General features: G+C 38.6%; 38 protein-coding genes and 1 tRNA gene (1 of these 39 running past the window's edge). 20 read left to right on the forward strand and 19 right to left on the reverse strand.

Features of this window, described 5'->3' with window-relative positions; all coding sequences use genetic code 11:
* Positions 1–156: 156 nt before the first annotated feature.
* From ACVWYG_RS15990 to ACVWYG_RS16000, 3 genes are all read right to left on the reverse strand, one after another.
* Complete coding sequence (locus ACVWYG_RS15990; protein WP_457271493.1) at positions 157–1,131, reverse strand: glycosyl hydrolase family 18 protein; 975 nt, start codon at positions 1,129–1,131, stop codon at positions 157–159.
* Between the two features lie 80 nt (positions 1,132–1,211).
* On the reverse strand, positions 1,212–2,849 hold the full coding sequence (locus ACVWYG_RS15995; protein WP_457271495.1) for a SusD/RagB family nutrient-binding outer membrane lipoprotein: 1,638 nt from the start codon (positions 2,847–2,849) through the stop codon (positions 1,212–1,214).
* A gap of 17 nt (positions 2,850–2,866) precedes the next feature.
* A complete protein-coding gene (locus tag ACVWYG_RS16000; RefSeq protein ID WP_457271497.1) occupies positions 2,867–5,980 on the reverse strand; it encodes a SusC/RagA family TonB-linked outer membrane protein in 3,114 nt (1,037 codons plus the stop codon).
* Between the two features lie 395 nt (positions 5,981–6,375).
* Here ACVWYG_RS16000 and ACVWYG_RS16005 point away from each other — a divergent pair, with 395 nt between their 5' ends.
* Genes ACVWYG_RS16005 through ACVWYG_RS16020 form a run of 4 tightly spaced genes read left to right on the forward strand, consistent with a single transcriptional unit; the run spans position 6,376 to position 12,808 of the window.
* A complete protein-coding gene (locus ACVWYG_RS16005; protein ID WP_457271499.1) occupies positions 6,376–7,017 on the forward strand; it encodes an RNA polymerase sigma-70 factor in 642 nt (213 codons plus the stop codon).
* A 47-nt stretch (positions 7,018–7,064) separates the two neighbouring features.
* Positions 7,065–8,075, forward strand: coding sequence for a FecR domain-containing protein (locus ACVWYG_RS16010; protein WP_457271501.1), 1,011 nt, complete (start codon positions 7,065–7,067; stop codon positions 8,073–8,075).
* A 33-nt stretch (positions 8,076–8,108) separates the two neighbouring features.
* Positions 8,109–11,210 carry a SusC/RagA family TonB-linked outer membrane protein gene (locus ACVWYG_RS16015; protein ID WP_457271503.1) on the forward strand — a complete coding sequence of 1,034 codons (3,102 nt, stop codon included), beginning with the start codon at positions 8,109–8,111 and terminating at the stop codon, positions 11,208–11,210.
* Between the two features lie 2 nt (positions 11,211–11,212).
* Complete coding sequence (locus ACVWYG_RS16020; protein WP_457271505.1) at positions 11,213–12,808, forward strand: SusD/RagB family nutrient-binding outer membrane lipoprotein; 1,596 nt, start codon at positions 11,213–11,215, stop codon at positions 12,806–12,808.
* Positions 12,809–12,869: 61 nt separating this feature from the next.
* Here the strand turns inward: ACVWYG_RS16020 and ACVWYG_RS16025 are convergent, their stop codons facing one another.
* Together ACVWYG_RS16025 and ACVWYG_RS16030 are read right to left on the reverse strand one after the other, a co-directional pair.
* Positions 12,870–14,570: a hypothetical protein gene (locus ACVWYG_RS16025; RefSeq protein WP_457271506.1), complete on the reverse strand. Its 1,701-nt coding sequence runs from the start codon at positions 14,568–14,570 to the stop codon at positions 12,870–12,872.
* A gap of 5 nt (positions 14,571–14,575) precedes the next feature.
* Positions 14,576–17,599, reverse strand: coding sequence for a tetratricopeptide repeat protein (locus ACVWYG_RS16030; protein ID WP_457271508.1), 3,024 nt, complete (start codon positions 17,597–17,599; stop codon positions 14,576–14,578).
* 675 nt (positions 17,600–18,274) lie between these two features.
* Here ACVWYG_RS16030 and ACVWYG_RS16035 point away from each other — a divergent pair.
* A complete protein-coding gene (locus ACVWYG_RS16035) occupies positions 18,275–21,214 on the forward strand; it encodes a PVC-type heme-binding CxxCH protein (protein ID WP_457271510.1) in 2,940 nt (979 codons plus the stop codon).
* Positions 21,215–21,246: 32 nt separating this feature from the next.
* Here ACVWYG_RS16035 and ACVWYG_RS16040 read toward each other — a convergent pair whose 3' ends face one another.
* Complete coding sequence (locus ACVWYG_RS16040) at positions 21,247–21,378, reverse strand: hypothetical protein (protein WP_457271512.1); 132 nt, start codon at positions 21,376–21,378, stop codon at positions 21,247–21,249.
* A 27-nt stretch (positions 21,379–21,405) separates the two neighbouring features.
* Here ACVWYG_RS16040 and ACVWYG_RS16045 point away from each other — a divergent pair, with 27 nt between their 5' ends.
* Positions 21,406–22,266 carry a sugar phosphate isomerase/epimerase family protein gene (locus ACVWYG_RS16045; RefSeq protein WP_457271513.1) on the forward strand — a complete coding sequence of 287 codons (861 nt, stop codon included), beginning with the start codon at positions 21,406–21,408 and terminating at the stop codon, positions 22,264–22,266.
* 21 nt (positions 22,267–22,287) lie between these two features.
* The gene (locus tag ACVWYG_RS16050; protein WP_457271515.1) at positions 22,288–23,412 is read left to right on the forward strand and encodes a Gfo/Idh/MocA family protein; all 1,125 of its coding nucleotides are present in this window, start codon (positions 22,288–22,290) and stop codon (positions 23,410–23,412) included.
* A 123-nt stretch (positions 23,413–23,535) separates the two neighbouring features.
* Here ACVWYG_RS16050 and ACVWYG_RS16055 read toward each other — a convergent pair whose 3' ends face one another.
* The 3 genes from ACVWYG_RS16055 to pyrR all read right to left on the reverse strand — a co-directional run bounded on the left by ACVWYG_RS16055 (position 23,536) and on the right by pyrR (position 26,126).
* Positions 23,536–24,405 (reverse strand): AraC family transcriptional regulator, encoded by an 870-nt coding sequence (locus tag ACVWYG_RS16055; protein ID WP_457271517.1) that lies wholly within the window; start codon positions 24,403–24,405, stop codon positions 23,536–23,538.
* 234 nt (positions 24,406–24,639) lie between these two features.
* Positions 24,640–25,578, reverse strand: a complete 939-nt coding sequence (locus tag ACVWYG_RS16060) for an aspartate carbamoyltransferase catalytic subunit (protein WP_457271519.1) — start codon at positions 25,576–25,578, stop codon at positions 24,640–24,642.
* 2 nt (positions 25,579–25,580) lie between these two features.
* Positions 25,581–26,126, reverse strand: coding sequence for a bifunctional pyr operon transcriptional regulator/uracil phosphoribosyltransferase PyrR (gene pyrR, locus ACVWYG_RS16065; RefSeq protein ID WP_457271521.1), 546 nt, complete (start codon positions 26,124–26,126; stop codon positions 25,581–25,583).
* Between the two features lie 417 nt (positions 26,127–26,543).
* On the opposite strand from pyrR, the gene ACVWYG_RS16070 reads away from it, so the two are divergent.
* From ACVWYG_RS16070 to ACVWYG_RS16080, 3 genes are all read left to right on the forward strand, one after another.
* The gene (locus ACVWYG_RS16070; RefSeq protein ID WP_457271523.1) at positions 26,544–29,342 is read left to right on the forward strand and encodes a family 78 glycoside hydrolase catalytic domain; all 2,799 of its coding nucleotides are present in this window, start codon (positions 26,544–26,546) and stop codon (positions 29,340–29,342) included.
* Between the two features lie 208 nt (positions 29,343–29,550).
* The gene (locus ACVWYG_RS16075) at positions 29,551–32,919 is read left to right on the forward strand and encodes a DEAD/DEAH box helicase (protein ID WP_457271525.1); all 3,369 of its coding nucleotides are present in this window, start codon (positions 29,551–29,553) and stop codon (positions 32,917–32,919) included.
* 480 nt (positions 32,920–33,399) lie between these two features.
* Positions 33,400–34,710 carry an NAD(P)/FAD-dependent oxidoreductase gene (locus tag ACVWYG_RS16080; RefSeq protein ID WP_457271527.1) on the forward strand — a complete coding sequence of 437 codons (1,311 nt, stop codon included), beginning with the start codon at positions 33,400–33,402 and terminating at the stop codon, positions 34,708–34,710.
* Here ACVWYG_RS16080 and ACVWYG_RS16085 read toward each other — a convergent pair.
* Together ACVWYG_RS16085 and ACVWYG_RS16090 are read right to left on the reverse strand one after the other, a co-directional pair.
* On the reverse strand, positions 34,673–35,479 hold the full coding sequence (locus ACVWYG_RS16085; RefSeq protein ID WP_457271529.1) for an NAD(P)-binding domain-containing protein: 807 nt from the start codon (positions 35,477–35,479) through the stop codon (positions 34,673–34,675). The genes ACVWYG_RS16080 and ACVWYG_RS16085 overlap by 38 nt on opposite strands.
* Positions 35,480–35,498: 19 nt before the next feature.
* Positions 35,499–36,086: a thymidine kinase gene (locus ACVWYG_RS16090; protein ID WP_457271531.1), complete on the reverse strand. Its 588-nt coding sequence runs from the start codon at positions 36,084–36,086 to the stop codon at positions 35,499–35,501.
* Positions 36,087–36,270: 184 nt separating this feature from the next.
* Between ACVWYG_RS16090 and ACVWYG_RS16095 the strand changes: the two genes are divergently transcribed.
* Positions 36,271–37,413, forward strand: coding sequence for a hypothetical protein (locus tag ACVWYG_RS16095; protein ID WP_457271533.1), 1,143 nt, complete (start codon positions 36,271–36,273; stop codon positions 37,411–37,413).
* Positions 37,414–37,646: 233 nt separating this feature from the next.
* On the opposite strand, the gene rnhA is transcribed toward ACVWYG_RS16095, so the two are convergent.
* Positions 37,647–38,129 (reverse strand): ribonuclease HI, encoded by a 483-nt coding sequence (gene rnhA / locus ACVWYG_RS16100; RefSeq protein WP_457271535.1) that lies wholly within the window; start codon positions 38,127–38,129, stop codon positions 37,647–37,649.
* A gap of 174 nt (positions 38,130–38,303) precedes the next feature.
* Between rnhA and ACVWYG_RS16105 the strand changes: the two genes are divergently transcribed.
* Positions 38,304–38,377 (forward strand) — tRNA-His (locus ACVWYG_RS16105).
* A 290-nt stretch (positions 38,378–38,667) separates the two neighbouring features.
* Here ACVWYG_RS16105 and ACVWYG_RS16110 read toward each other — a convergent pair.
* A complete protein-coding gene (locus ACVWYG_RS16110) occupies positions 38,668–38,922 on the reverse strand; it encodes a hypothetical protein (protein WP_457271537.1) in 255 nt (84 codons plus the stop codon).
* A 562-nt stretch (positions 38,923–39,484) separates the two neighbouring features.
* Between ACVWYG_RS16110 and ACVWYG_RS16115 the strand changes: the two genes are divergently transcribed.
* Positions 39,485–41,938 carry an ABC transporter permease gene (locus ACVWYG_RS16115; RefSeq protein WP_457271539.1) on the forward strand — a complete coding sequence of 818 codons (2,454 nt, stop codon included), beginning with the start codon at positions 39,485–39,487 and terminating at the stop codon, positions 41,936–41,938.
* Positions 41,939–42,212: 274 nt separating this feature from the next.
* Here the strand turns inward: ACVWYG_RS16115 and ACVWYG_RS16120 are convergent, their stop codons facing one another.
* The 4 genes from ACVWYG_RS16120 to ACVWYG_RS16135 form a co-directional block, all read right to left on the reverse strand.
* A complete protein-coding gene (locus ACVWYG_RS16120) occupies positions 42,213–43,355 on the reverse strand; it encodes a TIGR03364 family FAD-dependent oxidoreductase (RefSeq protein WP_457271541.1) in 1,143 nt (380 codons plus the stop codon).
* Positions 43,352–44,662 carry a DUF5690 family protein gene (locus tag ACVWYG_RS16125; RefSeq protein ID WP_457271543.1) on the reverse strand — a complete coding sequence of 437 codons (1,311 nt, stop codon included), beginning with the start codon at positions 44,660–44,662 and terminating at the stop codon, positions 43,352–43,354. Before ACVWYG_RS16125 ends, ACVWYG_RS16120 begins: the two co-directional genes overlap by 4 nt.
* 6 nt (positions 44,663–44,668) lie before the next feature.
* On the reverse strand, positions 44,669–45,352 hold the full coding sequence (locus ACVWYG_RS16130; protein WP_457271545.1) for an HAD-IA family hydrolase: 684 nt from the start codon (positions 45,350–45,352) through the stop codon (positions 44,669–44,671).
* Positions 45,353–45,431: 79 nt separating this feature from the next.
* Positions 45,432–46,010: a helix-turn-helix domain-containing protein gene (locus ACVWYG_RS16135; RefSeq protein ID WP_457271547.1), complete on the reverse strand. Its 579-nt coding sequence runs from the start codon at positions 46,008–46,010 to the stop codon at positions 45,432–45,434.
* A gap of 151 nt (positions 46,011–46,161) precedes the next feature.
* On the opposite strand from ACVWYG_RS16135, the gene ACVWYG_RS16140 reads away from it, so the two are divergent.
* The 5 genes from ACVWYG_RS16140 (at position 46,162) to ACVWYG_RS16160 (ending at position 54,351) form a co-directional block, all read left to right on the forward strand.
* Positions 46,162–46,740: a phosphonate degradation HD-domain oxygenase gene (locus ACVWYG_RS16140; RefSeq protein WP_457271549.1), complete on the forward strand. Its 579-nt coding sequence runs from the start codon at positions 46,162–46,164 to the stop codon at positions 46,738–46,740.
* A gap of 183 nt (positions 46,741–46,923) precedes the next feature.
* Positions 46,924–50,199 carry a SusC/RagA family TonB-linked outer membrane protein gene (locus ACVWYG_RS16145; RefSeq protein ID WP_457271551.1) on the forward strand — a complete coding sequence of 1,092 codons (3,276 nt, stop codon included), beginning with the start codon at positions 46,924–46,926 and terminating at the stop codon, positions 50,197–50,199.
* Between the two features lie 23 nt (positions 50,200–50,222).
* A complete protein-coding gene (locus ACVWYG_RS16150) occupies positions 50,223–51,824 on the forward strand; it encodes a SusD/RagB family nutrient-binding outer membrane lipoprotein (protein ID WP_457271553.1) in 1,602 nt (533 codons plus the stop codon).
* 57 nt (positions 51,825–51,881) lie between these two features.
* The gene (locus ACVWYG_RS16155; protein ID WP_457271555.1) at positions 51,882–52,973 is read left to right on the forward strand and encodes an alkaline phosphatase family protein; all 1,092 of its coding nucleotides are present in this window, start codon (positions 51,882–51,884) and stop codon (positions 52,971–52,973) included.
* Positions 52,974–53,445: 472 nt separating this feature from the next.
* Positions 53,446–54,351 carry a metallophosphoesterase family protein gene (locus tag ACVWYG_RS16160; RefSeq protein ID WP_457271556.1) on the forward strand — a complete coding sequence of 302 codons (906 nt, stop codon included), beginning with the start codon at positions 53,446–53,448 and terminating at the stop codon, positions 54,349–54,351.
* Positions 54,352–54,563: 212 nt separating this feature from the next.
* Here the strand turns inward: ACVWYG_RS16160 and ACVWYG_RS16165 are convergent, their stop codons facing one another.
* Both ACVWYG_RS16165 and ACVWYG_RS16170 read right to left on the reverse strand, forming a co-directional pair.
* Positions 54,564–54,968 carry a LytR/AlgR family response regulator transcription factor gene (locus ACVWYG_RS16165; RefSeq protein ID WP_457271558.1) on the reverse strand — a complete coding sequence of 135 codons (405 nt, stop codon included), beginning with the start codon at positions 54,966–54,968 and terminating at the stop codon, positions 54,564–54,566.
* A gap of 391 nt (positions 54,969–55,359) precedes the next feature.
* Entirely contained in the window at positions 55,360–55,614 is a 255-nt protein-coding gene (locus ACVWYG_RS16170) for a hypothetical protein (protein ID WP_457271560.1), read from the reverse strand.
* Positions 55,615–55,957: 343 nt separating this feature from the next.
* Here ACVWYG_RS16170 and ACVWYG_RS16175 point away from each other — a divergent pair, with 343 nt between their 5' ends.
* Together ACVWYG_RS16175 and ACVWYG_RS16180 are read left to right on the forward strand one after the other, a co-directional pair.
* On the forward strand, positions 55,958–57,073 hold the full coding sequence (locus ACVWYG_RS16175; RefSeq protein WP_457271562.1) for an acyltransferase family protein: 1,116 nt from the start codon (positions 55,958–55,960) through the stop codon (positions 57,071–57,073).
* 540 nt (positions 57,074–57,613) lie between these two features.
* Positions 57,614–57,671: the beginning of a PAS domain S-box protein gene (locus ACVWYG_RS16180; protein WP_457271564.1), read on the forward strand. It continues 2,681 nt past the right edge of the window; 58 of the gene's 2,739 nt are visible here — the first part of the coding sequence; it begins with the start codon at positions 57,614–57,616; its stop codon lies off the right edge, out of view.

Below are 57,671 nucleotides of genomic sequence, written 5' to 3' on the forward strand. Positions count from 1 at the left end.
TCTAGACTTGCTTAGGATGCCAACTCACTCTCCCGCCTCTTCACTTATTTCTATAAATTTGATGATAAATTATTATTATTCAAACATAGGAGGATCTCAGCTCGTTTACTGAAATCCTTTACTGTTTTAACAAATTTTTTATCTTCCTAAATCTGGTTAATTTTCGGTTGAAGGATTTGATGAACCGTTGCCATCGATACAATTCGCTTTTACGCTGGTTGCAGATCCATAAAGTACGGTAGACATATCTGATAGTTTACTTTGCGAATTGTTTCCTACATTATACACCATTGCGCTGGCTAAACCATTATTTTTTACATAAGCGGCAACCGCAACCTGATCATTGTTTGCTAAATCGAACCCCAAACCTAACTTGCTTTTTGGCACACCTGCACTTATATAGGGTTGTAAACGAGCCGCGTAGTTTGGAGAGAAGTAAGATTGTTCAAATACATAATCTAAAATATCGCCTAATTTCTGATTGTTGTAAGTGGAGTTAAAATAATTGGCCTGATTAAATGCGGCCATTGTTATAAGTTTGTTAGCTCCCATTCGTTCACGTAGCGCTGCGGCAACAAGTACCAAAGAACCGTCATTTGCAGTGCAGGCCGAATATTCATCATCTATATCAATTCCATCTAGGCCATATTGCACTACAGCATTGGCGCATTGAATGGCAAAAGCATCAGCTTGTGCATAACTTGTAAAACAACCCCAACCTGCATTTTGATGGTTACCTAACACATCAAGGACTACTTTTATACCCAACGACTTTAAGTATGCAACTTTCCCAGAATTTAAGGTTGCCTGTACTTGAGGATTAAAATAGAGGGTAGGTGCGCCATTTACGGAATTGATATTTGCTGCAAAAATTACTGAAACCCCAAATAACTGTTTGGCATTTGTACCATAAGTGTAACAGCCAGGATTTGAAAAATTATTATTGTTTACTTCTACGTAGGCAGTCATAAAAGCATTCGATGAACCAAGAATTGAGGCACTTGTTGCGGCTTTCGCTGCGTTTTTGGCGCTTACCAAATTGTCTTGTTTTACAGTACTACCTTTTTTACAAGCAAATAATAGTGCGAGGGCCGTTAAGAACAACGCGCCGAAACCGATTAGTTTTTTCATAATTTCATAATTTTGGTTAGAGGTTTATATAAAAAAGGTAGGACAACCTATGTCATCCTACCGGTAATGCTTTGGGTAATTTAGAAATTGGATTTGTCTACATCCCACCACAATCTCGTGCCACCATTATCTGGGCCACCTAAAAGCGATACGGCTTTAATAACTTCTGCACTATTTCCGTTTCCAAACTCCGTTGCAGGAAATGGCAAACGTCGAATTTGCGTTTGGGTATTAATTGTACCTCCACTATTATTGTTGGCTACCGTAAACAATTTTGGATAACCGGTACGCCTGTAATCAGACCAGGCTTCTTGGCCATCTGGAAATATAGCTAGCCATTTTTGAGTAACGATGCGCTCTAGCTTTTGCTCATTAGAAGCAGCAGGATCCCATTTTACGGTAATCATACTTGCGGCAACAGCATTGTTTGCAGGGTTTTTTGGATCGATGTAATTTACGGGTTTGCTAGTGCTATTTGTTAGATAGTTGCCCATAACTACGTTCCATTGTTGAAATGACGTGGTTATACCGGTTTCATAATTTGTTTGTGCATCTCCGGCACCTGTCCACCCGCGTAAAGCTGCTTCTGCTTTTAAAAACCAAACTTCTGCAGCGGTCATTAGTATTTGAGGTGCTTTTTGTCCGATTGGCGATTTTGCAAGGTCGGAAGAATTTAGACTGGAATATGTTTTGTAACCAGCTTTGCCCAAACCATTAAATGAGGTATTCGCACCCGATCTAATCCCTACAAACTGACCGGCAAACAAAGGATCTGTGGCCGGAGTTGCATATATAGGTAATCGCGGATCGTTGTAACCAACTAGATAAGATTCTAACGCTGCTCCTAAGGCATTGTCACCATCGTAAGCGACTGTAACCACCCATAAATCATTATCTCTGGTGCCAGATTGTGCTACTGCAGCATTGTCTGATGCAGTGGTTAATAAACCTCCAGGCGCGCTCATTGCTTTTTCAGCTTGCAGTCTCGCTGTTGCAGCATCAACCTTAACAATTCTCATCGCCAAACGCAAACGTAGCGAATTAGCCAATTTTAACCACTTAACAGCGTCACCAGCATATACAAAGTCTCCCTTTCCAAAGAACGTAGGGGTATTTGGATTCGCTGCAATAAAGGTTTGCAAGTTGTTTGCCGCAGTATCTATTTGGTTAAAAAATGCGTTGTAGACTGTTTTTTGATCTTCGTATGGCGTAGAAACCAGCGACGAACCGGCAGTAGTATACGGGATTGGGCCAAATTTATCAGTTACCCTATTCATTGCCATTACCTGTACTAAAAGGGCAATCCCCCATGCTTCTGGAGATTTAGTCCTTATGTCGCTTTTTCCAATTTTAGATATTGGAGCCATAACATAATTATACTGGTCGTTAAAGCCAGCGCTGTTCCAGCCGTCATTAAGTGAATAGTTCATGTTATTTATTCCGCCACCAAATGGAGTTGGAGCCATCATATAACCGCTAAAAGCATCTGCACTTAGATTTTGTGCGATTTGATAATTATGGAATATTTCCTGTTCGATCGGACCTATGGCCGATTTTAGAAGCGCAGTGGTTTGATCAGGTGAAAGTGCTGTTGGATTGGTATTAAACTCCTCAAAGTTTTTTGTACATCCAAAATTTAAGCTCATCAGAGATGCCAGTAAAACAGCAGACAGTCCTTTAATCCTGTTATTCGAGGATTTATGATATATAGTTTTCATATTGTTTTTGACTATAATTAAAATGATAAATTTAAGTTGAAACCTAAACTGCGCGTTGCAGGTTGGTTAAAAACATCTACTCCCGACAAACCGTTACCTGTAGATAAGGTTATTTCGGGATCGAACGGAGCCTTTTTATAGATGTAAAATAGATTTCTTCCGGTCACTGAAACTTTGAGGCTTTTAAAAGTTTTATTTGCCAACGGAAATGAATATCCTAAAGCAGCTTCTCTCAAACGTACTACTGTTGCGCTATAAACATATTCTCCAGATACTCCCGATCTGCCTCCAACAAAAGAATAATAAGATTGGGGATTGATGGTTGTTGATACAGGAACGCCTTTTGTATCTACGCCATTAATTTTTACGCCACCATTGTCTCTCGCAATTCCAGTGGCTTCAGATGCACCCGCCTCATCCAATAAAGCTTCGGTAAGTGAAAGTACTTGGCCTCCGAATTTACCATCAACCAAGAAACTTAAACTGAAGTCTTTGTAATTGAAACTATTGTTCCAACCCAATTGAAACTTTGGATTTGCATTGCCTACATAGTTAAAGTTATTGCTTTTTAGCGGCGTGTAAGGAGCCGAGGCTGTTCCATCGCCACCCAAAATAATACGGTTTTGAGCATCTCTTTGTAAAGTATAGCTGTAAATGTCACCATAAGATCCGCCGACTTTTAACCTAGAGATATAAGAAGTATTGCCGCTTCCTGTTAAGTCTACGCTGTTGATTTTATCGCTAGAGGCGATGTCGATAATTTTATTCCTATTCGATGAACCGTTGAAAGAGGTGTTCCAGTTTAACCCGTTGCCTTTAACGACATCAGCGCCCAAAATAAATTCTAAACCTTTATTTTCTACGTTACCTGCATTTAAGTACCCTGTTGACACCAAAGACGATGGAGGTGCAACTACGGGAATGTATTGATTTTTGGTATTGGTTTTATAATAAGTGAAACTAAAATTTATCCGGTTTGAAAGGAAACGTAAATCTGTTCCGATTTCAAAAGATTGTGTTCTTTCTGGTTTCAATTCTCTAAACGCAGCATTGGTGTTAAAACTTAAAGCCCCGTCTGATTTTAAGGTATTTTGGATAAACGTTAGATAAGGTGGTACTGTATTTCCAACTTCCGCATAAGTTCCTCGTACTTTAGCATAGCTAATCACCTCAGGAAGTTTTATCATTTGCGAAACAATCAGAGACAAACCAACGGATGGATAGAAATAAGAATCATTTGGCGTGTACGACAAGTTCGATGACCAATCGTTTCTGCCGGTGAAAGTTAAAAAAGCCCAATCTTTATAAGAGATGTTTGCGTTTCCAAAGATCGCCTGCAATTGGCTATGGTTAGGAACAATAGCAGCGGTATTGCTTAGTGTATTGCCAGTGTACGTTCCTGGTAAAGCAACTATGATATTTGAAGGGGTAAAAAAATCAGTTGCCGAAAGGTTTCCAGCTAACGTTAAGCCAGCTGTTTTCTGATCGTTGATACTTCCGCCAATTACTCCGTCTATTTTAAAGTTAGACCCTTTTAATGGCACGGTAAAATTCGCTAACGCATCTATATATTTTTGAACATAGGTTTGATTACTTTGCGAGAAATACCCCGATCCTGTGGAGTTAAAAACAGTTGAAATCCCAGAGTATCTGCGGTTTTCATAGTCATCCGTCGTTCTATCCATATTTCCCCTAACCTGAATATTTAACCAAGAAGCAACATCGTATTTTAAGCTACCGCTTAGTAAAAACCGATTACGAACTGCCGTATTTGGATTTAAATTTGTTAACCACCAAGGGTTTTGGTTGATGTCTGCAGAACCGCCCAACCAATTCTGACGAGCGCCTCCAGTATTTCCTGCTAGCAGATATTGGTCTTTATAAGGCGTAATGTCTACTCCCCTCGGAAAAAGATATAAACCCAATAGAGGATTTAAATAGAGACCCAAAGAAGGACTATTGTTTATTCTTTGATTGATGTAGTTTACACTTCCATCTACCGTTAATTTATTGTTTAGAAATTTGGCAGTTTCGCGAAGGTTTAAATTATTTCTATTTAATTTGTTGCCAGGCTGAACACCACTCGCGTAGGTATTGGCATATGAAAAATAGGTTTGTGCTAATTCAGATCCGCCAGAAAGATTAATGGAATTTGAGGTGTTAATTCCCGTTTTAAAATAATCTTTTAGGTTATCGGTGGTGTTGGTAATGGCAGTTCCCCAACTGTCGCGGGTTGTTGCAGAAGCAGGTCCATAACTGTTTTGAAACTTTGGCTCGTAGGCAATGTTATCAATCGTTACGCCAGATGAAAAACCGATAACAGTTTTGCCCGCTTTACCCTTTTTTGTTGTTATTAAGATTACTCCATTTTGAGCCTGACTACCATACAGCGCCGCCGCAGATGCACCTTCTAAAACCGTTATGCTTTCAATATCGTCTGGGTTGAGGTTAGAAATACCGTCGCCGCCATCCTGGCCGCCACCAAATACACTGTTTTGCTGGCCATTCGCATTCCCGTTGTTACTGATTGGAATACCGTCTATAACATACAGCGGCTGATTGTTGCCACTTACCGAACGGCTTCCTCGTAAAATTACTTTCGCAGAACCGCCAACTCCCGATGCGCTCGGACTAATGGTTAGTCCGGCCACTTTTCCATTTAGAGCGTTCATTAAATTTGGACTTTTAACTTTGGATAGCTCATCACCAGACACCTGTTGTGTATTATAAGTTAAAGATTTCTCTGATCTTTTTATTCCCAAAGCGGTAACCACTACGGTTTCAAGATTTCTAGCATCATTAACCAGTGTCACACCAACGGTGTTTTGAGTCCCTACTGTAACTTCTTTGCTTTGATAGCCGATAAAGGAAAACACCAAAATATCGCCGGTTTTGGCATTAACGCTGTATTGGCCTAATGCGTTAGTTTGAGTGCCGCCCGTCGTGCCTTTAATAACAATGGTTACGCCAGGTAAAGTTACTCCGGTCTCATCTTTGACCGTACCTCTAATTTCATCCTGAAAAAAAGAATTGGCATAAATTGCAGGCCTTAAATGATTGCCCGAAGCAGCCGCATATGAACCTGTAGCTGCATAAAGCAACAAACATGTGAGCTGGAAAGATTTTTTCATATTCATTACGAATAATTTTGAATTAGTATTTGGTTAATTATTGCTTCTCATGAAATATAATTCAAGAGGTTTTATAGTAAGAGCTTTTAAACTGTATAAATTGCCTACAACAACATCCGTTTTTTTAAGATTTTTTTTTGACGATGAATGGACAAGGAGAGTTAACTGCCTTGCACTGCAATAGGTGTATGTTTTTACGCAACTGCGCTCTAAGTTTAACAAATGCTTTCTCACTACATATCCATATTTATCTCGCTTGATAGATGAAGGAATTTATTACGATGATTCAGCCCAACTGAAAAGCGTCATTTTTTTAAAGTTTATGCCGAACAACCACAGATTTTTTATAAATTATTTATTATTGATATATATTTGATCGTGAAAATTAACCAAGTTTGAAAGCAGCTGGGGCAGATTTAGTCATCTTATGGGAAAAGGTTTGTTTAGAAGATGACGTTAAATCTTTTGAACAGCTCTACCGCTCTTTATATAGTAGGTTATTAAAATTTGCCATTTATTACACCAATGATAAAGCAGCTTCTGAAGATTTAGTTACTGAAGTATTTGTTAAATGCTGGGAAAACAGGAAAGAAAGTATCCATGTCTTAAAGCCAGAAAGTTATTTATTCATTGCTGTAAAAAATCAATCGCTCAAATACCTTAAGAAGAGATCGTCTACTACTTTCGTCGATTTAGCAGATGCAGAAGAAGTTTTTGGGGAAATGGCGAAAACACCGGATTATATTCTTGAAACCAAAGAGCTACATCGGCAACTTGACTTTGCAATTGCAAGTTTGGCACCTCAGGCCGCAATGGTTTTCAGGCTGATAAAAGAAGGTGGTATGCGCTATAAAGAGGTTGCAGAACTCTTAGATATTTCTCCCCGAACGGTTCAAACTCAATTATTTAGAGCAATTGCAAAGCTTCGTATAAAATTACAACCTTTAAAGGATGGTGGTTTCAGTCAAAATGCAGTTGGAAAAATCATCTCTCTAGCTATATTAGTAGGAAGTTTATCTTTTTTATATTTGTTGTAGGCAATTATAACATAAAAAAGAACCTATAATCAAAGGACGGAAACTAAATGACGGATCAAAGATTTACAGAATTGCTTGGAAAACAACTGGCCGATGAGCTTTCACAGGATGAATCTGTTGAACTGAAGGCTACTTTGGCTGATCATCCCGAGCGGAATGCCGAATATGATTTGCTGCAATCCTACTTTAAATCCGGAGCCGAAGAAGACGAAAACATCGATTTTATTTTTGATCGGATCAAGGCCAGAATAAAAACGAAATCTTCGGTTTTACATCCAAGTTTAAGTAAGAGCTATAAGGTTTGGGTAAGAATAGCAGCGGTTGTGGCTATTTTGTTCGCCGCAGGGTTGGTTTTCTACAACAGATCAACCTTTTTAAACAAAAATGCCAATTCACCATCACTTATTACGTTAGCTAAAGCAACGGAAATTAAAACCATTGTGCTGGCTGATGGATCTATCGTTAAAATAAATTCTGGCAGCAGCCTTAAGTATCCCGCGGCGTTTAATGCAGTTAATCGAGTTGTTTACCTTTCAGGCGAAGCTTTTTTCTCGGTTAAAAAAGATGCAAAACACCCTTTTATTGTGTATACTAACCAGCTGACGGTAAAAGTGTTGGGCACTGCGTTTAATGTAAAAGCCTATGCAAATGATCGTTTTACAGAAACCACATTAATTAGGGGTAGTGTTGCAATCTCGCTAAAGGATGAGCCATCAAAAAAGTATATTTTGAAGCCAAATGATAAATTTACATATTCAGATGGCAAGCCACAGCTAAGTATATTGAGCCATTTTAATGGTGCAATGGATGGAAAAATAGTGGAGACAGCTTGGACCAATCACGAACTTCTTTTTAAAAATGACAGTTTCGCAGAAGTGGCAAAACTATTTGAACGGTGGTATGGAATAAAAATTTTAATTGAAAACCCTGAGCTAAAAGCTATAAAATTTACCGGAAATTTTAATAAAGAGTCTGTTATTGAAGCCTTAAATGCATTGAAAATAATTGAGCCCTTTAATTATTCGATGCAGGGTAGAAATGTCTACATCTATCGTTAGTACATGCCCGCTTAGCGATGTATATTTGTGGCCATGAATGGTGCGAAGAAAATCATTTTCTTAATTGGTTTGATTTTTCCACTTTTTGCAAATGCGCAAACTAAGGTTAACCTAAATTTTACCAATGCGAAGTTTGAGCAGGTAATTGAAGCAATACAGCGCCAAACGGTTTATCACTTTGCTTATAGCGAATCCAAAATTCCCAAGCAAAAAGTATCCATTAAAGTGGCTAACGTGGAAGCAATCAAAATTGTCCGTCAGTTATTATTAAACAGTGGTTATAAGTATGTGTTACTGGCCAATAACTTAATTGTGATTAGTGAAAATATTGATGCAAATGAAACCGCGGATAGCGTTCGTTTATTAAAGGAGGTGACCATTACCGCTTTAGGCATTGAAAAAGAAAATCGAAAAATCGGCTATGCAGTAGCCACGATTGATGGATCTTCTATCATTAAAGCGCGAGAAAGCAACTTAATCATGGCGCTTCAAGGCCGGGTTGCAGGTTTAAACATTACAGGAGTAAATGGTGGTCCTGGATCTTCTGCACGAATTTTAATTCGTGGTGTTTCTAGCATGACCGCTGCTTCCCCATTATTTGTGGTAAATGGCGTACCGATTGATAACAGCATTAGGGGTAGTGCAAATGAATATGGCGGAGCAGATTATGGAGATGGAATTGCTAACATCAACCCCGACGATGTAGAAAAAATCACAATATTAAAAGGTTCTGCGGCATCGGCTTTATATGGTGCGAGAGCCGCAAATGGCGTAATTCTGATTAATTTAAAAAGAGGTGGAGCTGATGAGGGACCAGAAGTGGAGTACAATGCAAATATAGCTTTTTATGTCCCGATTAATGCGACCGATTTTCAATATATATATGGTCAGGGAAGTCAAAATAAAAGACCTGTAAGCTTTTCAAATGCGGTTGCAACAGGCTTATTGAGTTGGGGAGAAGTAATGGACGGGAAGTTGTCGCCGCAAATTGATGGTACGATGCAGTCTTATGCGCCTGTCAAAGATAATATTAAGCAATTTTATCGGACCGCTCCGGCGTTAATAAATACCATTTCGCTAAACGGTGGAGATGAGAAAAACAATTATCGCGTCTCGGCTTCTAATTTAGATGACAATTCCATCTTAAATAACGGCTCTTTGAACCGTAAAACCTTTAATTTTTATGGTACCGTCGGCTTAAGTTCTAAAATCTCTTTAAACTTAACAGCAAATTACATTTACGAAAAAAATAAAAATAAAAGTTACCTGAGTGATGGCCCTTTAAATGCGAATTATGGAATTGCAATGTTAGCTAGCAGTTTAAATCAATCTACTTTGGCGCCCGGTTTTGACGCGGAAACTGGTTTTGAAAGCAGGTGGAATGCAGATGAATATAAAACAAATCCATATTTTTTATTAAATAAACAGGCAGATTATGCGGATCGGAATCGATACATTTCATCGGCGGTTATTAACTATCATTTGACCAATTGGCTGTCACTTCAAGGCAGACTCGGCTATGATTTTAGCAAGGACAAATTGGTTAGTATTTTGCCTACCGGAACAGCATTTTCGATTAATAGACAAGGTGGTATTAACGCTTACGATCATAATAGCACATCAGAATTTAACAGCGACGTACTCCTAAGTGTTTCAAGAAAATTAGCAGAAAAGTGGGACCTCGAATTTTCGATGGGCGCAAATTATCGAGAAAGAGAAGGGAGGTCTGACAAACTCAAAGGGACGCAATTTGCAATCCCATACCTGTACGTCCCAGAGAATCTAATTACAAGCACCAAAACAGAAGTGGTCTCTAAAATTGTGACGGAATCTGTTTACTATACTGCAGATCTTAGCTATGAGCAATATGTTAATTTTTCATTTACAGGTAGATATGATATTTATTCTACGTTACCCGCAAACAATCGTGGAATTTTTGTTCCGGGCATTTCGGGTAGTTTTATTTTTTCAGAACTCCTGAAAATAAAAAATATGAATTACGGTAAATTGAGATTGGATTTTGCGAAAACGAGCGGAGAGCCCAACGTTCCCTACACAACGCAAATTTATTACACAACAGATAATCAGGTAAACGGGATTCCCGTTGGAGGATTTTCTGGTGATCTCCCGAATTACAATTTAAAACCATTTACACTGAATGAAATGGAAGCAGGCTTAGAATTTAAGTTTTTTAATAGTCGTGTTGATGTAGACTTTACCTATTTCAACCGCGTTACCCACAACGAAATCATCAACGCAAAGCAATCGGTAACCACCGGTTTTACCTCTGCCTATGTTAACCTGGGCGAAACGCAAAATGCAGGATTGGAACTTGCTTTAGGCTATACGCCAATTCTTGCTAAAACATTTAAATGGCAGATTAACCTCAACGCAACTAAGGTAAAAAATACTCTACATTCTATTGATGGCAATAGTAATTTCACCCTAACAGGCACTTATAGGCCATTAAATGCCAATACGGCTTTGGTTGTTGGAAAGCCAATTACACAGATTTTAGCGTACGATTATCTGAGAGATGCCAATGGAAACACTGTTATAGGTCCCGATGGAATTCCCAAACGTGGCAACTTTATTCCTATGGGCGGAACAATGCCGACGCTTTACGGTGGCTTGACGAATAGCATAACCTATAAAAAGTTTATTTTTTCCTTTTTAATTGATTATCGATTTGGAAATAAAATATTATCGGCAACAGCTTATTATAGTTATCTAAATGGCCTGAATAAGGCAACTTTATTGGGTAGGGAAGCCGGAGTGGTTGCAGAAGGCGTTTTAGAAGATGGAAAAAAAAATACAATTATTGTTCCTGCCTACCTTTACTATCCCGAATTGGCAACTAACGTTTCTGCATTATCTGTGCTGAATGGCAGCTTTATAAAATTTAGGCAAGCAACTTTAGGATATTCTTTTACAACACAATATTTACGGAAAATACCTTTTAAGAGCATAGGGATAGATTTGATAGCTCGAAACCTATTTACATTGCTAAAGTACAGCGAGAACGTAGATCCTGAATCTCAGTTTTCTCCTACGCTAGGTTATGCAGGAATAGAAGGCGCTTCGTTACCTGCAACACGCACATTTGGAATTAATTTGAATTTTAAGCTTAAGTAAGCATGAGAAAAGTGAATGCTATGGTCATTTTCTTATCGTTCTTGACCCTCGGTTGCTCCAAGGCAAGACTCGATCAAATTAATACAGATCCAACAAAACTGACCGAAACAAATTACGATCCGAATAGCTTGCTCGCTGAAGCGCAGCTAAAATATGCCAATTTGGGTTATTACCAACTTTTGTATCAAAGTACAATGGTGCAACTACTTGCTTCCACCTATTATTACTACAATAATGGCGATAAGTATATAAATATCGGCAGTTTTACAGACTACCAAGGTCGCATTTTTGATGAGGGTTACACCGACGCATCTTACATCAGGGAGATGCAGCGGTTGGCAAGATTAAAAGACCGGATAGCCAACCAAAATCTAATCGCTGTTGGAGACATTATGTTTGTGTTAATTTTGCAAAGAATTACCGATACGTATGGCGATGTTCCCTACACACAAGCTGTAAAGGCGATGGAAGGAATAAAATATCCTATTTATGATCATCAGGAAGATATTTATACACAAATGTTAAGCGACCTCGAATCCGCGATCCTACAATTGGATTCTACGAAACCCATTCCAACAGCTGATCTTTTTTATCAGGGTGATTTGGACAAATGGAAAAAGTTCGGCTACTCCTTAATGGTTCGCATAGCGATGAGATTAACAAAGGTAGATCCTGAAAAAGCTAGGCTTTGGGTGGAAAAAGCCGCGGGTAAAACTTTTTCTAAGGTAAACGACAATGCCATTTTAGTAACAGATGCATCTTCTTTTAATAGTCAGAATGGAACCTCCTTAGCGTTGCGAACATATTCTGATTATTTAGAAGTAAAGTGGAGTAGTACATTAATAGATCAGCTAAAAAATAAAAATGACCCGAGACTTGGGATTATAGGTGAAATACCAAATGATGGTTTGGCGAAAAATTCTGACCAGAATTTAAGTGGGAATAGAGATGCAAGCGTTCAGCTAGGACTTCCAAACGGGTATGATCTTCAGGCGGGTGCTACAGACATTAGTCGTTCCCCCAATTATCCCGGAGGCACAGGTAGTGGAGGTGATTTTGCGCCGCTTGGCAAATATTCCCGACCAACTACAAAAATATACTTAAAATTAGGTGGGCCAATTTTTATTCTAAGTTATGCAGAAATAGAATTTTTACTTGCCGAAGCTAAAGTGAGGGGATGGAACATCGCTGGAACAGCGAAACAACATTATGCAAACGGCTTAACGGCGGCGATACAATCGCTTGCACAACTGGATCCATCGGCAGCTTTAGATGCCAATAAAGTTACAGCTTTTGTCAATCAAAATCCTTTAGATGAAACTGACATACAGCACTCGTTAGGCAACATAAATACTCAATATTGGGTTGCTACAGGGACTAACTTCAATTTTATCGAAGCTTGGCTTAATTGGAAAAGGAGTGATTACCCAAAACTTATTTCCGTGAATTACAAAGGAAACGTAACCAACGGGCGCATTCCAAGAAGAATGATTTACCTATCCACCGAGATCCTTAACAATCCTCAAAACTATAAGGATGCGGTAAGTAGATTAGTTGGCGGAGATGTGCTGACGGCCAGAGTTTGGTGGGACAAATAAGGACAAAAAAACCTCTAGATAGCTCAACTTTCTAGAGGTGTAGTCAGATAATAACAAAGGATTAAAAAGAATAGGTTAACCCTCCGAAAATATTAAAACCGTTTACCTGATAATACAAATATCTGCTATAGTTTGTGTTTAAAAGGTTATTCGCCTTCGCAAAAACAGAAAATTTATTATTTATGCGATAATCTGCACCAGCGCCCAAATCAACAAATCCCTTTACATCTACAATGCGTTCAATTGATGTATTTGGGGTGATATAACTTAGCGCGTCTATAGGTTGTGCCACATAAACTTTAGCTTTCATGTCGTCTTGTATAGATACCGCTGCATTAATAGTTATGTTTTTAGTAACGCCGTATACTAAATTAGAGCTTACTTTTAAGCCAGGTTTAAACCAACTGTAGGTCTCAGAAGCAGCCTTGTAATCGTCTATATTTAATTTTCCAGTCCATTTTAAGGCATTGCTAACTTGCACAGAAATCTCTCCTTCTAATCCTGTCACCTTGGTTTTTCCAAAATCGTAAATCACATCAAACTTATTAAACGAATTGAAGTTATTGACAAAAAGAGGCATCTCGTCTATTTGCTTGATGTAGAAGCGCGCTTTGTATCCAAATCCAGGACCACCGGTTCCTTTTATACCACCGCTAATGTTTAATTTTTCTACAGCATTTTTAATGTTAATGTTAGCATTTAACCACGGATTTTGGTCTGTAAGTTCTTTAAGTGATGTGCGATTTACATCGCCTGTAACTTCAGCAAAAACTTGTAAATAATCAGGAATTAACGTAAAATCTGCGGTAATGGCAGGGAAAATTCTAGAACTGCTAGTTGCGCCAAATTCTTGCACAAAGTTTATTCCGGCAGTAACAGTGGCGCCACGTACCAATAACCGGATGTAAGGATTTAAACGTAGCAGATTATTTCCAACGCTGGTTAGATTGTCTTTCGTGTTGCCAAATTCTGTAGAAGCTGCCAAACCTAGATTTAGCGTGCTTATTTTTTGATTTACGTAACCATTTAGCGTAAAGTAGCTTTCGCGTGCATCAAATTTGTCGCTCCACAAAGAGCCGTTCGCCTTTAGTGCATAAGTTAAATCAGCGTCGTCTGCACTGTAATTTTTCACCAACTCTCCCTCAGCTTCTATAAACGTTAATGCCTGTTTTGCCGGATTTGGATTTAGTGAAGCACTGTCTGGGTTAATGCCATAAAAATTTAGTCCAGATCTTTGATAGGTTAATCTACCGCTAACAGTGTTCTCTTCTAAAATACTTCTGCCAAAAATGCTTAACGTCGTATTGCTGATTTTTTGATCATTTAATTTTCCGCTTTGACCAAAGTGTTTAAAATATCCGCCGAGTTGTAGGCCCTCATCTTTACCGTTATTTAAATACACCTCGCCCAAAAAAGTAGACAGGGAGCCAATTGCACCCTTAACATAATTGTTTACTAAAATGGTAGATTTTTCTTCGGCCACTTGCTGCGCCTGGAGTTTCTGAATGTCGCTATTTAACTCTAGCTTTCTGTCTGTCAGGCTATAATTTAACTTAGCTTGGTAGGTTTTAACATCGTCTAGGTTTGGACTTCGCCTAAGTTTTACCGCTTCAGCGAGAATTGGTTTATAAGGCCTTACCACTTCAATCTCTTCGTTAAGCGCGTTGTTATTCGTCGTGTCGGGCTTTTTAACTTGCGCGGAAACGCTCAAACCTATTCCGCAAAACAACAACAAGCCACTTATATTTTTCAATAACCTCATCTTTCTTACTTCTTCTTGTTTAGTTTTTCTAATTTTTCTTTCGCTGTGGGAATAATGTCATCCTTAGTTTCGTAATTATCAATAATACTCAACAGCGTACTTTTTGCCTGCAATGCATCACCCTGTGCTGCATAATTATCAGACAATAAAAGGAAAGATTTGGCAACCCAGTAATCATATGATGCCATATCATTTATAACCTTGAAACAGCTTTTTGTAGATGTTTTATACTGACCCTTATTGTATTCTAAGAGCGCCAGATTGTATTGAGATTCTGCTGCAGCAATGGTTTTGGTACTGTCTACCACGCTCTTGAATTCTTTTAACGCATTGGTGGTGTCTCCTTTTAACAGGTAAGCTTTTCCTGCATATAAACCTGCGCTATGTTTTTCTTCTTCTGATGCTTTTTCAGATCCACCTACCAGTTTCGCATATTTTAACATGTCATCTGGCATATTTAAGGCCGTATATGCTTTCAATAAATTATTTATTGCAAAACCATAACGTGCTTTATAATCGGTGGTAGTTTCTAATCTTTTTAAATAAACAATTGCTTCATTATATTTCTTCTGATCTAAAAATAATTGAGAAATACTGACCAGACTTTGCTCCGTATAATCGCTCGTCCAATCATTTAGAATAAATTCATAATCTGGAATTGCATCCTCGGGTCTGTCCATTTTTACTAGGCTTTCTGCTCGGATAAATTTAGCTTGTTTTTCGTGTATAGACTTCGGAAACTTGTCAAAATAAGCATTTACAGCCAAAAATGCGGCAGGGAATTTGCCTTGTAGATATAGGTTATTTACGGCGCTGAATACAATATTGTCTTGATCAGAATTGCTGTAGTTGCCTAAAGGAGTTGTTTCTGCATAGGCGATAAATCCATTTGCATCACCCTTATCTAAATAAATATTTTTAATAGATTCCATAGCCTGCTTTGCTTCGTCTGCACTAGGATATTCAGCAATGACCTTTTTAAAAGTTGTGGCTGCGGCATCATCTTCTTTCTGATTGTATTGAACCAAGCCAATCGTTACCAAAGCTTTTGCTACATAACTGCTGCGCGGATATTTAACAATTAAATCTGTTAGATCACTTTTTGATTTGTCGAAATCGCCTTTGTTAAAGTAAGTATAGGCAGTTTCAAAACCTGCGTCATCAGCATAGTTAGAATTAGGGAACTGACTTAGCAAGCTTTGCATGGTCGCAATTTTTGCGTCATATTGGGTTTCTAGTCCTTGAATCATTCCCTTTTGGAACAGCGCATAATCTGCCGCATCCGTTTTTCTGCTGATGATGATATTGTAATCAGCCATCGCTGCATCATACTTTTTCTCTACAAAGTAAGAATCGGCAAGCCGAATCGTGGCATCATCAATTGTTTTTTGATCCTTATCACTGCCAGCCAAAAACTTTTCGAAAAAACTTGCCGCCTTACCATATTTCTCACCTTCGAATGCCGCATAAGCCAGTGCATAATTTGCAAAATTATATACGCCAGTCTTATTTGCATCGGGCATGCTTAAAAATGTTTCGAAAGTCTGAACGGATTCTCCGTATTTACGCAATTCGTACATGGATTCCGCTTTCCAATACGTAGCCAAGGCAGAAATTTCATTGTCTTTCGGATATTTCCCAGAACGTAAGAACATTGATAAAGCATTCGGGAAGGCACGCTCATTGTAAAACTCTAATCCTCTAAAATAAGTTACTTTTTGATATGCACTTTCTGCTTCGGGTGTTTTCTCTACAATTGGTTGGAGAATATCTACTGCCGCCTGATAGTTTTTAGTCGTTAATAGAACCTCGCCAAGCAATGTTTTGGCCTCATTAATTTTACGAGAATTTGGAAATTGCTTTAAAAAACTTTGTGTAGCGTCTAAAGCTTGTTGGGAATAATTTAATTCATAACTCAACTTTGCATATGCAAGCCAAGCTTCTTCTTTAATGTTTTTATCAAAATCCAACCTAGAAGACCTAAAAAAAGCACTTTGAGCCTTCGCTTTGTTTCCTAGGTCTAAGTAAATTCTACCTAACGTGTACATGCCGTTTTGCAGGTATACATCATCTGCGGTGAGTTTTTCTAATATTGAAACAGCTTCTTTTGGCTTTTTATTTTGATATAATGCATATCCGAATTGATAGATAAAAAGGTTATTTTTATTGTCGTTGGTGTCTTTTTCATAAAACGCTTTAAAATACTTTTCAGCATTTTTAAAATCGTTTTTGGCAAAATAAGAAGCGGCAACTAAACTTAATATTTCTGGCTCAAACTGCTGTTTGGTCTTGTTTATAGAAGACAATCCATAGTCAATCACATCGTCATAACGCTCATCTAAATAATACATCGAGGTGATGTAATAAGGATAACTAGCTTCGTAGGTTGGCGAACCTTTTAATTTCTCGAAATTGGCAAGTGCTGTTTTATATTCTTTTTTTAAATAGTTGATGTATGCGAAGTAATAAGTTGCACCTTCTTGATAATCGCCTTTCTCTTTTTTTACGCTTTCGAAAAGTGGTTCAGCCTTCTCATAATCTTTTTGCTCGAAATACGCATATCCCTCTTTAAATTGATACTCTAATCGCTGACTTCCGGAAAGGCTGGAAGGATCTGCTTTTTCAAACCATTCCAATGCCTTTGTATAATTTTTTTGATCGAAATAAGATTTTCCAACAAAAAAATAGGCCAGTTTGGTATTTGGGTTTAACGGATAATCTCTAATAAAGTCACGAAATAGATCTTCTGCATCGCTATTGGTAAGCTCCAGTGCGCAAACAGCTGAATAAAATTTAGCATTCTCCTTTATCAAAGAAAGTTCTGCACTATTTTGTAATAAGGTAGACGGTTTAAACCGCTCTTGTTGAACCAACTTAAATTGCTGCGAAGCCGCGGTGTATTTTTCTTTTTGTAATAACTCTAAGCCATCTTGGTAGTTTTTATTTAAAGTTTGCACGGCGCTAACCTGTGCATATGTAGTAAAACTCCCTGCCAAAAATAGCGGGATGAGTAAGTGTTTTTTCTGCATTAGTCTCAAATATGGTGGCTACTAAATTATAAATAGAAAGCAAGCTTATCAACAGAAGTAACTAACAACTGTTAACAACAATGCGCTTGCCCCTCTTAACGGGCTAACTTTAAAAATGTTGCAAATCAAATCTAAAGGAAAATTAATTTGCTTCTTTAAAATCGTTAACCTGTTTGCGTTTAGTATGCTTAAAAATCTGTAAAGCCACAAATAAAGTTTATCATTAGCAAGCAACCTATAAAGCAGACTGAGCGAAACATACTTCCTTTTTATCTTAAAACAACGGTTCGCCTAGCGAAAAAACGAACTAATCGAATTTAACCAATTCTAAATCTCATCATTTAGCGCAGATGTTCACAAGAAATGACAAAATACAGTCGGATTATGATAAGATAGAAAAAGATTAGAACGCTATATTTGTTTTATACCGAATATGAGTTGAGCCTTTCTTATAAAGTTACTTCACAAAGTCTTTTTAAAAGCGTCAGTCTCTTTACTCTTAATTCTGTTATTTAGGGATAAGTGTGTATCGGAGCAAATACACGAATTATCTACGCAGCCAAATGTCTGAAGTTAAAATAGGGCTTTGGTCAAACCAATAGAAATACTGGTAGCTATGTCATTGGTTACCGAACATTGATTCACGATTAAAAGTATATTTAATTTTTTGTTTTCATGAAAAAATACATCGTCATAACAGCAGTCTGTATAGTAGCACTCTTCAGTTTTAAAGCAAGCTATAATAAGTCGGAACCACCGCGGAGACTAGAAATTCTGTTTTTGGGTCACACGGCAGAGCACCACGAATCTGGTAAATTGGCCGAACTTGTCCAGCAGTCTTTTTTTAAAGATGGAATAAACATTACCTACACGACAAATTTAGAAGATTTGAACGACAGCACGCTATCGAAATATGACGGTCTGATGCTTTATGCCAATTATGATACCATCGCTAAATCACAAGAGAAAGCGTTGTTGCAATTCGTAAAAAGTGGAAAGGGATTTATTCCAATTCACTGTGCGTCTTATTGTTTTCGCAATTCAGACGAGATCGTAAAAATGATGGGCGGCCAGTTTATCAGTCATAAAACGGATTCCTTTAAAATGGTAATTGTTGATAAAAAACACCCAATTATGAAAGGCATTGAACCCTTTACCACTTGGGATGAAACTTATGTGCATGCCAAAATCAACAAAAACATTCATGTATTGACCGAACGTGTAGAGGGCGATCATCACGAACCTTATACCTGGACCAATACCTATGGCAAAGGTCGGGTTTTTTACACCGCATATGGCCACGACGAACGCACTTGGAAAACACCAGGATTTTTGCAACTGTTAAAAAATGGCGTGGTATGGGCCGTCGGTAAAGATGCAGAAAAGGATTTGGACAAACTGAGAAAGCCGAACCCTGCCTATACCATAGCAGACATTCCAAACTATGAGAAACGAGATCCAGCGCCAAAATTGCAGGCACCTTTGTCGCCTGTCGAGTCGCAACTATTGACTCAAATTCCTGTCGGGTTTAAAATGCAATTATTCGCTGCTGAACCCGATATTGAGAAGCCTATTGCAATGGCCTGGGACGAACGTGGGCGTTTATGGATACTAGAAACCATAGATTATCCGAACACGGTTAGAGAGACTACCGGCGAAGGAAATGACCGGATAAAGATTTGCGAAGATACAAACGGCGACGGTAAAGCAGATAAGTTTACCATTTTTGCAGATAAGCTAAACATTCCTACCAGCATTGTATTTGCGCGAGGTGGTGTTATTATTGCACAGGCTCCAGATTTTCTATTTCTTAAAGATACCAATGGCGATGACAAAGCAGATGTACGTGAGAAGCTTGTTTCTGGCTGGGGTAAGAGCGACACGCATGCTGGTCCATCAAACTTAAAATATGGTTTGGATAATAAAATTTGGGGAACAGTCGGCTACTCTGGCTACAACGGTTCAGTTGGCAGCGAGAAATTTAACTTTAGTCAGGCTGTTTATCGGTTTACACCAGATGGAAAAAAGTTGGAACATTTAGGGTCGACGAGCAACAACACTTGGGGATTGGGCTTTTCTGAGAATTTTGATGTTTTTGTTTCAACGGCCAATAACTCCCACAGCGATTATTTGGGAATCCCGTTGCCTTATTTAAAAAGATTGGCAATGCCAGGCATGGAGTCTGTTAAAAAAATAGAAGGACATTACGGCATGCATGTGGTCACTAAAAACTTACGTCAAGTGGATGTTTTTAATGGTTTTACAGCTGCGGCCGGACATAATTTATACACAGCAAGAAACTTTCCCCAAGAATATTGGAACAGAATTGGGTTTGTGAATGAACCCACCGGTCGTGTTATTCATCGGGCCATCTTGGAGCCAGATGGTTCTGGTTTTAAGGAAAAAGACGGCTGGAATTTTTTAGCAAGTGCAGACGAATGGATGGCACCTGTGCAATCAGAAGTTGGCCCCGACGGAGCAATTTGGGTAAGCGATTGGTATAATTTTATCATTCAGCACAACCCAACCCCAAAAGGATTTGAAAACGGAAAAGGCAATGCTTACATCAACCCGTTGCGCGATCGTACACACGGACGTATTTACCGCATCGTTTATGATGGGGCAAAACCATCGCCAATAACAAAACTGGATCGAAACAAGCCTGAAGAACTTTTAAGAGGTTTAAAAAGTGATAATATGTTTTGGCGGATTACTGCCCAACGCTTGATAGTTGAAGGAGGATATAAGCAATTGGCACCACAATTATACGAGCTCATTCATGATAACTCCGTTGATGCTATAGGCATTAACGCCCCTGCAATCCATGCGCTTTGGACGCTAAATGGTTTGGGCTTATTAGACGGATCGAATACAGAAGCATTGGCCGTTGCCGAGGGCGCATTAAAGCACTCAGCTGCGGGCGTTCGCAAAGCGGCATTACAGGTTTTGCCATTTACCGTACGATCTATGAGGGCAATACAACAGGCCGGTCTGTTAAATGACATCAACCTAAACACTAGGTTGGCTGCGTTTTTAACAATTGCAGATATGCCAGCGTCTGAGGAAATGGGCACGCTTTTAGGTGCCGCTCAAAAGGTTCCTCAAAACGCGGACGATTATTGGCTTAGTAGGGCCATACCTATTGCGATGGCTACACATGTAAAAGGTTATGGAGCAGAAGTAAAAGCAGCCAACTTGGCCGCTACAGAAAAGGAGCAAACTTCTCGCGCAACCGTCGATCAAACAGTAAAAATATCGGTGGTCCAAAATGCCATGAAGTACGATTTAAAAACATTCACAGTGAAAGCTGGGAGTATGGTTGAGGTTGTTTTTTCGAATCCCGATTTTATGCAACATAATTTATTAATACTGCAAAAAGGAACTATGGAAAAAGTGGGTTCAGCTGCTGATAAGTTGGCGCAAGATCCAAAAGGCATCGAGCAAAATTATATTCCTAAAATGCCCGAAGTGTTGTTTGCCACTAAGCTTATTAATCCCCAGGAGACCTACAAACTAAAGTTCAGGGTACCTGCAGATGCTGGCGATTATCCATTCATATGCTCATTTCCAGGACATTGGCGTATGATGAATGGGATGATGAAAGTTGTAAAATAATTTGAAAAATTCATACCTGCGGCGGTAGCAAATTAAAGAAATTCAATCGGCGCAGCATCTACGATAAATACGAAATGAAAATCCTCTTTTGGATGCTGTTTTCCCTTTACTCGCTGCGAACGAATGCGGGCACAGCCTGCGGTTACTCGATAAATCCAAAACATCGGATGCTGCCTTTATTAAAATAAACTATGTCATTACCAGTAAAATTTGGTGTAAGCACTTGGCTATTCACATCGCCATTTAAAACGGCATCAATAGAAGAACTATTTCCTAAGGTTGCCGCTATGGGCTTTGATGTGATTGAGATTGCTGTCGAGGATCCGGCATTGATAGATGGAGAAGCGGTGAGACAAGGGCTAGCAAAATATAACTTAAGAGCCATTATATGTGGCGCCTTTGGCCCAAGCAGAGACCTCACAAACGAGGATCCGAAAATCCATGAGGTTTGTTTTAAATACATTGCGGATTGTTTAGATTTATGTATTTTGTGGGATTGCAAATTTTTTGCGGGGCCGATGTATTCGGCCGTTGGCAAAACGAGAATGTTGTTGCCAGAACAGCGGAAAGAGGAGTGGAATCTGGCCGTAAAAAATCTTCGGAAGGTTTGCCAAATGGCAGCAGAACGCGGGTTGGAAATTGCGCTAGAACCTCTGAATAGATTTGAGTCTGATCTGGTTAATACTGCGTCAGATGTAGTTCGGATGATTAATGACATTAATCATCCGGCTGCGAAAATTATCCTGGATGGTTTTCATATGAATATCGAAGAACGCAATATCGAAGAAGCTATAAAACTGGCAGGCGATAAATTGATACATGTGCAAGTTGCAGAAAACTTCCGCGGTACGCCCGGTACCGGACAAAGCGATTGGGCCGCTTATCGCCGCGGGTTAGAGGCCATTAATTATAATGGTACTGTATCGATAGAAAGTTTTACGCCCGACAATAAGGAACTGGCACAAGCAGTTTGTATTTGGCGTCCGTTAGCGGAGAGTCAAGATAAATTTGCGTCAGAAGGTTTAGCATTTTTAAAGAACTGGGCAAAATAGCGCTCAAAAATTAAAAGGAATATGGAAAATAAAAAGCTCAACATCGCTATCGTTGGTCTAGGTTTTGGGGCTGAGTTTATCCCCATTTATCAACATCATCCCAATGCAAATATGTATGCCATTTGTCAGCGCGACCAGACCAAATTGAACCAGGTTGGCGATGCTTTCGGCATAGAAAAACGCTACACGGATTACGATGAACTGTTGCTCGACCCAGAAGTAGACGCGGTGCACATCAATACGCCAATAAAAAGCCACGCCGCGCAGGCTATAAAGGCGTTACGTGCGGGTAAACATGTGGCATGCACCGTGCCAATGGCGACAACAGTAGAAGAATGCCGCCTGATAGTAGAGGCAGTTAAAGAAACGGGCCTTACTTACATGATGATGGAAACCGTCATATACAGTCGAGAATTCCTTTTCGTAAAGGAACTATATGAAAAAGGAGAACTGGGCAAATTGCAATTTTTACGGGCATCACATCAGCAGGAAATGGCAGGATGGCCAGGTTATTGGGAAGGACTTCCGCCAATGCACTATGCAACGCATTGCGTTGGCCCTGTGTTGGCTCTAGCAAAAGCTGATGCCGAATATGTTTCCTGCTTCGGTTCGGGGAGGATAGATGAGTCTTTGGTAGAAAAGTATGGATCGCCATTTGCAGTGGAAAGCTGCCACATTAAATTTGCCGATTCCGACTTGTCAGCAGAAGTTACCCGATCGTTATTTAATACCGCTAGGCAGTATAGAGAGAGTTTTGATGTATATGGGTCGAAGAAAACGTTCGAATGGACACTGGTTGAGGGGGAGCAATCTGTAATTCACACCGGCGAGGTGCCGGAAAAGGTAACTATTCCGGATTATGCACATTTGTTGCCAACGGAAATTCAGGCATTTACTACCGGTGGCGTTTACGATGCCAATAGCAATCAGCATTTATCGTTTATTCAAGGTTCGGGACACGGCGGTTCGCACCCGCACTTGGTGAATGAGTTTGTATCGGCATTGGTTAACCACCGACAGCCATTTCCAAACGCAAGGCAATCGGCGAATATTACCTGTGTAGGTATCTTGGCGCACGAATCTGCAATGGACAATGGAAAAAAAATAAATCTTCCGGATTTTACGCTAACAGATCAGTCTCTTTGAGAAATCTTACCAATTGCATCATCTTGAAGAAAATGTGTCGTGCTTTGAGATTTTATGCGGATTATTGTTTAATTATCACTGAAGCTCGCGAAGTATTTATTAAATAGAAAGGCGTTGACATTTCTATAGATTTAGAAACTCTTTTTTGTATTCAGAAGGTTTCTTTTTCATCTCCTCTTTAAACTGTTTGTTAAAGTTGGATAGTGTTTTAAAGCCTGACCGCTCGGAAATCATTTCTATGCTTAAATCCGTGTCTATAAGGAGTTTACAAGCATGCTTTATCCTCAATTCACTGATGAATTTTGCAAATCCCTTGTTATTGCTTGCCGTAAAATACCGACTAAATGAGGTTGGTGTCATGAACAATAGATCAGCCAGTTCATTTAAATGAATTTTTTTGCGATAGTTTTTAAAAATATATTCATAGACGCTACTCATGCGGTCTGTTTCATCTTTTTTAAGTGGAAGCGTATATTCGTTATGCGATATAAAATGATACTCTTTGGTAGTTGTGAGTAGATGCAATATTTTTAGAAAATGAATGAAAGATTCTAGCCCGCTAAGCGATAACAACTCATGCATCAGCTCAATCACCTCCCTCTTTACTTGCCCATAAAACTCTAATCCGCGCTGCGATCTTTTGAAAAGCTTGCGGAGCTGTACAAGTTCATCCTTGTTCATCAAGTGTTCTCCTAGCAAACTTTCTTGTAAATAAATAACAATGCCGCGTATTTTCAACCTGCTATTCTTTTCGAAATAAGCATCATAACTTCTCCAAAGATGAGGTAAATTAGATCCCATAAGTATCAGCTCATTGGGCTCAAACGATTTGATACTGTCGCCTATAAATCTGGTTCCCGTTCCTTCCAGCGGGACAAACAACTGGTATTCTGAATGAGAGTGCCAGACCGGATCGAAAAAATTGTCCTCCAAATATTTAATCATAAATATTTGCGATTCAGGGATTGACGATTTGTGAATGGCAGCTTTCATTAGGTGTTATTTTTAGACAGAAAAGGCATAGATCTAGCCACAAATGTCCTACAACGCGTGGCCAAATTTTTTTACCCTCAACAATCATTTCATCAGACTTTTTCTAATCGGGAGATTTTGTTTACCAGAAACTTTGCTTACCTGACGTTGAGTTAAATTTCCCGTTCATTGGCTCACAAAATTAAAAACGAATAGGAAGACTAACTTTATGTATGTGTTTTAATTGACGCAATTTTAACCGCCTTCCCGCTGGCTTGCCAATAGATAAAGTATCGCCATTCTAATGGCAACACCATTTTCTACCTGTTCTAAAATAATGGATTGTTTGCTATCTGCTACATCACTGGTAATTTCCACCCCCCGGTTTATTGGACCAGGATGCATAATTACAATCTCCTTATCAAGGTTGTCTAAAATTTGCTTGTTCAATCCGTACATCATTGCATATTCTCTTAGAGATGGAAAATATTTAATGTCCTGACGCTCCAATTGTATGCGAAGCATATTGGCTACATCGCACCAATTTAATGCCTTGTTGAGGTTATGTTCTACTTTTACACCAAGTTGTTCTATGTACTTTGGGATTAAAGTAGTTGGCCCGCAAACCATCACTTCGGCACCTAACTGTTGCAAGCAAAGGATGTTTGAAACTGCCACACGCGAGTGTAGAATGTCTCCAACAATTACCACTTTTTTTCCAGCAACCCCACCTAATTTTTGTCGGATGGAAAAGGCATCTAGTAAAGCCTGTGTTGGATGTTCGTGCGCGCCATCTCCGGCATTTACAATTTGAGCTTTTACATGTTTGCTTAAAAACTGTCCGGCACCTGCGTAAGGATGGCGCATTACTACCATATCTACTTTCATAGATAAAATGTTATTTACCGTATCAACCAAAGTCTCCCCTTTACTAACCGAAGAGGAAGAAGCTGCAAAATTAATCACATCGGCAGAAAGTCTTTTTTCTGCAAGCTCGAAAGATAACTTGGTACGTGTAGAGTTTTCAAAAAAAATATTAGCAATGGTAATGTCTCTCAGTGAAGGCACTTTTTTGATTGGCCTATTGATCACTTCTTTAAAATTATCTGCAGTTTCGAAAATCAATTCAATGTCATCTCGATTGATGTCTTTGATTCCTAATAAATGCCTAGTAGATAATTTTTCTATTGCCATTGTTATTTCTTATCTAATAATAGTAACACTTTGTCTTCCCCATCTTGCTCGGCCCAGCTTACTTTAACGTGCTGAGAATCTAAGCTATCAACTTGATGACCAATATAATCCGCTTCTATTGGCAAATGTCTACTAAATCTCCTATCAATCAGTACTAATAACTCAACTTTTTCTGGCCGGCCATAAGACAATAGTGCATCCAGTGCAGCCCTGATTGTTCTTCCAGTCCAAAGTACGTCATCTATTAAGACCACTTTTTTACCTTCCATTAAGAAGTCGATCGAATTGCTGCTCGCATTCAAAGGTGTGTCTTTTCGCCTAAAATCATCACGGTAAAAAGTAATGTCTAAATTTCCTTTTAAAATTTTTTTATCACCAAGAATATGTTCTAACTCTTGTTGTATGCGATTGGCTAAGTAGATGCCTCGAGGTTGGATACCAATTAACACACTGTTTGTAAAATCATCGTGATTTTCTATCAATTCACGGCACAAACGTTTGATCGTGATCTCTATTTTCCGATCGTCTAAAAGTGTTTTTTGTTGCATTGGACAAAGATTGTGCAAATATAGAGAAAAAACTTAAACCTCAAATTGTTGTGCTTGTCCTTCGGTTTGAAAACACTTTTAAATTTGAGAATAAATCAAAAGGGAGATTTTACAAGTCGATTTTTCTTGATATTCCCCCTGTTTTTATTTGGTTATTTCAGTAAATACTCAGTTGCAATTTGATTAAAGGAAAAAAATTTGCAAGCTGCCATAGTAAGGTGTGAAAAGGCAGAACAGTGCAGGATGGATTTTCAGTAATATTGTATTATTATTGATTTGCGTATTTAATAGCATGGAAACTGCAGCTGAAAAATAACTATGAAGATCCAGTCGTATGTGGTTTTAAAGATTAAAATTCTGCGAAACTAGCCGAATGCTTCTCCAAGAAAAAGAATTATAGATGTTTAAATTATAATTATGATTAGAAGTCTGTTAAATGATTTATTGCTTTCAGTTTTCCTTTTAATTTCTACCGGCTTTTACAAAGACGGAAATTGCCGTGCCCAAACCAAACAAATCAATATTGAAACCGTAAAATGTAACAGTCGCACAAATCCGCTTGGAGTAGATATAAAAGAAATCGCTTTTAGTTGGATAATCACTTCAAAAAACCGCAACGTTTCTCAACGGGCCTATCAAATTTTGGTTGCCGAAAACAAGGCAGATCTAGACCGAGATAAAGCATCAGTATGGAATTCTAAAAAGGTAAATGATGCACAATCTATTTACGTAATCTATCATGGTAAAGCGCTTCAAGCCGCAAAAAGATATTATTGGAAAGTAAGGGTATGGGACAATAAAGGCAATATTTCAGCTTGGAGTAAGCCAGCTTTTTGGCAAATGGGTCTTTTAAAAACTGCCGACTGGAAAGGGGCGGATTGGATTGGATTTGATACTTTAGCAGTTGCGCAACAGATAGTCCCAGCTGTACACGGATTGGGAAAACCTGAATGGGGTTCTGGAAAAGATATCCTTCCACTGCTTCGAAGAACCATAAATGTCAATAGGCCGATAGAGCGGGCGACCATGTATATTTCCGGGCTCGGTCATTTTGACCTGAGCATAAACGGTAGGAAAATAGGAGATCATTTTTTAGATCCCGGCTGGACCAAATATGATAAACAGGCTCAATACGTTACTTTTGATGTTACGCAACAACTTTCGCAAGGTTTAAATACACTTGGAGTAATGTTAGGCAACGGGTTTTATTATATCCCAAGAGAGCGATACCGCAAAATTACAGGCGCATTTGGATATCCTAAAATGATCTGCCGTTTGGTGCTACAATATACCGATGGAAGTACAGAAAATATAATTTCAGATGATCAGTGGAAAGTGGCAGCCGGGCCAATAACATACAGCAGCATTTATGGAGGGGAAGATTTTAACGCCAATTTAGAAAAAAAAGGTTGGGACACACCGGCTTTTAATGCAAAAGGATGGAAAAAGGCAATCATCACAACTGGTTCACCTTTGCTTAGTTCCCAGGCGCAAGAGCCAATCAAAATTTTCGAGCGATTTAACACAAAAAAAATATCACAACCTAAACCAGGCGTGTGGGTGTACGATATGGGACAAAATGCATCAGCCATACCTCAACTATTAGTTAGCGGTAAAAAAAATGCTCAGGTAAAACTTACGCCAGCGGAGTTGTTAAATGATGATGGAACAGTTAACCAGTCAGCTAGCGGTCAACCAAGCTATTACCAATACACTTTAAATGGAGTTGGAAAGGAGAGCTGGCATCCACGTTTTTCTTATTACGGATTTCGATACGTGCAGGTAGAAGGAGCTGTCCCAGAAGGTAAATCGAATCCAGATTACTTGCCAGTTATTCATGAATTAACAAATTTACATGTGCGCAATTCTGCTGCCAGAATGGGCACCTTTAATTGTTCCAACCAATTGTTTAATCGCACCAAAACCTTAATAGATTGGGCAATAAGAAGTAACATGATGAGCGTATTGACTGACTGCCCACACCGCGAAAAGCTTGGTTGGTTGGAGGAGGCACATCTAATGGGCGCCTCTATTTCTTACAATTACAATGTGACAACGCTGTATGAGAAAATAACTGGTGATATGATAATTTCACAGACTTCGAATGGCCTAATACCAGATATTGCACCAGAGTATGTAGAATTTGATGGTGGTTTCAGAGATTCGCCAGAGTGGGGAAGTAGTGGCATAATTGTTCCTTGGTACACTTATCAGTGGTATGGCGACAGTCAAATACTGAGAGAAAGTTATCCTATGATGCAAAAATACATCAGCTACTTGCAGTCTAAAACGTCAGATAATATACTTACCCACGGGCTCGGCGACTGGTTCGATATTGGCCCTAAGAGTCCAGGAGAATCGCAGTTAACACCGAAAGGCATTACTGCAACCGCCATTTATTATTACGATTTGAGAATTCTTACAAAAATTGCCACCTTATTGAATAAACCTGAGGACGAAATTCGATATCAACATCTAGCAAAGGAAGTTCGCGCCTCTTTCAATAAAGCATTTTTTAATCCTAAAACAAAACAATATGCAACTGGTAGCCAAACCGCAAACGCAATGGCAGTTTATACTGGTTTGGTAAATGAAGAAGACAAGGGAGCGGTGATAGAAAATCTCGTCCAGGAAATTAAAGGTCGTAACAATGCTTTAACAGCAGGAGATGTTGGCTACAGGTACGTTTTACGAGTGCTTGAGGATGCCGGGCGATCGGATGTGATTTTTGATATGAATAGCCGTTTTGATGTACCAGGATATGGTTGGCAGCTCGCTCATGGTGCCACAGCACTTACAGAATCTTGGCAAGCGTACGGGTTCGTTTCAAATAATCACTTTATGTTAGGACATTTAATGGAATGGCTTTACAGCGGTCTGGCAGGTATAAAAGCAGCAAATAATTCTATTGCTTTTAAAGAAATAGAATTCAAACCTGCCGTTGTTGGCGACGTAACTTTTGCAAACGCGAGCTATAAATCGCCTTACGGAATAATCAAGTCTGCCTGGAAAAAGAAACAGACAGGGTTCGAATTTAATGTAGAAGTGCCGGTCAACAGCAAAGGAGTCGTTTATTTTCCCAACATCCAAAATAAGGAGGTAAAAGAAGAAGGAAGAAGTGCAAAAAATACAGTTGGTGTCGAATTCTTAAAGACGGAGAATGGCTTTTCAATCTTTAAGGTTGGCTCCGGAAGTTATTCCTTTTCTACAGATTGACAGAGCCCTTACAATATACGCAATTTCTAACTGGCTTTGCCGAGAGCAATCATCCATAAACATATAATTTTTTTTTTATAAATCTCAAATTGAAAAGGTGATTCCCGTTGTTTTAAATAAGAAGTTATACTGTTAGGCAGGTGTAATAAGACGTTCTTAATCAAACTTTTATTTTTGGTCATTTTTAATTTCGCTTATCTTCGTAGCAATGCATTTAATAAATAGCGACGAAAGCAAAGTTCATCCATTCGACTTTATCATTGAGGATTTCAATTTAAGAGATTTAACTGAAGTGTTGATTTTGAAGCATATCAATTATTCTATTTATGTTGATGAAACGAATTTTTTACGTTTAGTTGTTGCGCAAATCGAAGTAGATTTTGCCGCTTTCGCAGATTTAAACGATGCTCACCCGCCAGTTTTAATTAAGCAATCCCCAACACAAATAGTGCTCTCTTGCAGGTGTGAGCAAACGAAAAAGTGGCTATGTACGCACCAAGCTAGGACTTTGTTTAACATTTTAAAACGAGAAGAACTTCGCATATTTTTTGATGATCGGTTTCGAAAACAAAAAGTAAGAACGATTGCTTTTGCTTACGGACTGGAAAACGAGTTGAAGCTGGATGATTTTTTTGAGGTGATCCTAACCCAATCAACATACACAATCAAACCAATAACCCAACAACTTATCGCTTTTGGAACTGAAGAGCAGGAACAGTTGAAGGTAAGGCTGTTACCCGCGGCTAAAAAGAGAAATTTAGGCACTTTAGGAGCTTCAGAAAATTTAATATTGGTATTTGCCGAACATAAACATTTTAAGAGTTTAACAATCTCAATTTTGGAAACTCGGCGCTCGAAAAACGGAAAGTTGAAGAATCCAATCGACACGATTTCTGCAGCTTCCTTGGCATTGCATGCTGAAGAAAAGGACCATATCAGGTTTTTCAGCGCTGTAGCTAGTTTTGAGCAAAATTTTGACGAGGCAGAAAGTGAACAAAGACTTAATGCGCTTAAAATAATCGTTAAAAATCCTCTAGGCTTCGCTACCTATTTGCAAGATGAGCGGATGTTTCGAAATCCTCAAGATGCGTTAACACCTGTAAAAGTTTGCGCCAAACCTTTGGATATAAATTTGCTTGTGGAGCAAAAAGGTGATTTTTTTGAAATCACCGGTCATTTAATCGTTAATGGAAAAGCCCATGACTTTGATAAAGTGCAGCTTAAACTGCAGTATTTTGTCACTGTCGAAAAATCTCTATACCTCATTCCGCGATTGGATTTTCTGCGAGTAATAGGATATTTTAGAATGCAGGGTAACCGTTTGGCTTTGCACAAAACTAAATATGCAGCGTTTCAAAAAACGATCTTAATCCCCTTGGAAACAAGCATTAGGGTAAATTACGCCTATTTAAAACCTGCAACCAAAACCCAGATAGAAGAAAAGGGATTTGATTTGGAAGAGGAATGCCGCGTATATTTATCAGAGTCAGAGGAATTTGTGCTGATAACGCCGGTAATGGTTTACGGAAACATCGAAGTTCCTGTTCTATCGCGAAAGCAAATACAAGCAACAGATAAATTAGGTAAAATTTTTACGCTAGGGAGAAATGAAACGAAAGAACTTCAGTTCATAGCCAACGTATTGAAACAACACCCGTATTTTTACGAGCAAGAAACAGAAGATTCCTTTTACCTGCATCGAAAACATTTTTTAGAAATAGAATGGTTTTTGGACGCTTTTGAAACGTGGCGCAGCAAGGATATCCAGATATTTGGTTTTAATCAATTAAAAAACAATAAGTTAAATCAATTTAATGCAGCCATCAATATAGAGGTTTTAAGCGGAACCGATTGGTTTGAAACTAAAATGCAAGTTAAATTCGGGAAACAGCAGGTTGCATTAAAACATTTGCACAAGGCTATCCGGAACAAAAGTAAATTCGTTTCGCTAGATGATGGTACACAAGGTATCCTTCCAGAAGCTTGGATGGCTAAGTTTGCAGATTACTTTGCCGCTGGCGATGTAGTTGATGATTGTTTGCTCATTCCGAAAATTAGGTATAACGATATAGAACAGTTATACGACGGCTTTTTGCAAGATGAAACGTTGCGCAATGAGGTAACTCATTATCAAAAAAAGATTGATGCCGAGCCAAATACATCTGCTATAAGCGTACCAAATGCCTTAACTGCAACGCTTAGAGATTACCAGCACGACGGTTTAAATTTGTTGAATTTTTTAGACGATTTAAGCTTTGGTGCTTGTTTGGCAGACGATATGGGCCTTGGAAAAACCATCCAAATTTTAGCTTTTTTCCTTTCGCAGAGAGAGAAATATGGTCAAGTAACCAATTTAGTAGTTGTACCGGCTTCACTGATTTTTAACTGGAAAGAAGAAATTGCAAAATTTGCACCCTCGCTTACTTTAAAAATTTTGTATGGGCACGAGCGCAAACTTGATGTAGCAATGCTCAGCAATTATGAACTTGTGATTACGTCTTACGGTACGTTGTTATCTGACATCAATTTTCTGAAAAGTTTTAAATTTAATTATGTGGTATTGGATGAATCTCAAAACATCAAAAATCCATCTTCACAGCGCTATAAGGCAGCCAAGTTATTGCAGGCACGAAATAGAATCGTGATGACTGGCACTCCCGTAGAAAACAATACATTCGATCTATACGGTCAACTATCGTTCGCCTGCCCAGGCTTATTTGGCAGCAAACAGCAATTTTCTGATTTATATTCGACGCCGATTGATCAGTTTAGCGATGGAAAGCGGACAGCAGAACTGCAAAAACTCATCAAACCTTTTATTTTAAGAAGAACAAAAGAACAGGTTGCCAAAGAATTACCTGAGAAAACAGAAATTGTGTTGTATTGCGAAATGGGCACGCATCAACGGGAGGTTTACGAGGCAAACAAGAAGGAAATACAGGACTATTTGCTTGGTAGAGACGACGAAAGTTTGCAAAGGAGTACCATACACGTTTTGAAGAGCATCACTAAACTGAGGCAAATTTGCAATTCTGCAGAGCTATTGGGCGAAGGCAAAAGTTTCGTGCAAGCATCTTCGAAAATTGAGTTACTTTTAGAACAAATCGAGGCCAAAGCCGGACAGCATAAAATCTTAGTGTTTTCGCAGTTCGTTGGGATGTTAAATTTGATCAAAAAACAGCTAGAAATTAGAAACATTAGGTTTGAATTGTTAACCGGACAAACAAAAAATAGAGCAGAAGTGGTTAATAATTTTCAGAGCGACAAAAAGACTGCTGTTTTTTTAATTAGTTTGAAAGCAGGAGGAACGGGATTAAATTTGACCGAAGCAGATTATGTTTATCTCGTAGATCCTTGGTGGAATCCGGCGGTAGAGAACCAAGCAATTGACCGCGCTTATAGAATTGGACAGCAAAAAAATGTAATGGCTGTGCGATTAATCTGTCCCAATACCATTGAAGAAAAGATTAGGGATTTGCAAACAAAGAAAAAAAATTTAGTTAGTAATTTATTTCAAACAGAAGGCAACTTTTTTAAAAACCTAAGCAAGCAAGAGTTGTTGGGCTTATTGGAATAAAAAATTTAAAATTAATCAACTTCCAAAATATTGTTTATCCGGTTCTTTGGCTTTTTAAGTTTAAACCAAAGGCCGATAATACAGATTGCCATCAATATAAAATGATTGGCTCGACGATGCAAAAAACGCAAATGTTTATTTCCTTATAAGTGACATTTGATTGTGCTGTGGCCGATCTAGGTACAAGTACGCACTAAATAAAATACCCTGTTATAATCCAGTCGCATCTTAAATTTTTGTTTCTCGTTGTAAAATTATTTTTTAAAATTTCTGTCGATAAGTTTATCGAAACTATAGGTAGGATGGAGACCCATCTGTTTTTGGAAACCATAACATTTGTAAAAAGGCTATTCACAAAAATTGATGGAAAATAATTCAGCCCAATTGATTTTTTGATCCGATAAATTAAAAAGGAAACTTTATTCCTTCTACCGGTGTTACTTTCAGGGACAGTTTAGTTCAGAGGGGAAACAGCCGAAAATGGAAGACAAACATATTGTAATTGTAGGTGGTGGTTTTGCGGGAATAAATCTCGCGAGATATTTGGGAGAGGAAAAAGGGATAGTGGTCACTTTGGTAGATCGCAATAACTATAATTTTTTCCCTCCGTTGCTTTATCAAGTCGCCACCGGTGTATTAGATATTTCTAGCATCTGCATTCCGTTTCGAACTTTGTTTAAAAAGACAGAAAATTTACGTTTCAGATTAGGCGAACTTGAAGAAATAAAAGCTGAGGAAAATACACTTTTGCTTTCAACTGGTGATCTTAAATATGATTATCTGGTTATTGCTACAGGAACTAAAAGTAATTTTTTCGGAATGAAAAATGTCGAGGATAAATCGCTTCCTATGAAAACAGTAGATGAAGCAGTAGTGCTTAGAAATTATTTAATTGGCGAAGCCGAGCGCTATACGTATGTTAAAGATGAGTCTGAAAAGCGCAAAATGCGGAATATTGTTATTTCTGGAGCAGGGCCTACAGGAGTTGAAGTTGCCGGAATGATTGCTGAAATGAAAAATAACATTTTGTCAACCATTTACCCCGAACTTGATGGGAAAAAGTTAAATATTTATTTGGTAGATGGCGCACAATCTGTACTTCCGACCATGCAGGAGAAGTCTCAAAAATATTCCAAAGAAATTTTAGAGAAGATGGGTGTGCATGTAAGGTTGAATAAAATGGTTTCGGATTATAGGGGTGATAACGTTTTTTTTAAAGACGGGGATGTGATCGAAACAAAGACCTTAATTTGGGCGAGTGGGGTAATTGCGCCCAAATTTAAAGGTTTACCTGAGGAGAGTTACGATAAGGGAAATCGACTCAAAGTGGATAATTTAAGCAAAATAGAAGGAACGGAAAACATTTTTGCCATCGGTGACAGTTGCATCCAAACTTCAGATCCAGACTATCCAAAGGGTCATCCGCAACTTGGTAGTGTAGCCATGCAGCAGGGCAAAGCAATGGCAAAAAACTTTATCGCCTTGGTCAGAAATAAAAAAACCAAACCATTTAATTATTTAGATAAAGGAACAATGGCCATTATTGGGCGCAGTAAGGCTGTGGCTGATTTAACTTTTCCAAAAACTACGTTGACAGGTTGGTTGGCATGGATGGCGTGGTCGTTAATTCATTTGGTACTACTCGCAAATTATAGAAATCGTTTTAGAACTTTATCTAACTGGGCCGGGGCTTACTTTGCTCAAGGTCAGGCACAAGGCATTATGATTGGGGAATCAAAAAATAGTCCACTCATTAAAGTTCAACCTCAAATCGATAATTTAAGAATTTAGGAACATTTTTGCTTTTTACAATTTTATAGGATAGTTTTTCTTCTAAGAAATTTGGCTTTTCCATCTTTGATTCTACTGCGGCTTTTGTATAAAACACGATTTTAGAGGGATGGTTTGTAGCACAAGCATTATAGATTTTACCAAAAGCACCTTTTTCTATGATTGTACAAGCAATGCCAATTGCGTCCTTTTGATGGATCATATTTACCGGCGCTAGTCCATTTGGTATGTTTTTTTTCCCAGCAAAAAAGCGACCTGGGTTTCTTTCAGGGCCAATTAATCCAGCAAATCGAATAACTGTTGCTTGGTTAGGACGGAGTTTTCTTAGAATGGTTTCGGCGGCTAAAACCAATTTCCCTGAATCCGTTTGCGGATCCGTATCACTTTCCTCATCAACGGTGCTGTTCTGGTCGCCGTAAACACTTGTAGAACTTATAAGCACTATTTTCGTGCTTGTGTTGGTCGTGTTGATGATGGATTCAATTTTCTTTGGATAATCGATCAGCTCTAATGATTTTCGTTTAGGTGGGATGCAAATAAATAAAACATCGGCGTCAAAAAAATCTCGGTTGCTCCGGGTTCCATCCGCCGAGAAATCGATAAGAAATGGCACAATTCCTACCTGCGAAAATACGTCAAGTTTTTCGGCAGAAGTAGTTGAGCCTTTAACGGAATAACCTCTTTTAAGAAGTTCGATCGCAAACGAAAATCCAAACCAGCCACAGCCTAAAATAGAAATTTTCTGATATTTTTTTTGTGTAACAAGCATTTCGAAGATTTAATTAAACTTATTTTGAATCGGTTCCCAATTGATAACAAGCCCGACACCGCGGTTCGTAACTCTCTTTTTCGCCTACCAAAATCGTGCTGTTGTTTAAAATAGTCCTGTAACTATATAATGCCGGATTTCCGCAGCATACGCAAACCGCGTGAACTTTTGTAACATGCTCTGCAATGGCCATTAACGCCGGCATGGGACCAAACGGTTTACCCGCAAAATCCATGTCTAATCCTGCAACGATAACCCGAACGCCTTTTACAGCTAGCTTGTTGCAAACGGTAAGTAATTCAATGTCGAAAAATTGTGCTTCATCAATGCCAACGACCTGCGTATTGGCCCCAAGCAATAAAATGGCAGAAGAACTCTCTACTGATGTAGAAATAATAGAATTGGCATCATGAGATACAATATTTGTGTCATGATATCGGTTGTCTGTCCGTGGTTTAAATATTTCTACATCAAGCTTCGCTATTTGTGCCCTTTTTAATCGGCGTATCAATTCTTCTGTTTTCCCAGAAAACATCGATCCGCAAATCACTTCTATGCTTCCTGAAAATTCGCCTCTTCTCCTAAAATTTTGTTCGCTAAATAACATACAAATATGGATTCCCTAAAATGTGCATAAACTCTTTTAATCTTATGTTAAAACCTAAAATGCTTCAAACGCTTTCGATTACAAGAGATAAACAAATGCGTTAAGCCAACAAATATCATTATTAAGTGTTATTTTTGAGGAGATACTTATCAACATAAATCGGCGAAAAAATCTATTTAAAAACATGATGACGCAACAAGAAATTTTTAATAAGATCGGCAATATTTTAGCAGAACTGAATCAACAATATGAATATTTAGCAAGGGATAGCAATGAACTGAATGATTTGGAGGTCGAGCTATTTTTAGCAAATGCTGATTTTCTTGCAGATCATGTGAAAATTATCCAAAAGTTACATATTTCTAATCTAAAAAATGAGCAAAAGATCAGCGAAAAGTCTATAACCGAGGTGATGCACATTGTCCCTTCCGCACTGTCGCCGGAGAGCGATAATGGTGCTGAAACCATGGCTCTTGAAGAAATAGTAGCGGCAGAGCAGGAAGAAGAGCGAGTAGACATTCAGTCAAAAATTGAACGCGAAGAGGAAGAGCAAATTCATGAGAAGGTAGCAGAAAGTAAGAGCGATGATTTTTTTAAGCCCGATCTAGATGATCGTTCATTCGAATTTGAATTAGAAAAAGTGGTTGCCGCTAGGGGTGATGTGAAAGAACACGAAATGGCGGCGCGTGAAAACGAGCTCCCGCAGCTGCATGACGAAGTTTCTGAAGCCATGGCAATTGAAGAAGATGAAATTGGCCCAGAGCCGTTTTTAATTCATGGAGCTGATGAAGAAAGTGTCGACGTTGATATGGACAGTAACAATTCTTTTGAGCAAGAGGAAGTAGAAAAGGAAGAAGTTGCACCCGAGCCCATTTCGTCTCCACAAAAGGCAGAACGTAGCGAGCGAAATGGAATTGATTTGCAAGGCAGTTTGACCGGTTCATCAGGTGCAAGCAATGTTCCAAGTTTTAGTCCTGAGGTAGTGCGGACAGCACCTCTTGCCAATATTTTTGAGAAAAAAGAAGGAACCACGTTGAATGATTTGCTGGCAAAAACAAATACTAAACCGAGCGTAAGCCAAAAAGCACCGATTTCAGATTTGAAAAGTGCCATCAATCTAAATGAAAAAATGCTCTTTATAAAAGACCTTTTTGGCGGGTATAACATGGCCTACAGTGAGGCCATCGAGTTGGTAAATAAAATGACCACTTTTGAAAATGCCGAAAACTTTCTGCGTAATAATTATTCGGGCAAAAACAATTGGGCAGGCAAGCAGGGTACAGTAGATCAATTCTATGAACTGTTGCACAGAAGATTTGATAACTAGAAACTTATAAGCGCCTAAAATCCAAATTTTTTTCGGCCATTTTAGTAAAAATGAAAAAGTCGTTTAAAAATCGTTTTAAGAAATTTATCGACTTAACTGAGACTGAGGTTCTGAAGATTTTTTCACTAAATTAAGTGAAAAATGCATTTAGAAGCGAAGAAAAGCTGCCGCTGATATCGGTAACTTGGTAATTTTTGTCAAAAATTTAAAGGCGTATTTGAGCTGCTACACTTTCACCACATTTTTGGTTCGCTCGGCTTTTGCTGTTCGTTTTCGAAAAAGGCATCTATTTTGAGGTTTTTTGTGTCTTTGCCTGCGGCAACCGCCAAGCTGTCGCAACGTTCGTTTTCTGGATGGTCGTTATGGCCTTTAATCCATGTAAATTTAACCTTGTGGAGTTTATAAACGGAGAGAAATCTTAGCCACAAATCCTTATTCTTCTTGCCAGCAAAATTTTTCTTTACCCAACCAAAAACCCATTTTTTTTCCACTGCATCCACCACATATTTAGAATCAGAAAATACTTGTACTTCTGCCCCGGAGGTTTTAATTGCTTCTAAGCCTGCTATAACTGCAAGTAGCTCCATCCGGTTATTGGTGGTCATTCTGAAACCACCGCTCAATTCCTTGTAATGTTCTCCAGCGCGCAAAATGGTCCCGTAGCCGCCAGGCCCAGGGTTGCCACTTGACGAGCCATCTGTATAAATTTCTATCATGTTGTTGCAAAACTAAGATTGCTAATCAAAACAACCTAAGTATTTCCAACAAACGTTGCCATAAAAAATCAATTTTATTGACAGTTAAGCGCTTACAATAAATTTAATAGCGATTTTAAAAGAATAGTTGTAAGAGATTTTAAAAGTCGTACTTTTGTAGCAGAAAAAAACACGGTGGTTGTAGCTCAGTTGGTTAGAGCACTGGTTTGTGGTGCCGGGGGTCGTGGGTTCGAGCCCCATCATCCACCCATCGTCGGGGGAAAAAGTCAAATTTTAAGATTTTTCCCCCTTTTTTATATCCTTGTAACTTCTTGTTTTTCAGTTAGGTTATGGCTGCAATACTGTTGAGGTTTGTGCTTCGATACCCATCTTTGTCATAAATCAACATTCAATTAAAATAAATCGGCAAAAAACATACCTAGTAAAAAACTTTCAAATTTCTCTACTAGGGATAAACACTACTCAATGGTTCATGGTACAAAAATCTGTAAAAATAGATTTTTTGAATGGTAAGGTTTAATGTCCATGAGAGAAACCTTTATTTGTAAGTGGGAAGATCCTCTACACAAATATAATTTCCTTCTCCAAATGATTTTAGAAGACCATGTTCAGTATTATGCTCCATGTCGTAAACGGCATAGATAATAGACTGTAACTTATCATAGTTGCTTTTCTTGAATTTTGTAAGTGCAGCGTCGAGCATTGACTCCGTAAATAGAAGATCGTTTTGAACCATAAACACGATTTTACGATAACTATTAAATATTTCTATTATTTTATTTTCCTTTTCCATCACTGTCACGCAAGTTAAAAATTTTATTTATTTGATTAAATAAGCATCTTGTCCATCCGATAAAGTTTTATTATGACCGCCTATAAATCTGCTCTTCGGGATGTTAAGCTTGCGCATCCCGAACGGTAGATCATACTTATTTTTGAATCCACTTTCTCGGCCGGGAGTCGTTTCGTGAAGACACGAACCAAGGACTCAAGCATTTAGCCATTCGCTTTTAGTGAGTCTGACTAGCCCATTTCGAACGTAGACAATTAAAAACCTGTATCATTACCGCACATATGTTGTATCAGTATCGAACGGTAAAATTCTTTTTAATTATATAAAACACTATTAAACAATGTTTTATAGTGGTGGCATAATATTCACGCATGTTAGACAGAATTAATAGACAAGCTGCACTTTCAATGGTTAGCGCTTAAAAGTACTTGGTGCACAACGATGCAAAATAGACTTCATAGGCTAAAGATAAAAGAGCAGATCAACATTGCAAAAAAAACACTATCAAAACATCTTATAGATTTAAACCAACCCTGATAAGCTAATAACAATACGTACGAAAATGTTTAAGAATTACCTTAAAATCGCTTGGCGAACCATCTGGAAAAACAAAATATTTTCCTTGATTAACATCATTAGTCTCTCTATAGGAGTTAGCGCTTCGATGGTTATTGGGATGATGGTTTATTTTGAAAGTACTTTCGATACTTTTCAAAAAGATGGAAATCTTATTTATCGAGTAACCACAAACTTCATTGGCGACGGTGATGTGGGCTATAGTTCTGGTGTGGCCGTTCCACTTACAAAAGTATTTGGAGACGGGATGATTGGAGTACGATTAGCGAGCACGTTTTTTCAGGCTGAGCCGTCCAAAGTACAAAATAAAACTGCCGAAACGATCTTTAAGAATCCCGAAAATGTAATTTACGCCGACAATAATTATTTTAAACTTATTAATTATAGATGGTTGGCTGGCGCTCCTAATACTGCCCTGACGTTACCCAATGAAGTGGTATTGACTGCCAGTAGGGCACAGAAGTATTTCCCTAAACTAGCGCCCACACAGATCGTTGGAAAAACGTTGGTTTACAATGATTCTGTCAGCACTAAGGTTGCAGGTGTCGTGGCCGATCTATCAAAAAGAACTGATTTTAATTTTAAGGAATTTATTTCTTTAAAGACGGGTTTTCAATCAGAATTGAGACGAGATTTTACAAGCGATAATTGGAACAGTACCAATTCGGCCACGCAGTTGTTTTTAAAACTAATAAATAGTAATAGCGTAGATGCGGTAAAAAACCAATTGCAAGTTCTGGCAAGAGCCCATCAATCTGAGGAGGCAAAGAAGTATGGTTCCAGACGAGATTTTCAATTGCAACCTCTAAACGACATCCATTTTAATGCCAACTATGGTTCTTTTGAGTCGAGCGAATCGCAAGCTAGTAGAAAAGTATTAATGAGTTTGGTACTTGTGGCAACTTTCCTATTACTGTTGGGTTGTATCAACTTTATCAATCTCAACACTGCCCAAGCCGCTCAAAGGGCGAAAGAAATAGGCGTTCGTAAAACTTTAGGAAGTTCTAAAAAGCAATTGATGTTTCAGTTTATGGGAGAAACTTTTTTCTTGACTTTTCTATCAACACTCGTTTCTTTTTTATTGGTGGCGCTGCTGCTCAAACTATTTGCTGACTTTCTCCCGATAGGTTTAACGTTTTCGCTGTTGTCAAACCCAACAATCATTTTGTATGTAATTTTGTTAGTCATTATAGTTTCAATCTTATCGGGTTTATATCCGTCATTCGTGCTAACGCAGTTTAGGCCTATCTCTGTATTAAAGGGACATACAAAGTCAGGATCGGGCAAATCGACGGTTCGCCAATCATTAACGGTGTTTCAATTTGTGATTGCGCAAGTTTTTATCATGGCCACGCTGCTTGTCGGGAAACAGATTCATTATTTATTGAACAAAGACATGGGATTTAAAACTGCAGCAGTTGCATATGTTAGAACTCCGTGGTCCAATCAAGACTTTAATAAACGAAGGTTATTATTGCAGAAAATAAAAGACATTCCGCAAGTTAATTTAGCTAGTTTGGGTGGAAATGCACCTGCATCGGGCAATACTCATTCTACCGGAATAGACTTCAAAGACGGAAAAAGAGAAGTGCATACAGAACTCCAATTTTTGTATGGAGATACGAGCTATCTTAACCTCTACCAATTGAAGCTTTTGGCAGGAAGGAATTTAATTTCAGACACCACGAAAGAACTTGTAATAAATGAAGCTTTGATGCGAACACTGGGCTTTAAAAATCCACAAGACGCGATCGGAAAAACTATTTTTGATGGGAACAGCAACAAACAAAATCCAATAGTCGGGGTGGTTGCCGACTTTAATCAGCGCTCTTTGAGGTCGGGTATTCTGCCTATGGCTTTAATTGGCGATTGGGGCAGACATTGGATGAGTCAGTTTCAGTTTGTTCACATTGCGCTGCAAAAAGAGCATCCTGAGAATTGGGCGGCCACAATTGACAAAGTAAATAAGGCATGGAAGGAGGTTTATCCAAGCGAAGATTTCGAATGCACTTTTGTGGACGAATCCATAAAGAAATTCTACAAAAGTGAAACAAGAATGGCATCACTTTTAAATTGGGCAACAGGTTTGTCTATTCTCATAAGTTGTTTAGGTTTACTGGGGTTGGTTATTTACACCACCGAAAAGAGAACCAAAGAAATTGGCATCAGAAAAGTTTTGGGAGCATCGGTGGTACAACTTGCAAAACTGCTTTGTTTAGATTTTCTGGGCTTGGTAGGATTGGCATTTGTCATTGCTTTACCAATTGCATGGTGGGGCGTTAACAAGTGGATTGAAGATTTTACTTACAGAACAACACTTAGTTGGTGGCTATTTCTGATTAGTGGGATAGGTATGATTTTAATTGCTTTACTTACCATGAGCTTTAAAACATTAAAGACCGCTAATGAAAATCCCGTAAAAAGTTTAAGAAACGATTAGCACAAGGGCTGTAAAGCAGCATTTACAGCTTTGGAAAAGAAAAGGACAATCACTGCTGCGGATGAGAGTTTCTGATTGGCAGAATTATTATTTTAGCTATCAACTTTTTAACGATTTTTATGTGGCCATTTTAAAACGTTATGTTTCTCATCATCATTGTAATGATGGGTATTCCCAGTTCTATCAGCTATTGATTTAATTCTTATATTTTTTGATGTCATGCGCCTGCTAATTCTTAGTTAACGCTAACGCTTTAATAACTATGAATCTAAATTTAACGGTTGCGACCATCTACCCGTGACGCTATTAATTGCTCGCAAAGTCCGAAGGACAATGTCATGCCGTTACCGCCTAGTCCGTTGATGATGGTTACACCGGCTTCTGCGTCTAAAATAAGTTCGGTTTGGCCATTGGTCATCTTTGCATAAGTTCCATTCCACGTTTGTATAACACGACTATCTTTCAAATTTGTGAACGTTTTAAGATAGTTTAATATCATCTGATTGATAAAATCTTTATCAAATGGATCATGTACAGCTCCATATTCATGGGAGTCGCCAACGGTGAGCTCGCCGATTTGATTTTGAGCTACCATTACGTGTATTCCCCACTTCAAATGGTCGGGATATTGTTGTTCGTAACGTTTACGAAGTGCTGTTAGAGCGGTTGCTGATTGAAATCCTGGATAATGAATCAGACTTAAACTGCCACATAAGGCTGCGCCAATGCGCCAATTGCCCGGTTGGGTAATCAAGCGCATCATTTGCAGTTTACATTTTGTTATCTGTTGTTGGGCAAATAATTCCGGATAGAGTGTTTCAAACTCGATGCCGCTACAAATAAATATTTCGTCGGCATGCCAACACTGGCTGCCTGATGTTACTTTGTTGCTTTGTATTTGGCTTATCGCCGTATTCCAATGAAAATGTACGTCGTATTTTTCGGTCAAGTAAGAGGCAATAGTTGCAATGGAAGCTCGGGCTTCTACAATCATTTCCGTTTCGCTCCACAGTGCGCCTTTTAAGCCGAGTACATTTACCCCCGGCGACTTCTTTAAAGTTTCTGATGGCGTGAGCAAACTACAGTCTCTTTTGCCTTCGTTAACGGCCGCATATTGCTCCATTACGTCCAACTCATCATTTTGATAAGCCAAATGTAATGAACCGACTTCATCGCACCATATATTGGCTTCCTCACAAATCTGTTTCCAAATGCTGCGCGATAACATGGCTCGATCAAACAAAGGTCCGGTAGGCTGTCCAATGGGCCAAACCATCCCAAAGTTGCGAATAGATGCCCCAACCGCACGTTCGTTCCTTTCAAAAACGGAAACCTGATAGCCTCTCGTTGCCAGGGCGCGCGCTGTCGCCAGTCCGACAATTCCTGCACCAATTATTATTGCCGATGGTTTGCTCATATCGTAGAAAAATTAAGATCGTGTTCGGCCGCTGGTTTTTTACGTGCCGATTGAAAAAAGTAGATAAAAGATAAGGAAGCACAAACTCCTCCAACTATAGCAACTGCCATTACGCCTTCCTTAAAAAAGTCGCCCCAACTGATGTTGGGGCGGCCCAATTCTTTTACCAGTAATACAGTTACGCTTCCTAAGTAACCCATGGAGTCTGCGATGTACATGATAAACCCTACATTGCTCTTATAGCGAAAGGTTGCGATCATCCGTTCAAAGAAAATGGCATTGTAGGGTACATATCCAAGATATAGTCCTAAGCCGGCCATCGTCATCCAAGATACAGGACTTATCAATTGTTGCGAAAACATAAAAGTTGATACGCCAACCAATGCACATCCCGCAATAATGAACACGTGGATAATGCTAAAAGCACGTAGGTTTTTCTTCACCAATATTAAAAGACTCATCGCAATCAGCACAACAACTGATATCCGCGTGTCTATTCGGGCGTATATATTCTTATCATGTATGCCCAAACTGTTCCAGATTTCTACTTCAAAGTTGTCCCTAATATCTCTCATCACAGTAAGCAACACATAGACAATGAGGGTAAGTATAATGCCTGGTAAAAAACGAATGATAAAATTTCTTCGCTCCGTTTTGTTCATCGGTAAACGTTCTGCACGCATCACCTTGTCTTCGGCAGTTTGCGGGGGCATCAATTCAAGGATAAAGACAAAAAATATAAGTGGTATGGCGAATAATGCACCTGTTAAAAACGGCATGTTATACTCGCTTACGTGGTAGGTATGTATGAGGGTTTGCCCGATTGTTTTCACGAAACCCGATCCAAATATTAAGCTAATAGAGAGCACTGCCGCCATAAATTCGGTCGATTTCCTGCCTTCCAAGTAGCCAAATATTAAGCCCCATATTAACCCAAGCGGAAAGCCATTAATAAACAGGAATAAAATGTTGTATGGCGCCGGGACTAAAGCAAAGCCCGATAAGGCAAGCCATGCAATTCCTACCAACATTAAAATGGTTAAACCTCGCTTTGCGCCTCTCATTTCGGCAATAAATTTGATGCCGTAAAACTTACTTAAGGTGTAGCCTACAATTTGGGCAATCACTAACCAAACCTTATAATCTATGTGCAGGTACGTTTCTCCGGGGTAAGTGCCGGCCGCAAACGCCTTGCGAAAAGCATACATAGATGTATATGCGCCAAAAGCAGAAATTGCGGCTGTTATTGCTATAAAAGCGTAAGGCAACTTAGCTACTCGCGCTTTAAGTCGGAGAATAAACTGCATGGCAGGTTAAATAATGATGCTGATTACATCTGCAATGTCATCTATAATATGCGTAGGCTTATAAGGCTCCAGTTGTAGTCTGGAAAAGGCGCCAGTGGTTACCGCAATAACATATTTGCAACCCGCATTTTGCCCTTCGCGCACATCAACTTCAGTATCGCCAACTTTCGCAACTTCCTGCGCATCTGTTAGGTTAGCTAAATGCATCATTTGGTGGATCATGGCAGGATCTGGCCGACCGTTTGGTACCTCGTCAGACCCTATGAGGTAATCAAATAGCCCTTTTTCTCTCCACTGCAAACGTTCAATTATCGTGTCTGCGATGTTTTTGGAAAACCCTGTATTTATACCGATTTTAATCCCACGGGCTTTCAACTGCTGCATGGTTTGTTCGGCGTTCGGTAGCGCTTCGATTAAAGGTGTCTGCTGATAATGTTGAATCATCAGTTTTACAAATTCCTGATGGATGCCACTTATTAACTCCGAGGTTATTTTAGCAGGATCCGGCTCGACATCTTGCAACATTTTAGTTATTGCTACTTTTTTCTCATAACCCATTAAAGGGTTAATCATTTCGTTACTGATGAAGTAGCCGAATTTTTCGAGTGAAGATCTGAAGGTATTTGTTACCTCATTTGGGTCTTTGACCGTAGTTCCGGCCATGTCGAAAACAACAAGTTTAATGGGCATTGCTAAATTTTAAATGTTTAGCAATATTAAACTATGTTTATTAATAATAAACTAACTTAAGGTTAAGTTTGGATTAAGTTTATTCGTTCTCCTCAAAAAAATAGATCACCATCATAATTGCCTTTTTCAAGCCTATATTTTTTGGAGTATGTGGCAATCGACCATCGAACAACATAGAGTCTCCTTTGTTTAAGATGTAGGAGACCTCGTCAAATACATATTCTATCTTACCTTCAATTATATATTTGTATTCGTAAGCGTTCGTTTCTACCATTGGACGTTTGGCATTTGGAGCCAATTCTAATAGTACAATGTCAACAGTAGATTTTTTAATCGATTGGGTAAATATTCGGTGATAATGAAAACCTTCTGCGTCTTCCTTTTCAAAATATTCATACTCGGCCTTTTTTCGAATGATGAGTGGAAAATTTTTACCGCCAGCGTGGATGTCTTTGAAAAATACTTTCATATCAATCTCTAACCCCTTAATAATGTCTATCAAAACCATAAGAGAGGGAACGGTACGGCTGTTTTCTATCTGGGAAATAAGGCCTTTACTCACATTGGCTCTGGAAGCCAATTCTTGTATGGTGATGTTTTTTTCCCGCCGCCTAGTTTTTATCCGGTTACTGATCTGTATCAGCACATCGTCTTCCATCCGTCTTAGATATTTGTTTGAACACCTGTAAAGTAGATAATAAATTTAAACCTGACAAAATATTTAGATCAAACTAATTTTGGGAGGATGATATGTTGCAGATTTAATTTTAGCATAATATTGCTTGATTTACTTTTGCTGGAAAAAAAACATGTCGAAAGGTAAATGTAATGCTGAGCAAATTGTAAACGAGATTTTTGCTTTATATAAATTGCACGGCAACGAAGATTATATCGGAGAACCTGTTTCGCAACTTGAGCACATGTCTCAAGCAGCAGCTCTTGCGGCAGCAGAAGGGAACGACGACGAAGTTGTTCTGGCCGCTTTCTTTCACGACATCGGTCACCTTTGTGTTACAGAAACTACAGGGAGCATGGATGGGATGGGTAACGTAGACCATGAGCAGCTAGGCGCAGATTATTTACTTGAGCGGTGTTTTTCCGATCGAATAGCCAAACTTGTTCAAGGACACGTAATAGCTAAGAGATACTTAACTTATAAAAATCCAGATTATTTCGAAAAACTTTCAATGGCAAGTAAAGCCACACTAAATTTTCAAGGCGGTCCAATGAGTGCAGCAGAAGCGGCAGCGTTTGATCTCGATGCAGATGCTGCTTTAATGATTCGAATGCGGTATTGGGATGATGAAGCAAAAACACAGAACCTCCCAATTGATAACCTGATGCATTTAAAGAAAATGGCCATCAATCATCTTAAGCAACGTATGTAAACTCCACTGTTAATTTACATACACATCTATATGGCTATTTTGTTACCATTTCTGCCTATCCTTAATTTTATCTAAACAAATTCATAAAGTTTAATTAACCTAAACTTTATTTACAAATAATAAACAAAGTCTAGTATTGCTGCAAATTAAAATCAAATTTTTAACAAGAGATTTAAATAGCAGATGAAACAATTTTACCCAAATTTAAAACGGCTTTTTATACTATTTGTATGCTGCCTTTCGCCCATTTTTTTGTTTGCTCAAACAAAAATTACAGGAATTGTAAATAATGAAACCAAGCCTTTACCTGGAGTTAGTGTGATGCTTAAAGGCACAACTCTGGGAACAACTACCGATGTTTACGGTCGGTTTACCATCACTGCAAATACGGGGCAAGTGTTGGTCTTTAAGTTTTTAGGTTTTACTTCGCAAGAGGTTATCTTAAGCGCTGAAAGAAACATAGTTGTTAATCTAGTCGGCGATAATAAAGTCCTCACTGATGTGGTTATAACCGCATTAGGTGTTAAAAAAGAAACTCGTCGCGTAGGTTACGCTGTATCTACAGTGAAAGGTGAAGACCTTACGCTTGCACGAGATCCAAACCCTATTGCTGGTTTAATTGGTAAAGTTGCAGGGTTAACTGTAGGCCCTTCGGCAGAGTTGTTAGGCAATCCAAATGTAAGTATTCGTGGAAATAGCATATCATTATATGTGGTAGATGGTTTCCCAATAAATACAGATACCTACAATATAAGTCCAGATGACATTGAAAGCTACACAATTTTAAAAGGTCCTGCAGCAGCTGCTTTATATGGTAATCGTGCCTCATACGGCGCCATTCTTATAACCACAAAAAAGGGAAACAAGAATAAAAAAGGCTTAACGGTTGATGTCAACAGCAGTACAGTAATAAATTCAGGCTTTCTAGCCTTTCCTAGATTGCAGCATTCTTATGGGGCGGGAGAAAATACTTTTTATGAATTTGTTGATGGAAAAGGTGGAGCGCCAGGTGGCGTAGATGCAGATTATGACATTTGGGGGCCATATTTTAATGGACAACTTATTCCCCAATATGACAGCCCGGTTGTTAACGGTGTGCGTCAGGCAACGCCTTATACTGCACGTGGAGCAGACAACTTAGCCAATTTTTTACGCACAGGCTATCAAACCAATAACAATATTGCGTTAAGCGCTAATGGAGATACCTATAACGTCCGTTTTTCTGCTTCTCAGCAACATCAAAACAGCTATATCCCTGCGCAATACTTAGACATTGCCAATGCAAATATCTATGCCTCGTTCAACCCAAACCCTCGTTGGAAATTTGAGGGAAATGTTAATTTCAACCGTCAATCGACAGATAATTTTCCGGATGTATCTTATGGTCCCAACAGTTTAATTTATGGAGTAGCAATTTGGACCGGTGCCGATTGGAATGTAAATGCACCAGACATAAAAGCGATTTGGCAACCTGGTAAAGAAGGTATACAACAGCAATTTGCAGAATATACGCGCTACCACAACCCTTGGTTTATGGTAGAGGAGTGGACACGCGGCCATTATAAAAATGATGTATATGGCTATCTTTCAGGTAATTATAAAATTAACGATCACTTGAATGCAACGCTGCGTTCGCAGATAGATACCTATAATATCTTACGTACCGAAAACTTGCCGTTTTCGGCCCATCCTTATGGGAGGGAAGGCAACGAGGGCGACTACCGCGAAGACAGACGAGAGCTGTTCGACAACAATACCGAGTTAATGATTAATTACGATTATACAGTTAAAAAATTCTTGAACCTTTCTGGTCTGGTAGGTGGTAACATGCGCAACCTTTCATACAATTCAAGCTGGGTATCTACAGATTATTTAAATGTGCCTGAGGTCTATTCATTTAGCAATTCAAAAAACCCAATACAAGCAACAAGCTTTAATTCTGCCATGCGCGTGCTCAGTGCTTATTATTCATTAGATGCAACTTTTGGTAAATACGCAACGATTTCTAGTACTGGGCGGATCGATAAATCTTCGGCTTTTCAATTGCCAACAACCTATTACTACCCAAGTTTATCGATGGCCACAGTTGTATCTGATTATGTTAAATTGCCGACACTGGTCACCTTCTTGAAAGCGAGAGCTTCCTACTCCAATATCCGCTCGGATGCTACATCGACCACTATCGGGCCTGCGCCATACAGCTCTATAACCGTTTTTGGTGGCGGTACGGGTGCTTCTCTTTTTAACAACCCGCTTGGTTATGGCACTACGTACACATCACCATACAATGGACCCGATTATTCTTTAAATTCGACTTACAGCACCAACAAGCCCTATAATAGTCAAACATCTGGATATGCATCAGATTATTTATTTCAAAACGGAATCAAAACCTCAACTAGGGTAAATTACGAAGAAGGGTTTGACGTCAAATTTTTGAGAAATCGATTGGGCTTCAGCGGCACCGCTTTCCAATACATTGATGGTCCGCGTATTTTGCCAAATGCAATATCTACTGCTACAGGCTATACCATCGAATACATCAATGCGTTAAAAACCAAAAAAACCGGTTATGAGGGATCGCTTAACGGAACGGCAATAAAAACGGATGGTGGTTTTAGTTGGGATATTTTATTAAATATAGCCAACTACAAAGAGGTTTATAAGGAATTGCCTGCAGGTCAAGATACTTACGCAACTTTTTTTAAAGCTGGCGACCGTACAGATAAATTGTATGGAACTGCATTTGTACGTAGCCAGGATGGGCAAATTATAAACGATGCCGCCGGCAAGCCTCTAACCAACCCCGTACGACAGTATTTAGGTAATGAAACTGCCGATTACAATTGGAGTACTTACAATAAATTTCAATACAAGAATTTTAGTCTTGGTTTCCAATTTGATGGTGCGGTGGGTGGTGTCATTATAGATTACATGCACAATAAAACCTTACGTGGTGGGTCCAATATCGAAACCGCAGAAGGTGCAATTGGGGCGGCTCGTTACCAAGACTGGTCTAATTTTGGAAAGGTAGGTTATAATGGCAGCTATGTTGGAGAAGGTGTTGTAATATCTAACAACACTTCAATTAACTATGATTCTAAAACAGGTGCTGTACTTAACTACGAAAGCCTGCAATATGCGGCCAACACAAGCAAGGCGCTGGTACAAGATTATGTAAGCAAGTATTACAACGTTGATGAAGCAAACCTGATGAGTAAAACCTTCTCAAAATTACGCGAAGTGACGGTAGGTTTTAATTTCCCAAAGCAACTGCTTCAAAAAACATTTATAGAAAAAGCATCGGTCTCCATTTATGGACGAAATCTGCTTTACTTCTACAAAGACAAACGTTTTAAGGATGTTGATCTTGACCAATATAACTATGCCACTGCATCAACCGGTTTACAATCACCAACGGTACGCAGCTATGGCCTTAACCTAAATGTATCATTTTAATAAAAGCGGAAAAGCAATATAACATGAAAAAGACATTAACTAAATATGTGCTATTGGCAGTCGTACTGCTTTCGGTAACCAGTTGTAAAAAAAGTTTTCAAGAACTGACAAAGAATAACAACAAACCTAATAATGTACCCGCTTCCCTATTGTTTAATGGCGTTTTAAATAAGCTCGCCGACCTTCCCGACGGTCAGAAGGAAATTTACAGCCAATACTATTTGTATAACTATGATTATTACGGCAACAATCGCTACGATTTTGGAAGTGGTGATGATGACTACACTACGCTTAAAAACGTAGTTGCCATGGAGCAGCAGGCTGCGGCTACCGGTGGTGCTGCGATTAATCCTTATGAGGCCCTGGGCAAACTTTTTAAAGCCTATTTTTTCAGTAAGATGAGCTTGGAAATGGGCGATATTCCGATGACCGAGGCATTAAAAGGATTAAACAACCTCGAACCTGCTTATGATTCTCAGAAGGCAGTAATGTTGCAATCGCTGGATTGGTTGGAAAGTGCAAACGACGATCTCGCTGCGATCATTAAAAATCCAGCATCTGCGGGCACAGGTGAAGGTGCGGTTTTAAAAAACGATATCTTTTTTAACAATGACCTAAGCAAATGGCAAAAAACGGTAAATGCCCTACAAATACGCTTACTAGTTCAGTTAAGCAAAAAAACATCAGATACCGATCTAAAAGTCATCACACGATTCTCAAACATAATTAACAACCCTACAAAATATCCGTTAATGGGAAGCACGGCCGATAATTTGCAGTACACTTTTTTGGCGCCAAATAATTACTATCCGCAAAATCCAAACAACTTTGGTCAGAGCGGTTCACGTAAAAATATGTCTTCTACCTATGTGGGCTTGCTCACTAGTTTAAGAGATCCGCGTGTTTTTGTAACCGCAGAACCTGCGCGAGATCTTGTAGATAAACAGGGAAAAAGCCCAACAGATTTTTCTTCTTTTTTAGGTGCAGGTGCTGGCTTAGATCTTGGATTGATGTACAACAACGCAGGCTTACAGAAATATTCTTTCATCAATCGAAAGTATTTTTTCTCTACTTATACCGGCGAACCAAGCATACAAATCGGTTATCCGGAGTTGATGTTTAACATTGCAGAAGGCATAAATAGGGGATGGGCAATTGGAGCCAACGCAGAAACTTACTACGTGGCAGGTATCAAGGCCTCTATGGCTTCCTATGGAATACCAGAAAATGGTTCCTTTGCCGCCTATTTTTACCGTCCTGGCTCAACGGATGTGACTAAATTGGCCAATTATGACACCTATAACATAACCGTTAACTTTACAGGTTATTACACGCAGCCAACCGTAAAATATGTTGCTGGTAGCGCAGGGTTAAATTTTATTTTGCAGCAGAAATACTTGGCGCTGTTTAGGCATTCGGGTTTGGAATCCTATTTTACGTATCGCCGTACAGGAGTACCAACATTTAATATCGGCGATGCAACAGGAAATGGCGGCAGGATAGCGAATCGATTCCAATATCCAGACGCAGAGCGTACAGCCAATACGGCGCATTATCAGGCCGCGCTCGACGCGCAATTTAATGGCAATGATGATATAAATGGAGTAATTTGGATTTTGAAATAAATAAATACTTTCACAAATTGGGCCTTAGCGATAACGCCTGTATTTTATCGAATAATTATGAAAAAAGCTTTTTTATGTGTGGCCTTCGTAGCGTTAACTCTCCAATCGATCGCACAGCACAAAACTAAAAATTTAATTGTGGTAACGCTAGATGGTATGCGTTGGCAAGATGTGTATCGCGGAGCCGATTCTACACTCATCAATTCTACTTTTACCACCGATAAAGATGATGTTAACAAAACGTATTGGGCATCCACTCCGGAAGAACGGCGAACGCGTTTATTTCCATTTCTGTGGTCGGTAATTGCTAAACAAGGCCAGCTTTACGGAAACCGCGATGCGGGGAATAAAAATGAAGTCGCCAATCCCTATCGGTTTTCCTATCCGGGATATAATGAAATATTTACTGGGTTTCCGGATCCTAGAATGGACACCAACGATCCGATAACCAACCCTAACATAAATGTATTAGAATACATCAACCAGCAACCGGGGTTTAAGGGGAAAGTGATTGCATTCTCCTCTTGGGAGAGATTTCCACAAATACTAAACGCATACCGTTCTGGCCTTCCTGTCTATGCCGGTTACGCCGATTTGAAAAACGCTGATGCAAATCCTCGTCTAAAATATTTGAACGAATTGCAGCATAACGTTCCGACATATCTGGGCGATTCTACCCGACTGGATTTTATTACCTACGAATTCGGTAAAGAGTATTTAAAGCAGTATAAGCCACGAGTAATGTATTTGGCTTTTGATGAAACGGATGACATGGCGCATAGTGGAAATTATAAATTTTATCTGGATCGCGCAAAGCAAGAGGATGGTTACATAAAGGCGTTATGGGAGATGATTCAAAGCGATCCCCAATATAAAAACAGCACCACGTTGCTTATTACCTCCGATCATGGACGCGGCGAAATGCCTATTGAAGCCTGGCGTAGTCATGGTAAAGAAATAAATGGTTCTGAGCAAACTTGGTTCGCAATTATGGGTCCAGATACACCTGCAATCGGAGTTGTAACAACGCCGACCATAACTTATCATAAACAATTGGCACAGACGATGTCAGAATTGTTAGGGTTGGATTTTAAATCAAATGCAGGCCATGAAGTTGGAGAATCGATTAAAACCGTGTTTAAAAAATAGGCTAGTAACTGAAATTTTTTTGATTCAATAAATTAGGCAGCTCAAGTGGCATTTGAATAATGCCGTCTGTAGGGAGTTGGTTGGCAGCAGTTTAAAGGTTCGATTCCTTTCCCTACATCAAAGTGTTACAAGTTTTAATAACATGCAAAATCCCACATCCCAATGGGATAAAGATTTTCCAGGAAAGATCATCGTTTACCGGCGGTTTAAAAGAGTTTATTTTAATATTAAAGACTTACTAAAGAACAGGTTTATTTTATTAATGTTAAGAAAACATCGATTATTTAACTTTTGAAAAAAAAAGGAAAAATAATTGAAAATTTCAACACAAATAACCCTACCAACATCTTGTTTCCTATCTTTGAATGCCGTTCACAACCTGAAGATTTTAGGAGAGTGAATCCGAATAATGAGCTCGTTAAAAATTTATTAAAGGACTAGAATTGTCTAAGTAAACGTGTTATAAAATAAAATGGAAAGAAGGTCTGTTGTAAAAAGTTTGGGCGGTTTAGCTTTACTACCTGCAATTAATTTTGGATTTAGCCATGGCAAAAAAAAATCCGTTTTGCGGCTTGCTCACCTCACGGATGTACACCTGAAAAATGAACTGGGCGCACCTGAGAAATTTGTCAAGTGTCTTCACCACGTTCAACAGCAATATCCAAAAGTAAATTTTATTTTACATGGTGGCGATGTGGTATTCGACATGAATAAAGAAAATATTTCTGTTATTGATGCGCAATGGAAACTGCATTTGGATACGATGAACAATGAGTGTTCGTTAAAGACTTTTTATGCCTTGGGGAACCATGACATTTGGTGGAATGAAGACAACAAGGGAAATGCTTTTTATGGGAAAAAATACTCAATGGCGAAACTAGAGTTAGTTAAACCGTACTATAGCTTTACTAAAAATGGATGGAAATTTATCGTTTTAGACAGTACGCATCTAGATATTGATCAAACATGGTATATTGGTAAACTTGGTGAGGAGCAGTTTAACTGGTTGGAAAATGAACTTAGGTCTACAGATTCGGGAACTCCTATTTTAATCCTATCGCACATTCCCATTTTAACCGCGCTGTTAATGATAGAGGACGATATTGTTAATAAATGGACGATGCTTGGAGGTGATATGCATACCGATACCGCAAAAATTATCAATCTTTTTTATCAATATCCAAATGTAAAACTAGCGTTAAGTGGTCACTTGCATATGCGCGATAAGGTGGTTTACAACAACGTTACTTACCTCTGCAATGGAGCAGTTTCTGGCGCTTGGTGGAAAGGCAATAGGAGAGAAACAGCGCCTGGTTATGGTTTAATCGATTTATTTGACGATGGAAGTTTCGAGGAAAAATATGTAAATTATGACTAAGATAAAAAGTAATAATTTCACAGGTTACTAAACTCAGATTTTAGGTAAAAACATCATACCATTAAACAATTTTGGTTATTTCAATAGCCGAATAAATAGTTAGATAGAAATTTTCTGCATTATTGAAATTCAATTTTAATAGCGTAATCTAAATCTCCATATTTAGGAAAGAGAATTTCCTATAGCGTTCGATTGTTTGAGCATTTTTTCACCTAGAAATCTAAAACAGTTAAATACCTATTTCTTTTTAATACTTCGTTTACAGTTTCTAAGAATTTAGAAAACATCACCGGCTTAACCAAGTAATGATCACCTCCAACGCGCAACGCCTCCTGAACATACTCTGCACTTGCACTAATAAAGACAATATATTTAACTTTATCTCTTAAATATTCTGCCACTTCTATGCCCGAGATTTTACCCATCCGAACATCTAAAAACACAAAGTCTATTTTGTCCTCTTCTGTAATGCATTCCATCGCGGTTTGGGGATTTAAATATTCTCCCCATAATTGAAGTTTCGGTATTTCGTGAATGTAGCTGGACATAAGAAAGACAAAAGACGGATCATCATCGATTACTAAGCAACGGCTTGGCAAATGATTATTCTGTTTCATAAGCTTTAATTTAGAAGTAATGATCGGAAAGTTAGTCCTCTATAAAGGTATTAATTTAAAATATATTTATCATTAACGATCTTTAACATTTTTAAGAAGCGGTTAAACTGCTTTTAGTGGGTTTTAATATTTTTAGCTGGAATTAATTCGGGGTCGGCTTAAAATCACATCTAAAAGACACTGTTTTTGTCTATTATTAGCCTAGACCTTATTTTAGTCTCCTAGTCTTTATCAGAAAGGCATGTATCAAACCTATAATCTGCCGCTTTTTGGCGTTTCTTTTAAGGGTGTTAATAATAAAAAATTATGCTTTTTAGCAGTCGACAGTGAATATCAACTTGCGTTTTAAAGCAGCTGACCTTTATTTTAGATTTAGATTTTTCCTAAACAGTTATCTTTTTTTGGTGTTCACTGCTAAATGTTTTTCAATGTAATCGCCAATTTTAGCCGCGTCTGAAGGTAAAAATATACTGTTTAAAGAAAACTGCCAAGCATTTTCCACTCGTGTTATCGTGCCAACGTTTTGTCCTTCTTTTAACAACAGAAATGCACCATCTTTATGCAGATCCTGTTCACAAACAATCTTTTCTATCTTCCCCCAATTGTTAAATATATAATCGATTGTTTTTTTAGCGGAATGTTTCATTCAAGAGTTTTTGTACGTTTTCTAATACCTCGAAACCATGTAAAGTGTTTGCTTATTTTCTAAATAAAATTTTTTTAAGCGTCTAAAAACTTTTTTCAGATAGACAAAAATTCGACACAATTTTGGGCGTTATTAGCAGAGGAATTGAGTTTGTTAACGAACTTATTAAGACTGTAAAAGGCCGTTTCTTATTGCAAAATGTTGGCTTGTAGAAAAGGTTGCTTTGCAATGTCTACCTCAGTAATTTCAAAGTTTTCGGTTTTTTGCCACGCCGAATTAACCTTTAGCCCGATTACCGAATGTTAACTAATTTTTTACAACTTGCAATTTTTCCAAGCCGTACATGAAATCTGAGTTAATCAATGAGCGGGTTACCAAGCCACATTACCCTATATTAGATGGGCTACGTGGTGTTGCAGCCATAATAGTGGTCACATTTCATTTGGCCGAGCCATTCTCAACAGGCAACTTAGATAAATTCGTAAACCACGGTTATTTAGCGGTAGATTTTTTCTTTTTATTGTCTGGTTTTGTAATTGGATACGCTTACGATGATCGTTGGCGAAACACCACCGTTAAAAGCTTTTTTAAGCGCCGAATTATACGTCTTCAACCAATGGTGGTTTTAGGGATGACCCTTGGCGCCATAGGCTTTTATTTTACAGATTCATCGCTATGGCCGCTCATTCATACCATTCCTTTATGGAAGATGCTATTGGTGATGTTAATAGGTTATACAATCCTACCCGTGCCATTATCGCTTGACATTCGTGGTTGGGAAGAAATGCATCCACTTAACAGTGTAGGATGGTCTTTATTTTTCGAATACATTGCCAACATTCTCTACGCGGTTTGGATTCGAAAATTTTCTGTAATGGCTTTAAGTTTTCTAGTATTCATTGCTGCCATCGCACTCGCACATTTGGCCATCTCCAACGGTGATGTGAGTGGTGGCTGGACATTGAATGTAGAGCAGGTGCGTATTGGATTTACCAGAACCATGTACCCGTTTTTTGCGGGTCTTTTACTCTCACGTATTGCTAAGCCAATACGAATAAGAAATGCCTTTTTATGGTGCAGTCTTTTAGTGGCTATTGCACTTTATATGCCGCGCATCGGCGGTACAGACCATCTCTGGATGAATGGAATCTACGATGCTGTTTGCATCATTATCGTTTTCCCACTGATCGTATACATCGGCGCAAGTGGCGTTATGAAGACTCAAAAAGAGCATAAGCTGTGCAACTTTTTAGGTAAAATATCTTATCCACTTTACATGGTACATTATCCATTGGTCTACTTCTACGTAGCATGGATCAGCAATAATAAAGGAATTAGGATGGAACAGGCATGGCCTTATGCCTTGCTTATTTTAATAGCAGCCATTGCTTTGGCTTATATTGCTTTAAAGTGGTATGATGAGCCAGTGCGTAAATGGTTGAAAATGAAGCTAGCATAGAGTTGTAATCCCATCTTTTAAGAAAAACCTACCAAAAACCTGCGCCGTTTTTCCGCTTAATCTATGTTAAAATTTTATCACAATGGATTGTAAATTTTGAAAGTCGATTCCTTGTTGTGTCGACTTTCAAGGATAGTTTTCTGCCATTTTTTTCAACATCTTTCGCTAGGTCGTGTATGATTTCATTTTGTTCGATAAAAAAACCCAAATTTATCGGTTTTCAACGCTGTAACACTGATTTTTCAATGAGGCTCAGTTGAGTATCAAGTAGAGCAAATTCATCTAACTGATTTTTAAATGAAGAATAAATTAAAGTTTAGTGTAAGATATTTTTGTGTTAGGCCAAAATATTTTATTTTGCGAACTTTTGGTAATAATAATGCCATAAGGATAGTATCAGTGGATGTATAGAGAGAACCAAAACAGTTTTAAAGTGAATTTTTTTTAACAATTACGTCAGGTTTATTTACTTAATCAAATTTCTTTGTCCTTAAAGTGCCGTGTCCGGTTTTTGAATAAAAGAACTAACCAAAAAACAAAATGGATAAAGACAAACAAATAGCACAACTCCAAATTGCCAATACAGCGCTCGCTTCTG

This window comes from Pedobacter sp. UYEF25 (assembly GCF_054061655.1).

Excerpts from the sequence above, each read along its gene's own strand:
- ACVWYG_RS15990 (WP_457271493.1), bottom strand. The coding sequence starts at position 1,131 with ATGAAAAAACTAATCGGTTTCGGCGCGTTGTTCTTAACGGCCCTCGCA.
- ACVWYG_RS15995 (WP_457271495.1), bottom strand. The coding sequence starts at position 2,849 with ATGAAAACTATATATCATAAATCCTCGAATAACAGGATTAAAGGACTG.
- ACVWYG_RS16000 (WP_457271497.1), bottom strand. The coding sequence starts at position 5,980 with ATGAAAAAATCTTTCCAGCTCACATGTTTGTTGCTTTATGCAGCTACA.
- ACVWYG_RS16010 (WP_457271501.1), top strand. The coding sequence starts at position 7,065 with ATGACGGATCAAAGATTTACAGAATTGCTTGGAAAACAACTGGCCGAT.
- ACVWYG_RS16015 (WP_457271503.1), top strand. The coding sequence starts at position 8,109 with ATGAATGGTGCGAAGAAAATCATTTTCTTAATTGGTTTGATTTTTCCA.
- ACVWYG_RS16020 (WP_457271505.1), top strand. The coding sequence starts at position 11,213 with ATGAGAAAAGTGAATGCTATGGTCATTTTCTTATCGTTCTTGACCCTC.
- ACVWYG_RS16025 (WP_457271506.1), bottom strand. The coding sequence starts at position 14,570 with ATGAGGTTATTGAAAAATATAAGTGGCTTGTTGTTGTTTTGCGGAATA.
- ACVWYG_RS16030 (WP_457271508.1), bottom strand. The coding sequence starts at position 17,599 with ATGCAGAAAAAACACTTACTCATCCCGCTATTTTTGGCAGGGAGTTTT.
- ACVWYG_RS16035 (WP_457271510.1), top strand. The coding sequence starts at position 18,275 with ATGAAAAAATACATCGTCATAACAGCAGTCTGTATAGTAGCACTCTTC.
- ACVWYG_RS16040 (WP_457271512.1), bottom strand. The coding sequence starts at position 21,378 with ATGTTTTGGATTTATCGAGTAACCGCAGGCTGTGCCCGCATTCGTTCG.
- ACVWYG_RS16045 (WP_457271513.1), top strand. The coding sequence starts at position 21,406 with ATGTCATTACCAGTAAAATTTGGTGTAAGCACTTGGCTATTCACATCG.
- ACVWYG_RS16050 (WP_457271515.1), top strand. The coding sequence starts at position 22,288 with ATGGAAAATAAAAAGCTCAACATCGCTATCGTTGGTCTAGGTTTTGGG.
- ACVWYG_RS16055 (WP_457271517.1), bottom strand. The coding sequence starts at position 24,405 with ATGAAAGCTGCCATTCACAAATCGTCAATCCCTGAATCGCAAATATTT.
- ACVWYG_RS16060 (WP_457271519.1), bottom strand. The coding sequence starts at position 25,578 with ATGGCAATAGAAAAATTATCTACTAGGCATTTATTAGGAATCAAAGAC.
- pyrR (WP_457271521.1), bottom strand. The coding sequence starts at position 26,126 with ATGCAACAAAAAACACTTTTAGACGATCGGAAAATAGAGATCACGATC.
- ACVWYG_RS16070 (WP_457271523.1), top strand. The coding sequence starts at position 26,544 with ATGATTAGAAGTCTGTTAAATGATTTATTGCTTTCAGTTTTCCTTTTA.
- ACVWYG_RS16075 (WP_457271525.1), top strand. The coding sequence starts at position 29,551 with ATGCATTTAATAAATAGCGACGAAAGCAAAGTTCATCCATTCGACTTT.
- ACVWYG_RS16080 (WP_457271527.1), top strand. The coding sequence starts at position 33,400 with ATGGAAGACAAACATATTGTAATTGTAGGTGGTGGTTTTGCGGGAATA.
- ACVWYG_RS16085 (WP_457271529.1), bottom strand. The coding sequence starts at position 35,479 with ATGCTTGTTACACAAAAAAAATATCAGAAAATTTCTATTTTAGGCTGT.
- ACVWYG_RS16090 (WP_457271531.1), bottom strand. The coding sequence starts at position 36,086 with ATGTTATTTAGCGAACAAAATTTTAGGAGAAGAGGCGAATTTTCAGGA.
- ACVWYG_RS16095 (WP_457271533.1), top strand. The coding sequence starts at position 36,271 with ATGATGACGCAACAAGAAATTTTTAATAAGATCGGCAATATTTTAGCA.
- rnhA (WP_457271535.1), bottom strand. The coding sequence starts at position 38,129 with ATGATAGAAATTTATACAGATGGCTCGTCAAGTGGCAACCCTGGGCCT.
- ACVWYG_RS16110 (WP_457271537.1), bottom strand. The coding sequence starts at position 38,922 with ATGGAAAAGGAAAATAAAATAATAGAAATATTTAATAGTTATCGTAAA.
- ACVWYG_RS16115 (WP_457271539.1), top strand. The coding sequence starts at position 39,485 with ATGTTTAAGAATTACCTTAAAATCGCTTGGCGAACCATCTGGAAAAAC.
- ACVWYG_RS16120 (WP_457271541.1), bottom strand. The coding sequence starts at position 43,355 with ATGAGCAAACCATCGGCAATAATAATTGGTGCAGGAATTGTCGGACTG.
- ACVWYG_RS16125 (WP_457271543.1), bottom strand. The coding sequence starts at position 44,662 with ATGCAGTTTATTCTCCGACTTAAAGCGCGAGTAGCTAAGTTGCCTTAC.
- ACVWYG_RS16130 (WP_457271545.1), bottom strand. The coding sequence starts at position 45,352 with ATGCCCATTAAACTTGTTGTTTTCGACATGGCCGGAACTACGGTCAAA.
- ACVWYG_RS16135 (WP_457271547.1), bottom strand. The coding sequence starts at position 46,010 with ATGGAAGACGATGTGCTGATACAGATCAGTAACCGGATAAAAACTAGG.
- ACVWYG_RS16140 (WP_457271549.1), top strand. The coding sequence starts at position 46,162 with ATGTCGAAAGGTAAATGTAATGCTGAGCAAATTGTAAACGAGATTTTT.
- ACVWYG_RS16145 (WP_457271551.1), top strand. The coding sequence starts at position 46,924 with ATGAAACAATTTTACCCAAATTTAAAACGGCTTTTTATACTATTTGTA.
- ACVWYG_RS16150 (WP_457271553.1), top strand. The coding sequence starts at position 50,223 with ATGAAAAAGACATTAACTAAATATGTGCTATTGGCAGTCGTACTGCTT.
- ACVWYG_RS16155 (WP_457271555.1), top strand. The coding sequence starts at position 51,882 with ATGAAAAAAGCTTTTTTATGTGTGGCCTTCGTAGCGTTAACTCTCCAA.
- ACVWYG_RS16160 (WP_457271556.1), top strand. The coding sequence starts at position 53,446 with ATGGAAAGAAGGTCTGTTGTAAAAAGTTTGGGCGGTTTAGCTTTACTA.
- ACVWYG_RS16165 (WP_457271558.1), bottom strand. The coding sequence starts at position 54,968 with ATGAAACAGAATAATCATTTGCCAAGCCGTTGCTTAGTAATCGATGAT.
- ACVWYG_RS16170 (WP_457271560.1), bottom strand. The coding sequence starts at position 55,614 with ATGAAACATTCCGCTAAAAAAACAATCGATTATATATTTAACAATTGG.
- ACVWYG_RS16175 (WP_457271562.1), top strand. The coding sequence starts at position 55,958 with ATGAAATCTGAGTTAATCAATGAGCGGGTTACCAAGCCACATTACCCT.